Origin of the sequence: Sediminicola arcticus, assembly GCF_040566695.1 — a bacterium.
GTDB classification, from domain to species: Bacteria; Bacteroidota; Bacteroidia; order Flavobacteriales; family Flavobacteriaceae; genus Sediminicola; species Sediminicola arcticus.
This window is the reverse complement of record NZ_JBEXAE010000004.1, coordinates 1-57,170: the sequence shown is the minus strand read 5'-3', so window position 1 is coordinate 57,170 and position 57,170 is coordinate 1. Positions and strand designations below refer to the sequence as shown.

The 57,170-nt window shown below is 35.7% G+C and carries 60 protein-coding genes and 2 pseudogenes (1 of these 62 running past the window's edge); 28 read left to right on the top strand and 34 right to left on the bottom strand.

What is annotated here, in order from left to right:
- Positions 1-114: the 5' portion of a site-2 protease family protein gene (locus tag ABXZ36_RS09520; RefSeq protein WP_354615285.1), read on the bottom strand. It extends 975 nt beyond the left edge of the window; the window shows 114 of its 1,089 coding nt (coding positions 1-114); it begins with the start codon at positions 112-114; its stop codon lies beyond the left edge, outside the window.
- A gap of 144 nt (positions 115-258) precedes the next feature.
- On the opposite strand from ABXZ36_RS09520, the gene ABXZ36_RS09515 reads away from it, so the two are divergent.
- From ABXZ36_RS09515 to ABXZ36_RS09495, 5 genes are all read left to right on the top strand, one after another.
- Positions 259-1,203 carry a 1-phosphofructokinase family hexose kinase gene (locus ABXZ36_RS09515; protein WP_354615284.1) on the top strand — a complete coding sequence of 315 codons (945 nt, stop codon included), beginning with the start codon at positions 259-261 and terminating at the stop codon, positions 1,201-1,203.
- A gap of 106 nt (positions 1,204-1,309) precedes the next feature.
- The gene (gene pta, locus ABXZ36_RS09510; protein WP_354615283.1) at positions 1,310-3,403 is read left to right on the top strand and encodes a phosphate acetyltransferase; all 2,094 of its coding nucleotides are present in this window, start codon (positions 1,310-1,312) and stop codon (positions 3,401-3,403) included.
- Positions 3,404-3,415: 12 nt separating this feature from the next.
- Positions 3,416-4,606, top strand: a complete 1,191-nt coding sequence (locus tag ABXZ36_RS09505) for an acetate/propionate family kinase (RefSeq protein WP_354615282.1) — start codon at positions 3,416-3,418, stop codon at positions 4,604-4,606.
- Positions 4,607-4,846: 240 nt separating this feature from the next.
- Positions 4,847-6,139, top strand: coding sequence for an MgtC/SapB family protein (locus ABXZ36_RS09500; RefSeq protein ID WP_354615281.1), 1,293 nt, complete (start codon positions 4,847-4,849; stop codon positions 6,137-6,139).
- 33 nt (positions 6,140-6,172) lie between these two features.
- Positions 6,173-6,949, top strand: a complete 777-nt coding sequence (locus ABXZ36_RS09495; protein ID WP_354615280.1) for a patatin-like phospholipase family protein — start codon at positions 6,173-6,175, stop codon at positions 6,947-6,949.
- A 38-nt stretch (positions 6,950-6,987) separates the two neighbouring features.
- On the opposite strand, the gene upp is transcribed toward ABXZ36_RS09495, so the two are convergent.
- The 5 genes from upp to ABXZ36_RS09470 form a co-directional block, all read right to left on the bottom strand.
- On the bottom strand, positions 6,988-7,641 hold the full coding sequence (gene upp / locus ABXZ36_RS09490; protein ID WP_354615279.1) for a uracil phosphoribosyltransferase: 654 nt from the start codon (positions 7,639-7,641) through the stop codon (positions 6,988-6,990).
- 73 nt (positions 7,642-7,714) lie between these two features.
- Positions 7,715-8,347, bottom strand: a complete 633-nt coding sequence (locus ABXZ36_RS09485; RefSeq protein WP_354615278.1) for a Crp/Fnr family transcriptional regulator — start codon at positions 8,345-8,347, stop codon at positions 7,715-7,717.
- A 46-nt stretch (positions 8,348-8,393) separates the two neighbouring features.
- On the bottom strand, positions 8,394-9,092 hold the full coding sequence (gene deoD, locus ABXZ36_RS09480) for a purine-nucleoside phosphorylase (RefSeq protein WP_354615277.1): 699 nt from the start codon (positions 9,090-9,092) through the stop codon (positions 8,394-8,396).
- A gap of 10 nt (positions 9,093-9,102) precedes the next feature.
- Positions 9,103-9,747 (bottom strand): deoxyribose-phosphate aldolase, encoded by a 645-nt coding sequence (deoC, locus tag ABXZ36_RS09475; RefSeq protein WP_354615276.1) that lies wholly within the window; start codon positions 9,745-9,747, stop codon positions 9,103-9,105.
- Positions 9,748-9,750: 3 nt separating this feature from the next.
- A complete protein-coding gene (locus tag ABXZ36_RS09470; protein ID WP_354615275.1) occupies positions 9,751-10,161 on the bottom strand; it encodes a hypothetical protein in 411 nt (136 codons plus the stop codon).
- Positions 10,162-10,423: 262 nt separating this feature from the next.
- Here ABXZ36_RS09470 and ABXZ36_RS09465 point away from each other — a divergent pair, with 262 nt between their 5' ends.
- From ABXZ36_RS09465 to ABXZ36_RS09455, 3 genes are read left to right on the top strand one after another with little or no spacing between them, the layout of a single operon-like run.
- Entirely contained in the window at positions 10,424-11,206 is a 783-nt protein-coding gene (locus tag ABXZ36_RS09465; RefSeq protein ID WP_354615274.1) for an MlaE family ABC transporter permease, read from the top strand.
- A gap of 5 nt (positions 11,207-11,211) precedes the next feature.
- Entirely contained in the window at positions 11,212-11,982 is a 771-nt protein-coding gene (locus tag ABXZ36_RS09460; protein ID WP_354615273.1) for an ABC transporter ATP-binding protein, read from the top strand.
- A gap of 7 nt (positions 11,983-11,989) precedes the next feature.
- Positions 11,990-12,982 (top strand): MlaD family protein, encoded by a 993-nt coding sequence (locus ABXZ36_RS09455; protein ID WP_354615272.1) that lies wholly within the window; start codon positions 11,990-11,992, stop codon positions 12,980-12,982.
- Positions 12,983-12,994: 12 nt separating this feature from the next.
- Here ABXZ36_RS09455 and ABXZ36_RS09450 read toward each other — a convergent pair whose 3' ends face one another.
- The 4 genes from ABXZ36_RS09450 to ABXZ36_RS09435 are packed head-to-tail and all read right to left on the bottom strand — an operon-like array spanning position 12,995 to position 14,680.
- Complete coding sequence (locus ABXZ36_RS09450; protein ID WP_354615271.1) at positions 12,995-13,363, bottom strand: arsenate reductase family protein; 369 nt, start codon at positions 13,361-13,363, stop codon at positions 12,995-12,997.
- A 10-nt stretch (positions 13,364-13,373) separates the two neighbouring features.
- Entirely contained in the window at positions 13,374-13,598 is a 225-nt protein-coding gene (locus ABXZ36_RS09445; protein WP_354615270.1) for a hypothetical protein, read from the bottom strand.
- Positions 13,599-13,610: 12 nt separating this feature from the next.
- A complete protein-coding gene (locus ABXZ36_RS09440) occupies positions 13,611-14,036 on the bottom strand; it encodes a hypothetical protein (RefSeq protein ID WP_354615269.1) in 426 nt (141 codons plus the stop codon).
- 14 nt (positions 14,037-14,050) lie between these two features.
- Positions 14,051-14,680, bottom strand: a complete 630-nt coding sequence (locus tag ABXZ36_RS09435) for a WG repeat-containing protein (RefSeq protein ID WP_354615268.1) — start codon at positions 14,678-14,680, stop codon at positions 14,051-14,053.
- 291 nt (positions 14,681-14,971) lie between these two features.
- Here ABXZ36_RS09435 and ABXZ36_RS09430 point away from each other — a divergent pair, with 291 nt between their 5' ends.
- Together ABXZ36_RS09430 and ABXZ36_RS09425 are read left to right on the top strand one after the other, a co-directional pair.
- The gene (locus tag ABXZ36_RS09430; protein WP_354615267.1) at positions 14,972-15,295 is read left to right on the top strand and encodes an HPF/RaiA family ribosome-associated protein; all 324 of its coding nucleotides are present in this window, start codon (positions 14,972-14,974) and stop codon (positions 15,293-15,295) included.
- A gap of 75 nt (positions 15,296-15,370) precedes the next feature.
- Complete coding sequence (locus tag ABXZ36_RS09425) at positions 15,371-16,204, top strand: universal stress protein (RefSeq protein WP_354615266.1); 834 nt, start codon at positions 15,371-15,373, stop codon at positions 16,202-16,204.
- Positions 16,205-16,239: 35 nt separating this feature from the next.
- Here ABXZ36_RS09425 and ABXZ36_RS09420 read toward each other — a convergent pair whose 3' ends face one another.
- The gene (locus ABXZ36_RS09420; protein WP_354615265.1) at positions 16,240-16,932 is read right to left on the bottom strand and encodes a LytR/AlgR family response regulator transcription factor; all 693 of its coding nucleotides are present in this window, start codon (positions 16,930-16,932) and stop codon (positions 16,240-16,242) included.
- 462 nt (positions 16,933-17,394) lie between these two features.
- Here ABXZ36_RS09420 and ABXZ36_RS09415 point away from each other — a divergent pair, with 462 nt between their 5' ends.
- The 4 genes from ABXZ36_RS09415 to ABXZ36_RS09400 all read left to right on the top strand — a co-directional run bounded on the left by ABXZ36_RS09415 (position 17,395) and on the right by ABXZ36_RS09400 (position 20,882).
- Positions 17,395-18,240 (top strand): universal stress protein, encoded by an 846-nt coding sequence (locus ABXZ36_RS09415; RefSeq protein WP_354615264.1) that lies wholly within the window; start codon positions 17,395-17,397, stop codon positions 18,238-18,240.
- Positions 18,241-18,255: 15 nt separating this feature from the next.
- A complete protein-coding gene (locus tag ABXZ36_RS09410) occupies positions 18,256-19,110 on the top strand; it encodes a universal stress protein (protein ID WP_354615263.1) in 855 nt (284 codons plus the stop codon).
- 7 nt (positions 19,111-19,117) lie between these two features.
- Entirely contained in the window at positions 19,118-19,966 is an 849-nt protein-coding gene (locus ABXZ36_RS09405; protein ID WP_354615262.1) for a universal stress protein, read from the top strand.
- Positions 19,967-20,030: 64 nt separating this feature from the next.
- On the top strand, positions 20,031-20,882 hold the full coding sequence (locus ABXZ36_RS09400; protein WP_354615261.1) for a universal stress protein: 852 nt from the start codon (positions 20,031-20,033) through the stop codon (positions 20,880-20,882).
- Positions 20,883-20,903: 21 nt separating this feature from the next.
- Here the strand turns inward: ABXZ36_RS09400 and ABXZ36_RS09395 are convergent, their stop codons facing one another.
- Positions 20,904-21,173 carry a hypothetical protein gene (locus ABXZ36_RS09395; protein WP_354615260.1) on the bottom strand — a complete coding sequence of 90 codons (270 nt, stop codon included), beginning with the start codon at positions 21,171-21,173 and terminating at the stop codon, positions 20,904-20,906.
- A gap of 142 nt (positions 21,174-21,315) precedes the next feature.
- Between ABXZ36_RS09395 and ABXZ36_RS09390 the strand changes: the two genes are divergently transcribed.
- The 6 genes from ABXZ36_RS09390 to ABXZ36_RS09365 all read left to right on the top strand — a co-directional run bounded on the left by ABXZ36_RS09390 (position 21,316) and on the right by ABXZ36_RS09365 (position 26,835).
- Positions 21,316-22,287: an ROK family protein gene (locus ABXZ36_RS09390; RefSeq protein WP_354615259.1), complete on the top strand. Its 972-nt coding sequence runs from the start codon at positions 21,316-21,318 to the stop codon at positions 22,285-22,287.
- A gap of 108 nt (positions 22,288-22,395) precedes the next feature.
- Positions 22,396-23,235, top strand: a complete 840-nt coding sequence (locus ABXZ36_RS09385) for a universal stress protein (protein WP_354615258.1) — start codon at positions 22,396-22,398, stop codon at positions 23,233-23,235.
- Between the two features lie 109 nt (positions 23,236-23,344).
- The gene (locus tag ABXZ36_RS09380) at positions 23,345-24,184 is read left to right on the top strand and encodes a universal stress protein (RefSeq protein WP_354615257.1); all 840 of its coding nucleotides are present in this window, start codon (positions 23,345-23,347) and stop codon (positions 24,182-24,184) included.
- 250 nt (positions 24,185-24,434) lie between these two features.
- The gene (locus ABXZ36_RS09375; RefSeq protein ID WP_354615256.1) at positions 24,435-24,878 is read left to right on the top strand and encodes a hypothetical protein; all 444 of its coding nucleotides are present in this window, start codon (positions 24,435-24,437) and stop codon (positions 24,876-24,878) included.
- Between the two features lie 568 nt (positions 24,879-25,446).
- Complete coding sequence (locus ABXZ36_RS09370; protein WP_354615255.1) at positions 25,447-25,647, top strand: hypothetical protein; 201 nt, start codon at positions 25,447-25,449, stop codon at positions 25,645-25,647.
- 321 nt (positions 25,648-25,968) lie between these two features.
- On the top strand, positions 25,969-26,835 hold the full coding sequence (locus ABXZ36_RS09365) for a sugar phosphate isomerase/epimerase family protein (RefSeq protein WP_354615584.1): 867 nt from the start codon (positions 25,969-25,971) through the stop codon (positions 26,833-26,835).
- Between the two features lie 176 nt (positions 26,836-27,011).
- On the opposite strand, the gene ABXZ36_RS09360 is transcribed toward ABXZ36_RS09365, so the two are convergent.
- The 6 genes from ABXZ36_RS09360 to ABXZ36_RS09335 form a co-directional block, all read right to left on the bottom strand.
- Positions 27,012-27,272, bottom strand: a complete 261-nt coding sequence (locus ABXZ36_RS09360; RefSeq protein ID WP_354615254.1) for a hypothetical protein — start codon at positions 27,270-27,272, stop codon at positions 27,012-27,014.
- A gap of 25 nt (positions 27,273-27,297) precedes the next feature.
- Positions 27,298-28,221 (bottom strand): carboxylesterase family protein, encoded by a 924-nt coding sequence (locus ABXZ36_RS09355; RefSeq protein ID WP_354615253.1) that lies wholly within the window; start codon positions 28,219-28,221, stop codon positions 27,298-27,300.
- 202 nt (positions 28,222-28,423) lie between these two features.
- Positions 28,424-29,827: an efflux transporter outer membrane subunit gene (locus ABXZ36_RS09350; RefSeq protein ID WP_354615252.1), complete on the bottom strand. Its 1,404-nt coding sequence runs from the start codon at positions 29,825-29,827 to the stop codon at positions 28,424-28,426.
- 4 nt (positions 29,828-29,831) lie between these two features.
- Positions 29,832-32,981: an efflux RND transporter permease subunit gene (locus ABXZ36_RS09345; protein WP_354615251.1), complete on the bottom strand. Its 3,150-nt coding sequence runs from the start codon at positions 32,979-32,981 to the stop codon at positions 29,832-29,834.
- Between the two features lie 21 nt (positions 32,982-33,002).
- Positions 33,003-34,121 (bottom strand): efflux RND transporter periplasmic adaptor subunit, encoded by a 1,119-nt coding sequence (locus tag ABXZ36_RS09340; protein ID WP_435602326.1) that lies wholly within the window; start codon positions 34,119-34,121, stop codon positions 33,003-33,005.
- A gap of 15 nt (positions 34,122-34,136) precedes the next feature.
- Positions 34,137-34,631, bottom strand: a complete 495-nt coding sequence (locus ABXZ36_RS09335) for a GbsR/MarR family transcriptional regulator (RefSeq protein ID WP_354615249.1) — start codon at positions 34,629-34,631, stop codon at positions 34,137-34,139.
- A 417-nt stretch (positions 34,632-35,048) separates the two neighbouring features.
- Here ABXZ36_RS09335 and ABXZ36_RS09330 point away from each other — a divergent pair, with 417 nt between their 5' ends.
- Complete coding sequence (locus ABXZ36_RS09330; protein WP_354615248.1) at positions 35,049-36,179, top strand: MFS transporter; 1,131 nt, start codon at positions 35,049-35,051, stop codon at positions 36,177-36,179.
- Positions 36,180-36,405: 226 nt separating this feature from the next.
- On the opposite strand, the gene ABXZ36_RS09325 is transcribed toward ABXZ36_RS09330, so the two are convergent.
- The gene (locus tag ABXZ36_RS09325) at positions 36,406-37,179 is read right to left on the bottom strand and encodes a hypothetical protein (RefSeq protein ID WP_354615247.1); all 774 of its coding nucleotides are present in this window, start codon (positions 37,177-37,179) and stop codon (positions 36,406-36,408) included.
- Between the two features lie 283 nt (positions 37,180-37,462).
- Positions 37,463-37,675 (bottom strand): hypothetical protein, encoded by a 213-nt coding sequence (locus tag ABXZ36_RS09320; protein ID WP_354615246.1) that lies wholly within the window; start codon positions 37,673-37,675, stop codon positions 37,463-37,465.
- Between the two features lie 829 nt (positions 37,676-38,504).
- Between ABXZ36_RS09320 and ABXZ36_RS09315 the strand changes: the two genes are divergently transcribed.
- The 6 genes and pseudogenes from ABXZ36_RS09315 to ABXZ36_RS09290 all read left to right on the top strand — a co-directional run bounded on the left by ABXZ36_RS09315 (position 38,505) and on the right by ABXZ36_RS09290 (position 42,678).
- Entirely contained in the window at positions 38,505-39,389 is an 885-nt protein-coding gene (locus ABXZ36_RS09315; protein WP_354615245.1) for a DUF808 domain-containing protein, read from the top strand.
- A 333-nt stretch (positions 39,390-39,722) separates the two neighbouring features.
- Positions 39,723-40,889 carry a PAS domain-containing protein gene (locus ABXZ36_RS09310; RefSeq protein ID WP_354615244.1) on the top strand — a complete coding sequence of 389 codons (1,167 nt, stop codon included), beginning with the start codon at positions 39,723-39,725 and terminating at the stop codon, positions 40,887-40,889.
- Positions 40,890-40,905: 16 nt separating this feature from the next.
- Complete coding sequence (locus ABXZ36_RS15810; protein ID WP_435602396.1) at positions 40,906-41,253, top strand: PAS domain-containing protein; 348 nt, start codon at positions 40,906-40,908, stop codon at positions 41,251-41,253.
- Between the two features lie 45 nt (positions 41,254-41,298).
- The gene (locus ABXZ36_RS09300; protein ID WP_354615242.1) at positions 41,299-41,841 is read left to right on the top strand and encodes a sensor histidine kinase; all 543 of its coding nucleotides are present in this window, start codon (positions 41,299-41,301) and stop codon (positions 41,839-41,841) included.
- A gap of 18 nt (positions 41,842-41,859) precedes the next feature.
- A pseudogene (locus ABXZ36_RS09295) lies at positions 41,860-41,994 on the top strand (ATP-binding protein); the annotation flags it as partial.
- A gap of 501 nt (positions 41,995-42,495) precedes the next feature.
- Complete coding sequence (locus ABXZ36_RS09290; RefSeq protein WP_354615241.1) at positions 42,496-42,678, top strand: hypothetical protein; 183 nt, start codon at positions 42,496-42,498, stop codon at positions 42,676-42,678.
- A gap of 192 nt (positions 42,679-42,870) precedes the next feature.
- On the opposite strand, the gene ABXZ36_RS09285 is transcribed toward ABXZ36_RS09290, so the two are convergent.
- The 8 genes from ABXZ36_RS09285 to ABXZ36_RS09250 all read right to left on the bottom strand — a co-directional run bounded on the left by ABXZ36_RS09285 (position 42,871) and on the right by ABXZ36_RS09250 (position 51,288).
- Positions 42,871-43,098, bottom strand: coding sequence for a hypothetical protein (locus ABXZ36_RS09285; protein WP_354615240.1), 228 nt, complete (start codon positions 43,096-43,098; stop codon positions 42,871-42,873).
- Between the two features lie 96 nt (positions 43,099-43,194).
- Positions 43,195-44,574, bottom strand: a complete 1,380-nt coding sequence (locus ABXZ36_RS09280) for a serine hydrolase domain-containing protein (RefSeq protein WP_354615239.1) — start codon at positions 44,572-44,574, stop codon at positions 43,195-43,197.
- Between the two features lie 84 nt (positions 44,575-44,658).
- Positions 44,659-46,209: a phospholipase D family protein gene (locus ABXZ36_RS09275; protein WP_354615238.1), complete on the bottom strand. Its 1,551-nt coding sequence runs from the start codon at positions 46,207-46,209 to the stop codon at positions 44,659-44,661.
- Positions 46,210-46,722: 513 nt separating this feature from the next.
- On the bottom strand, positions 46,723-47,538 hold the full coding sequence (locus ABXZ36_RS09270) for a c-type cytochrome (protein ID WP_354615237.1): 816 nt from the start codon (positions 47,536-47,538) through the stop codon (positions 46,723-46,725).
- A 591-nt stretch (positions 47,539-48,129) separates the two neighbouring features.
- Complete coding sequence (locus ABXZ36_RS09265) at positions 48,130-48,702, bottom strand: hypothetical protein (protein WP_354615236.1); 573 nt, start codon at positions 48,700-48,702, stop codon at positions 48,130-48,132.
- Positions 48,703-48,785: 83 nt separating this feature from the next.
- Positions 48,786-49,526, bottom strand: a complete 741-nt coding sequence (locus ABXZ36_RS09260) for a DUF2268 domain-containing putative Zn-dependent protease (RefSeq protein ID WP_354615235.1) — start codon at positions 49,524-49,526, stop codon at positions 48,786-48,788.
- 215 nt (positions 49,527-49,741) lie between these two features.
- Positions 49,742-50,302, bottom strand: coding sequence for a helix-turn-helix domain-containing protein (locus ABXZ36_RS09255; RefSeq protein ID WP_354615234.1), 561 nt, complete (start codon positions 50,300-50,302; stop codon positions 49,742-49,744).
- A gap of 407 nt (positions 50,303-50,709) precedes the next feature.
- A complete protein-coding gene (locus ABXZ36_RS09250; RefSeq protein WP_354615233.1) occupies positions 50,710-51,288 on the bottom strand; it encodes a nuclear transport factor 2 family protein in 579 nt (192 codons plus the stop codon).
- A gap of 416 nt (positions 51,289-51,704) precedes the next feature.
- On the opposite strand from ABXZ36_RS09250, the pseudogene ABXZ36_RS09245 reads away from it, so the two are divergent.
- A pseudogene (locus ABXZ36_RS09245) lies at positions 51,705-51,875 on the top strand (IS110 family transposase); the annotation flags it as partial.
- 126 nt (positions 51,876-52,001) lie between these two features.
- On the opposite strand, the gene ABXZ36_RS09240 reads toward ABXZ36_RS09245, so the two are convergent.
- The 6 genes from ABXZ36_RS09240 to ABXZ36_RS09215 all read right to left on the bottom strand — a co-directional run bounded on the left by ABXZ36_RS09240 (position 52,002) and on the right by ABXZ36_RS09215 (position 56,951).
- Positions 52,002-52,586, bottom strand: a complete 585-nt coding sequence (locus ABXZ36_RS09240; RefSeq protein WP_354615232.1) for a hypothetical protein — start codon at positions 52,584-52,586, stop codon at positions 52,002-52,004.
- A gap of 155 nt (positions 52,587-52,741) precedes the next feature.
- Positions 52,742-52,981, bottom strand: a complete 240-nt coding sequence (locus ABXZ36_RS09235) for a hypothetical protein (RefSeq protein WP_354615231.1) — start codon at positions 52,979-52,981, stop codon at positions 52,742-52,744.
- Between the two features lie 926 nt (positions 52,982-53,907).
- Positions 53,908-54,819: a DUF5996 family protein gene (locus ABXZ36_RS09230; RefSeq protein WP_354615230.1), complete on the bottom strand. Its 912-nt coding sequence runs from the start codon at positions 54,817-54,819 to the stop codon at positions 53,908-53,910.
- 222 nt (positions 54,820-55,041) lie between these two features.
- Positions 55,042-55,641, bottom strand: coding sequence for an integrase core domain-containing protein (locus ABXZ36_RS09225; RefSeq protein ID WP_354615582.1), 600 nt, complete (start codon positions 55,639-55,641; stop codon positions 55,042-55,044).
- Positions 55,642-55,648: 7 nt separating this feature from the next.
- The gene (locus ABXZ36_RS09220) at positions 55,649-55,987 is read right to left on the bottom strand and encodes a helix-turn-helix domain-containing protein (protein ID WP_354615229.1); all 339 of its coding nucleotides are present in this window, start codon (positions 55,985-55,987) and stop codon (positions 55,649-55,651) included.
- 184 nt (positions 55,988-56,171) lie between these two features.
- Entirely contained in the window at positions 56,172-56,951 is a 780-nt protein-coding gene (locus tag ABXZ36_RS09215; RefSeq protein ID WP_354615228.1) for an SDR family NAD(P)-dependent oxidoreductase, read from the bottom strand.
- Between the last annotated feature and the right edge of the window lie 219 nt (positions 56,952-57,170).

Below are 57,170 nucleotides of genomic sequence, written 5' to 3'. Positions count from 1 at the left end.
GTTACCTCCTTTTTGGATATCCAGAAATACCACCCATATTATTAAAAAGGAAAAAGTCCAATGTATTTCTATTTTTATTCCAGAAATAGTTCCGAGATGTAGTGCTCCTTTCATAAAAATCACTTTTTTAGTGAAAGTAGATACAACCACTAATGTTGGAAATGACAACCGTCATATATAAGCCATAAGGATAGGGATACTTTTGTTTAAGCTAGTAGGCTTGGAAGCCAAATAGCTTAAATTTATACTCCGGATTATATGAAAAGAATACTTACACTTACTGTAAATCCGGCATTGGACAAGAGTACCTCGGTTTCGGGGGTGGTACCATATAAAAAGCTGCGCTGTGAGGTTCCCATCTATGAGCCGGGAGGTGGAGGAATTAATGTTTCTAGGGCCATCAAAAAATTAGGTGGTTCTTCTATCTCCATATATCTTTCTGGTGGACCTACTGGTGCCTACATGAAGACACTATTGGACATGGAAGGTATAGTACAAAAAATACGTGTAATACAAGAATGGACCAGGGAAAATTTGGCAGTTACAGATACCATAAACGAACAACAATTTCGATTTGGAATGCCTGGGCCAAAGGTCCAAGACGCCGAATGGCAAGGGGTGTTAAAAGAATTACAATTGCTCTTAAGGGAGGATGATTATTTGGTTGCCAGTGGAAGTCTGGCCTTAAATATCCCAGATGATTTTTATGCTCGGGTGGCTAAAATTGTAAGAGACAAGAAAGCTAAGTTGGTATTGGATACTTCTGGTGAAGCTTTGGATAAAGGGGCAAAAGCCGGCGTATTTTTATTAAAGCCTAATCTGGGGGAACTCAGTTCCCTATGTGGGGTTTCTTCCATAACAACCCAAAATCTGGAGCCCTTAGCCCTAAAATTTTTAAAGGAACATAACTGTACGGCAATGGTCGTTTCCATGGGCCCTAAGGGAGCGATGTTGGTTACTGCAAAAGGAATTGAACATATTTTGGCCCCTACGGTTCATCACGTAAGCAGTATTGGGGCAGGGGACAGCATGGTAGCCGGAATGGTGCTTCGTTTAGCTAATGGCGATTCCTTTAGGAATATGGCTAAATATGGTGTGGCGTGTGGTAGTGCAGCAACCATGACCCCCGGAACACAGCTATGTGTAAAAGAAGACGTAGATGGGTTATACCATTGGATGACTACACAAAAAACTATATTTTAGTCACATTTTTTTATAAAAATACGTGAGCCTTGAAGCTATAATTTTAGTATCTTCTATGCTTTTGGCGTACTATAAAGTGTCTAAAATTTCAAACAATTGAGTATTTATGAGTAAAGCAATTTATATAGCCACTACCGGTCCCAATAGTGGTAAATCTATCATATCCTTGGGCCTTATGCAAATGCTATTGGGCAAGGCCGCCAAAGTAGGCTATTTTAGACCAATTATCGATGACTTTCTTCCAGGGCAAATGGATAATCATATAAAAACTATGATTACCTATTTTGATTTGGAACTAAAGTTCGAGGATGCTTATGCCTATACGCGAAGCCAGATGATACAGAAAAAAAATAAAGGCAAGGAAGATGAGATCATTAGCAAGATTATCGGGAAATATAAGGCTATTGAGGACAGGTTCGATTTTATGCTGGTAGAAGGTACCGATTTTTCTGGGGAGGATAATATTATAGAATGGGATATTAATGTATTAATGGCCAAAAATTTAGGTATTCCCACTATCCTATTGTCCAGTGGGGTAGGGAAAACGGTAGAAGATTTAATTGGGAACCTACAAATAGCCTATGATTCTTTTAAGGAAAAGGGAGTGCAGGTTTTGTCTGTGGTAGCAAATAAGGTAAATCCGGATTATTTGGATGCGGTAAAGGATGGTCTTATAGAGCATCTTCCGGCTGGGGTTTTGGTGAATGTAATTCCTCTAAATCCGGTGCTCGCCAATCCTACAATCAAAGAAATTGTAGAAGAATTAAATGGTAAAGTGCTTTTCGGTGAAGCCTATTTAAATAATCAAGCCGGCTTTTTTAGTGTTGGGGCCATGCAATTACGCAACTATTTGACCCATTTAAAAAAGGATAGTTTGGTTATAACTCCAGGAGATAGGGCCGATATTATTCTAGGGGCTCTACAAGCAAACGTTTCAGCCAATTACCCTATGATATCCGGAATAGTGCTTACGGGCGGACTTCTGCCTGAAGAATCCATAATTAAATTAATAGAGGGGCTTTCGGAAATAGTTCCCATTATCTCTGTGGAGGGTGGCACATATTCTATAACCAATCAAATTGGGGACATTAGGCCTAGAATGTACGCTGAGAATTTACAGAAGATTACTACTTCTATACACACTTTTCAAAACTACGTAGAGGTAAATGCCCTTGAAGAAAAGTTAATCACCTTTAAGCCTTCAGGTATTACCCCTAGGATGTTCCAGTACAATCTGGTAAAAAGAGCCCAATCCCTTAAAAAGCATATTGTTTTGCCAGAAGGTCTGGACGATCGCATATTGATGGCCACAAAGGAATTGGTAGACACCAATACAGTTAATATTACATTATTGGGTGATCCAAAAGAGATTAAAGAGAAAATCGTAAGAATGGATTTGGGATTGGACCTAGAAAAAATTTCTATTGTCTTACCTACCGAATCCCCAAATTTTGAAGATTATGCAAAAACCTTATACGAGTTGCGCAAACATAAAAATTTAAACTTGGCAATGGCACGCGACCTAATGGAAGATCCATCTTATTTTGGCACCATGATGGTCTATAAGAATCATGCAGACGGGATGGTTTCGGGAGCGGTGAACACTACCCAACATACCATTAGGCCAGCGTTGCAATTTATTAAGACCAAACCGGGAATTTCTGTGGTGTCCTCAGTCTTTTTTATGTGTTTGGAGGATAGGGTCACGGTTTTTGGTGATTGTGCTATCAACCCCAATCCAACTGCTGAAGAATTGGCACAGATTACCATTTTATCTGCGGAGACAAGCTTGGCATTTGGAATAGAGCCAAAAGTAGCCATGCTCTCGTATTCCTCCGGTGCCTCAGGTATTGGTGAAGATGTAGACAAGGTAAGAAGAGCAACAGAACTGGTCAAAAAATTGAATCCCGATTTAAAAATAGAAGGCCCCATACAGTACGATGCAGCTGTGGATAGTAAAGTTGGAAAGACCAAGCTGCCCGATTCTGAGGTTGCGGGCCAGGCCAGTGTATTTATTTTTCCCGATTTAAATACAGGAAACAATACCTACAAGGCAGTGCAGCGAGAAACTGGCGCCTTGGCTATTGGACCGGTACTACAGGGGTTGAACAAGCCGGTAAATGATTTGAGCCGTGGTTGTACCGTAAATGATATTTTTAACACTGTAGTGATCACTGCCATACAAGCGCAGGGTTTATAAGAACGTTAGCACATGAAAATATTGATATTAAATTCAGGAAGCTCCTCCATCAAATACCAATTGATTAACATGCCTTCAAAGGAAGTAGTATGCAAGGGCATGGTGGAAAGGATAGGCTCAAACGAAGCCATATTACAATATAAAACGGATAAGGTAAGCATTGAAGAAACTCTGGAAATAAAATCACATAGGCAAGGATTACAACATATAGTAGCATTATTGGTGGATTCAAAAAAAGGCATCGTAGATAATGCCAACGAAATACAGGTTATTGGGCATAGGGTGGTCCACGGTGGCACCACATTTTCAGCCCCAACGATGGTGACACCCTTTGTAAAAGATAAAATAAAAGAGCTTTTTGCATTAGCACCATTGCACAACCCTCATAATTGGGAAGGATTAGATCTTGCAGAAGAAATTTTTCCTCAAGCGAAACAAGTTGCCGTATTTGACACGGCCTTTCATCAGACGTTACCATTAAAGGCCAAGAAGTACGCCATACCAAACCATTTGTTTGAAGAACATAAAATTCAGGTCTATGGTTTTCACGGAATAAGCCATCAATATGTATCAGAAAAAAGCATTGAACACCTTAAGAAATCTAAATCAAAGATCATATGTATCCATCTGGGTAATGGATGTAGTATGACTGCAGTATTAGATGGGGTAAGTGTTGACCATAGCTTGGGTTTCACACCTGCAAACGGGCTCATTATGGGATCTAGAAGTGGGGATATAGACCACTCCATTATATTTTATTTGGTAGAAACGTTGGGATACGATCTAAAAGATGTAAATCGTATGTTATTGAAAGATAGCGGAATGATAGGTCTTACGGGGTTCAATGATTTAAGAGATGTGCAGGCGGCCGCTGAAAATGGGGATATGGCATCTAATCTCGCTTTGGAAATGAATGCCTATAGGATAAAAAAATATATTGGTGCCTATGCTTCCGCTATGAATGGCTTGGATGCTATAGTTTTTACTGCTGGAATTGGAGAAAATTCTAGTGAGTTAAGAAAACGGGTATGTTCAGAAATGGATTTTCTAGGCATACGTTTGGATAACCTAGAAAACGAAAAAAGAGAAGTGGGAATCCACGAAATACATACGGGCGATTCTCTGGTAAAAATTTTGGTTGTACCCACCAATGAGGAGTTGGAGATAGCCAAACAGGCCTTTCAATTGGTTTCCGCTTTATAGAGTACTACTTAAAAATAGTCACTTATTAATCCTCTGACCTCGATTAATTCCTACATATTAATATGATTTTTATCATTTTAGAGCCATTCAGTTTAAAATAGCTTTGGCCATTAAGGTAGGGTTAATTAGGATTATTAGTTCTTCAGGTTTGTTGTGCTCATAAGATCTTGCCTTCTCCTTGTTTCCGCAATAGTTGGAAACAAAAGACGATGTATTCTATTTTAACCTATAGAACGAAAGATGGAGGATTTTATCATACATAATGAGCATCTACAGCTTACCCAAATAGAGTTTTTATACAGAATGTTGGTGGCTGCAGGCATTGGTTTTGTGTTGGGATTGGAACGGGAGTTTTCTAAGCATTCTGAAAAAGAAGAACTTTTTGCTGGGGTGCGCACGTTTACTATTGTTTCTCTTTTTGGTTTTATTGCTGCCCTTTTGAGTTTTATATTGAATGAATGGGTATTCGCCATAGGATTCTTCGGGGTTGTTTTTTTGGTGGCCATAGCTTATTGGATAGATGCCAGTAAAGGAAAGACTGGAGGTACTACCGAATTCGCTACTATTTTTACCTATTTATTGGGAGGACTTACGCTTATGGGGTTTTTAACAGAAAGCCTTGCTTTTATGGTCATTGTTGTAGTTATCCTATCCCTAAAAGTTAAATTGAAAAGCATTATTGGTCAGTTAACGCAGGAAGAAATTTATGCATTTGTGAGATTCGTGGTAATTGCTCTTTTGATTTTACCCTTTTTACCCCATAAAAATTATGGACCGTTCAATGTAATCAATCCAAGAGAAATAGGGTGGGTGGTAGTATTGACCTCTGGCATCGGATTTATTGGTTATATCCTAATGAAATTTCTAGGTACGGATAGGGGGATATTGTTAACGGGTATATTTGGTGGTATGGTATCCAGTACCGTTGTAACATGGACCTTTTCAAAGAAAAGCAGGGAAGTGCCCTCTCTGTCCGGCAATTATGCCATGGGCATATTCGCAGCTGCTACAGTCATGATCCTACGGGTAGCCGTACTGGTTTTTATCTTTAATAAAGCCTTGTTGAAAGAGTTATTAGTGCCTTTATTAGTACTATTGTTTACTGGACTTGCGGTTACTTTCTACTTCTATAAAAAACGAACCTCCAATGAACGGCTTAAAGAGACAATTCCTTTAGGCGAGCCCCTCAATATTAGGGATGCCCTTTTTTTTGGGATTTTATTTACAGGAATCTTAATTTTGGTAAGTTACGCTAGTACTGAATATGGTGATAAAGGAATCTATTTTTCAAGTGCTATAAGTGCCTTGACAGATATTGATGCCATTACTATTTCGGTATCTAAATTGGGAGGGGACACCCTTGCTGTTTTAACAGCACAGATTGCCATTATCCTTGCAACTATTTTTAATACGGTGGTAAAAATTGGATTGGCATTGTGGTACGGTAGCCCATCACTAAAAAAACATGTACTCCTTGGCTATGGACTTATAGGTGTATCTGGGTTGATTGGCTTCTTAATCCTAAACAGTTAAAAATAAAAACTACATGACTAAAACAGTTTTAATATGAATATAGGTCTGGTCCTATCTGGTGGTGGTGTGCGTGGAATTGCACACATAGGGGCTATAAAGGCCATGGAAGAAATGGGAATACATCCAACCCATATTGCTGGAACTAGTGCCGGAGCTATAGTAGGAGCCCTTTATGCAGAAGGCCATTCCTGTGAAGAAATATTGGGATTTTTTAAAACGGTGGATGTGTTTTCCATCAATACCTATGCTCTCGGAAAACCTGGTTTTGTAGATTCTGATAAGTTATTTGAAGTCTTTAAAAAATATATACCCCATGACACTTTTGAAGGCCTAAAAAAAAGATTATTTATTACCGGAACCGATATTTTGGAAGGAACATCCAAAATATTCCATAAAGGTCCACTGATCAATGCAATTTTGGCATCAGCAGCATATCCCGGCGTTTTTACCCCGGTAAATATCAACGGGAAGTACTATGTAGATGGCGGTATTTTGAATAATTTTCCGGTAGATGCCATTCAAAAGTATTGCGATACTGTGATTGGGGTATATGTAAATCCCTTTGATAAAGTAAAGATTGGAGATTTAAAACATTCCTACAATGTAATGGATAGGGCTCTGCAAATAAAAATGAAAGATGGACTCGCAGCTAAATTCAAAGCTTGTGATTTACTGATTTATCCCAAAACCCTCACTAATTATGGAACCTTCTCCTTCAAAAATGCAGATTTGATTTATAAGTTGTGTTATAAAGCAACGAAGGAAGCAATTCAATCAGAAAAAGGTTTGCTAATTTTAAACAAGGTTTAAGATTGTAATTAAGGAAACAATGATTTTTTTAGTGTTGCTTATAATTTCAACCCAAATGACAGGTCACCTGCATCCCCTAATCCAGGAATTATATACCCGTAGTCATTAAGTTCTTCATCAATGGCGGCAATCCATAGATGAGTATTTTCGGGAAAGATGCTATTTGCATAATCAACTCCCTGTTTAGATCCAATTACAGATACAATGTGTATTTGTTTTGGTTTGCCATGGTCTTGCATTGCCTTGTATGTGTTCTCCAAGGTTTTACCAGTAGCAAGCATAGGATCTATAAGGACTAAGGTCTTGTCTGTCAAGGTAGGTGCAGCTAAATAGTTAACAATCACTTCAAAAGCTTTATCTCCGTTCAAATGGTTTCGATAGGCAGAAATAAATGCATTTTCGGCTTTATCAAAATAATTTTGCACACCTTGGTGCAAAGGGAGTCCAGCCCGTAAAACTGCGCAAAGCACAAGATTATTAATGGGTAAGGCTATTACTTTGGATCCTAAAGGAGTACTGATGTCTGTATCGGAATAGAGAAAACTTTTACTCATTTCATATCCCAATATTTCTCCAATCCGCTCTATGTTTTTTCTAAACCTCATGGAGTCCTTTTGGATATCCTTATCCCTCAATTCTGCAATAAATTGATTCAAAATGGTATTGTTTTCTCCAAAGTTATGGATGGTCATAGTGCAATTTATTTACTTTAAAAGTACAATTTTCAATCTAGTTTAAGTACCATGCTTTCATTGAACATATAGATTATTCATTTATCAATTTAATGTGGTTTCTAAACAGTGCTACTTGTCCCATATTTTCCAATTTTTTTAATAAACGGGAAATAACCACCCTAGAAGTATGCAGTTCATAAGCAATTTGCTGATGGGTGCTATTGATGGAATTATCGTTTGTTACCCGTGCTTTGTCTTTTAGATATTTTAAGAGTCTCTCGTCCATTTTTAGAAAAGCGATACTGTCAACTGTATGGAACATGTCATTGAGCCTCTCATGATAGCTCTTTAGGATGAATTTTCGCCAACTGTGGTACTTGGCCATCCATTCTTCCATCTTGTGGACAGGAACCATGATTAATTTGGTTTCTGTTTCTGAAATTGCTCTTATTTCACTTTTGGTATGCCCCATACAGCAGGTAAGTGTCATTGCACAAGTATCTCCTTGTTCCAAAAAATAGAGCAGAAGTTCATCACCGTTTTCATCGTCACGAAGAATTTTTACTACTCCGGAAACAAGAAGAGGCATAGATTTTATATAATTACCTATTTCCATTAGCTTGAAACCTTCAGGAATTTCCTTATAGGTCCCCACTTGGTTAATTTCTTCCAATAAGGCTTCCTCAAAAATATGTTGGTAGTTTTCTTTTAGTTCTTTAATCATATAAACTTTTAAAATAATTTCTTTAAAGGTGCAACGTTTTGGCTAATTATAAAACCCCCAAAGCAATTTCTATCATTTGGCGAAAAGATGTTTCTCTTTCCAAGGAAGTTGTTCTTTCTCCAGTGATCAGAGAATCCGATATTGTAAGAATAGCCAAGGCTTTTACATTGTATTTGGCAGCTACGGTATATAAGCCTGAAGCTTCCATTTCAACGCATAGGACACCAAATTCGGCCCATTTTTTATAAGCATCGGGATCATCTTCATAGAATTCATCTGATGAAAGAACATTGCCCGCCTTAATAGGAATCTTATGTTCTTTTGCGTACACGGCCGCCTTCATAAACAGATCAAAGTTGGCGGTAGGGGAATAATCGGCATTAATGAACCTGCAATTGTTGATTCCCGAGGTGGTAGATGCTGCCATTGCCAAAACAATATCTCTAATGGTAACGTCTTTCTGATAGGAACCGGCAGAGCCAACACGGATCATATTTTTAACTCCAAAATCATTGATGAGTTCATGATAGTAGATCATAGCTGATGGGATACCCATACCACTGCCTTGTACGGATATTTTTTTGTCTTTATAGGTGCCCGTGTAGCCGAACATGCCCCTTACTTCGTTATAACATATTGGATTTTCCAGAAAAGTTTCAGCAATCCACTTTGCTCGTAAAGGATCCCCTGGTAGGAGCACGGATTCAGCAATATCACCTTTTTTTGCATTAATATGTGTGCTCATTTTTAGAGATTTAAGGAACGTTTAAGATAGTTACGCCCGAGGAGGTCCCTATCCGGGACACACCCAATTTAATGTATTTTAATGCAGTCTCCCTATCTTTTATTCCTCCAGAAGCTTTTATTTTAATTTTGTTTCCAACCTTCTCTTTCAGTAAGATAACATCAGTAAAGGTGGCCCCCTCAGTTCCAAATCCGGTGGATGTCTTAACATAATCAGCTTTTCCTTTTATGATTAGTTCACATGCCTTCAGCTTTTCATTAGTTGTTAGGTAACAGGTTTCTATGATCACTTTTAAAACCACTGGACCACAGGCTTCTTTAATCTTTGTGATCTCTTCTAGCACCAATCCATATTGCTGGGATTTCATCCAACCTATATTAAGGACCATATCAACCTCATCCGCACCATTTTTTATACTATCCAGAGCCTCCAATATTTTTGTTGCAGTACTCATGGTACCCAAAGGAAAACCTATTACCGCAACTAATTTAACGGGGGAGTCTAGGAGCTCTTTTTTTGCTAATGAGATATGGCATCCGTTTACACATACTCCGTGAAAACGATGGGCTTTTGCCTCCGAGCATAAATTGATAATATCTTCTTCTGTTGCAGTTGGTTTTAGGATGGTGTGGTCTATATAACTTTCAAGGCGCATAGGTTATTCTAAGCTTTTAAGAAACAACTTTAGTTTGGCCAAGATAATTAATTCCGATTTGTTCTTACCAGCAAAAGATGCTGCAATAGCTTCTCCGGTTTTCCAAATTAAGGTACTAATTTTAGGGTTGATCATATTTTTATGTTCTTCAGCAAATTCCTTGAACTCATCAAAATAGAGTTGACCGTCTTCTTCCTCTTCCTGTAACCAATCAAAGACAATTTCAATTTGATAGGCTGCATCGGTCCCAAACTCGTCCTCTATCTCATCTACATCCAACCATTTTTCCTTTACCGTTTCTTTTAGCCTTTTGACTTCAATTGGTCGTATGTCATTGTCAGCCATTGCAATGGCATAAAACAGTTTACCTAGTTTCTGATACAGTTCATTTCCTATTTTCTGTGAATTCAACATAATGGAGCGTATTGAGTTATGTTCAAAATTAAGGTTCTTGTTTTCCCTATTTTATGATTATTATCAGTTGCAAATAATGGTTTTTGCATAACAATCCATTTTATCAAGATTATAAAAAACTAATAGTATTACCTCCTTCTTAGCCCATTAAGATGCCATTTTCAAATTAAGGTTAGGCCGTATGAGGCATGACCATGGTCATTTTTATGGAAAATAAACGATGTTATATTTGATATAGACCGTTAAACTTTAGTATAGGATCATGAGATTTATTACTCAAATAAAAAGTGGGATTCTAGAGTTCTTTGATCAGATAGGGGATCTTTCTTTTTTTTCGAGACGATTTTTTCGAGAGTTTTTAAAACCTCCCTACGAGTTTTCGGAACTATTGCATCAATGCTATAGCGTAGGTAATAGATCTTTACCTTTAGTTGGGATTACCGGCTTTATCATTGGATTGGTATTAACTTTACAGACCAGGCCAACCTTGCAGGAGTTCGGAGCTGTCTCTTGGATGCCCAACATGGTAGGGATATCGATTGTTAGGGAAATTGGTCCGGTGATCGTAGCCCTTATCTGTGCTGGGAGAGTTGCTTCTGGTATGGGAGCTGAACTGGGATCTATGAGGGTTACGGAACAAATAGATGCGATGGAAGTTTCTGGGACCAATCCTTTTAAATATTTGGTAGTAACCCGGATATTAGCCACCATGCTGATGGTACCCATTTTAGTTGTGATAGGTGATGCTTTTGCGCTTTACGGGTCGTTTTTGGTAGAAAATCTAAAAGGGGAAGTATCCTTTGCGCTCTATTTTAATAAAGTTTTTGAATCCTTGGGGTTTAGTGATCTAATCCCGGCAGTGACAAAATCTTTTTTCTTTGGTTTTGCCATTGGATTGGTTGGGTGTTACAAAGGGTATCATTGCAAGAAGGGAACTGTTGGAGTAGGGGTGGCTGCCAACACCGCCGTGGTAATGGCATCCATGTTAATATTTATTATAGATTTTGTGGCGGTATTTATCTCAGATATTTTTTATGATCTCTAATGCCTATGAATGATACTACCAATAGTTCGAATGTGACAGATACAAGGGAAAAGGTAATTGATATAAAGGATGTCAAAAAAAGTTTTGGTGACAATCATGTGCTCAATGGGTTTAAAATGCAACTTTACAAAGGAGAGAACTTAGTAATTATGGGCAAATCTGGTTCTGGAAAATCTGTTCTAATTAAGTGTTTGGTTGGATTGGAAACAGCAGATAGTGGGTCAATTAATATTATGGGCTACGAAGTGACCCAATTAAATAGGACTTTGTTGGACAAGTTGAGGGCTGAAATTGGGTTTCTGTTCCAGGGTAGTGCTCTTTATGATTCCATGACCGTAAAGGAAAATTTAGAATTTCCGCTGAGACGACATGAAAAGAGATTTGAAAAAGGGATGGATTCCAATGCTATTATTTTGGAAGCCTTGGAAAATGTAGGGTTGGCTCATACCTTGAATATGATGCCGAGCGAACTTTCGGGAGGAATGAAACGAAGGATAGCCTTGGCCAGAACATTGATTATTCGCCCTAAAATCATATTGTATGATGAACCAACGAGTGGATTGGACCCCATTACTTCCAAGGAAATTATTGAACTAATGCTTAGGATCCAAAAGAAATACGAGACCTCTTCCTTAATCATAACCCACGATGTGGATTGTGCCAGGGTCATTGCAGATCGTATGATTCTTTTGGTAGACGGCATTAATTACGCGGAAGGAACATATAATGAACTAGTAAAGGCAATAGATCCAAAAATAAAGGCCTTCTTTAAATAATAGGACCATGGTAAAATCAACTTCACGAAATAATATAAGATTAGGGTTCTTTGTAATTATTGGGACCATCCTATTGGTTGTGGCGTCCTATTTAATTGGGAACAATAAAAGCATGTTTAGTAAAACATTTTCCCTTAGTGCAAAATTCAATAATGTTAACGGCTTAATTTTGGGAAATAATGTACGGTTCTCGGGAATTGTAGTGGGTACTGTAAAGGCAATTGAAATGGAAAGCGATACACTTATAAGGGTTCGCATGGCCATAGAGGAGAAAATGCAGCAATATATTAAAAAAGATGCCATTGCGACCATTGGCTCCGATGGACTCGTGGGAAGTATGATAATCAATATTATCCCTGGAAAAAACAACGCCCCTTTAGTCCAGAATAATGATGAGATTTCTTCCTACAGCAGAATAGCCACTGAGGATATGTTGAGTACTTTAAATGTGACCAATGAAAATGCTGCGATGTTGACGGCAGATCTACTAAAGGTATCCCAATCCTTGACCAAGGGGAAAGGAACCATGGGCCTTTTATTGAACGATACCATAATGGCTTCTAATCTGGAGAAGATAATTATGAATCTTAAATTTACAAGTGAGCAAGCCAATATTGCCTTTGCTAAGTTGAACAGTATGGTAAATTTGATTGATTTAAAAGAAAGTACAGCCGGGATACTACTTAGTGATACCATCTCTGGTAACCAAATGAAGCAGGTTATTCATAATTTACAATCCACTAGTTTAAAAATGGAAGAGATTACCAAAGACGTCCAAACCTTGGTCAAAAATATAAAAGAGGGGGAGGGAGCCTTGGATTATTTGACCACAGATTCCCTTTTGGTCAAAAAATTGGACGCAACTCTTATAAATATAGAATCGGGAACAGAAAAATTTGATGAAAACATGGAGGCCCTTAAGCACAACTTTTTATTCAGGGGCTATTTTAAAAAATTGGAAAGAAAAAGACTTAAAGAAGAAGAAAGGGATGAAAATTAATATTAATGTACCTTAAATCTTAATGATATCTGTTGGGGTTTCAATTAGTATTGTATTTTTTCCTCTAATGGCGATGGGCTGTTTCATGATATCTGGATTGTGGCGAATCATTTTAATCCAATCGTCATCCGAAAAATCGTGGTGTTCCTTAAATCGGGCTTTGTAAATAGGATGGTCTTGGTTTACCAAGTCTTTAATTTCCATTTTTAGCCTATCTGCAATCTCTGCAATTTGTGTTCCGGTCACAGGGGTCTTTAAAATATCTATTTCATGTATTGGAAGTCCTTCCGCTTTTGCATACGCCAAAGTCTGCTTCGCACGATTCGATTTTGAGCTGTAATACAAAATAATCTGTCGCTCTGATGTAGCTATTTCTCCCATGAAAATACTTTTAAGTGGTCTTGATGATTGTTTTGTGTGTCTCTATATGGTGCTTTAGCAATTGTTTTAAACTTTCCAAATATGCACTCATTGCATCTTCATCAATATTTGGATGGTTTTCAGTGGGTAGGGTCACTGGATTTTCATCCAAAAACCGATATAGTTCAGGGTAGTTGGTTTCGATATTTAAAGTCAATTGGGTTATTTTTGTCAATATGGACTTAGAATTGATCATGTTCGTGATTGTTTAAGATTGTTTTGGTTCCATGATGTTATAAAAAGCTTCACTATCCATAATATACTCGGTTATGGCAAAGACTTCCTTTCTATTGAGCCGAAAGGTTTTTACAAATGTAGTTATTTCATTTTCTAGGTGTTGGTGTTCCATGGTAAAAATTCCTGAATCTTCCCTTTTTTGGTTTTCTACTAAATATCCCAATTGAATGATATGTTTGCCTACTTTCTCCAAAAGATCACCACATTTTATTCCCAGATCAAAAAGATCGACCTTAATTTCTTTTACCATAACAAGGTTTTCCGGCTTGGTGATCCAGATGAAATATTTGTCAATAAGATGATGTAAAAATAGAAGGTCATCTTTGTAAAAAAGCAGATCAGATTTCCAATGTTCCGTTAAAACGTATACTTCTTCCCAGTTGTTTTTGGTGTTCATGGCCTTTATGGTATCTATTGGGTTAATTTTTTAATTTCTAGCATATTGTCTTCATTGCGCACAGCTATCAAATTATCATTGAGTAATTTGGTCCTAAGCCATGGTGTTTTATATCTTTTAGAGGTCATTTGGATATTGGTAGGCTTGGCCAAATATTCTACGATGTTTCCGGACGAATCCATGAGTACCTCATGAAACGTATAGTCATAGATTTTTAGTTTGAATTCGTTTTCACCCTTTAATGTTTTTTCGAAAATAATGCCCGTGAAATATCCATTTTCATATTGGGCGACATTTAAAAATTGATAATCGATTACTAATGTGCCAGAAGTATCAATGAATCCATAGTAAGGTATTCCTTCTACCATTTTTTTGACAGGGCATTTTCCTTGTTTAAAAGTTGGATGTGTTAAACTCATGATACCAAAGGATGAGGTGTCACCCGTATGATCCCATACCAAATCGTCCCTGAAACCAATAACAAGGTCTCCCTTGGTGTTCATAAAGCCCCATTGTCCGCCTTTTTTTATTGCTGCTAACCCTTCGTTGTAGGGGGCTATTTCATCAATTCCCGTCAATGCCTGTGCTATGGTAAAGAATGGGATCATTAGAAAGATGCAGACGAATGTTACTTTATTTTTCATGATGTTTTATTTATAGGATACTGCCAAAGTATTATAAGAGCTACTTATATGAAATGATAATTATCAGTTATACATAATGGTAGTTCCCTGTATTATTGTACAAATGACAATAGTCATAGTAACTTGTTCTTAAAGTAATTATTTTTATGGAAGGATATATCATTTTGAGGGTGAATGGCTGCGGTCACTAAATAGGTGACAAGCTTAAAAAGGACCGATATTGTCTGTAATAATCAGAAAGACAAGTGATTGTAAATTATAAAAGATAAATATTCTAAAAATACATAAATTATGACCATTAATATTCAATATGTTAAAATGCCTACCAGTATTGCAATGACAGAATTTGTGACCAAAAAATTGGATAAGTTGGGGGATCGTTACAATTGGGTGATTTCTGCCAATGTATATTTTAAATTGGAAAACGATCCAACGCAAAAAGGCAAGATCTGTGAAATTGAACTTAGCGCTCCTGGGCCAAGGTTGTTTGCAAAATCCAATGAGACACATTTTGAAAAAGCTGCTGTTGCAACCTTAGATGATTTGGAAAGGCTGCTTAAAAAACAAAATGAAAAACGAAACAATAAATTTAAGATCATTAATTCCAATCCTTAACCCATATTTCATTGCTTTCTAATTTGGTAGTTCTAGATTTAAAGCTACTATGGCCACAATAAAAATAACCGTATTATGAAAAAGATATTGGTTCCCGTAGATTTCTCTGAATTTTCAGAATATGCCTTAGAAGTTGCGGCAAGTCTCGCAAAAAAAAATAATGCTGAAATTTTAGTATTTCATATGTTGGGTTTATCAGAGTCGGTATTTGCGGCTAATGAAGCTATAGAAATGGCAGAGGCAAAGTATTATATATCTTTGGCTAAAGAACGCTTTAGTACATTTTTGGAAAGGGATTATTTAACAAATATTAAAATCACAGAAATAGTACAAAATTTTAAGGTTTTTAGTGAGATCAATGAGTTGGCCAAAGAAAAAGAGATTGACTTGATTATTATGGGGTCCCATGGTTCGAAAGGGTTGAGCGAATTCTTTGTCGGTTCCAATACCGAAAAAGTGGTAAGAACGTCATCAGTCCCTGTTCTGGTCATCAAACAAAGATATGCTCATTTTAAATTGCGAAAGGTGGTCTTCGCTTGTGATTTTAAAATTGAGAACCTTTATGCCTTTATCCATGCCGTTAAATTATTTTCAGATTATGAGGCAAAAATTAATTTGGTCTATGTGAATAGGCCCAATGAATATTACATCACCAAAGCTGACTTGGATAAAAGGATAACCTATTTTATGTCCAAAATAAGGGACCTAAATTTAAATAATTTGGAAGTGGCTTACGTAACTGATTATTCCATTGAACACGGGATTTTAGATTACTGTAAAAGTATACATGCAGATCTGGTAGCCATTCCCACCCATGGTAGAAAAGGGTGGGCTCATTTTTTTGTAGGCAGTTTAGGAGAAAACATGGCCAATCATGCTCATATTCCAGTTATGACCTTTAGGATTTAAAGAAGTAAGTGTAGCATCTAATACTATAGTGATACTTAAAGATTTTTCAACACTTTTTCCAATCGCGGTCTTTTATGCCTACTTATGGGAAGTTCCCTACCATGCACTTCCACTATTTTACTATTAAAACGCTCTATCTTTTCTAAATTTACGATATAGGATTTGTGGATGCGCAAGAATTTATCCTTTGGTAATTTCTCATCAAAAGCCTTCATCGTCGAAAGGACTATGACATTTCTTTCTTTGGTGATCAATTTAATATAATCTCCTAAAGCTTCAATCCATTCGATATCATCCATAAAAATTTTTCTTTTTTTGAGATTGGTTTTCACAAAAAAGAATTCTTTGTCTTCTTCGTTCCCATGAATGAGCTTATAATTGTTAATTGCCCTATCTATTGAAGCCTTAAAGCGGCTTTGTGTGATCGGTTTATGAAGGTAGTCGGTAACCCCATATTCAAATGCTTTGAACGCGTAGTCCTTTTTACCGGTAATAAGAATAATTTGGGGTCTTCTATTTAGGGATTCCAAAAGGTCGAAACCATTGATAATAGGCATTTCAATATCCAAAAAAATCAAATCTACCTCTAGCTCTTTAATTCCCTTGTTTGCCTCCATGGCATTGCAATATTCGGCTAAAAGAATCAGTTGGGGATGGTTTTTTATAAGCTTGGCAACTGCCAAACGTTGCATGGTGGAATCGTCGATAATGATACTTTTTAATTGCATAGTATTGGTTTTAAAAAGTATCTCCAAAGTACTCTGATAGGCAACAAATGGTCATTTTTTTGGACGTAACACTATTGGGTTCCAATAATTGTTAAAAAGGGACCAATTTATAGGGGGAATTTCATTTGTTGATCATATTAGAGTAATTATGGCTGGATACTTTAAGTTGTTTAGTATTGATTTCAAAACTAAAATATGTGAAATTATTCGGTGGATAAATGATGTAGATCAGTTTTAAAATAAAAGTAGGTGAGATTTAATTTTTAGAATTTATATTCAATGGTTGTTTTAAAATAAACCATTGCTCCTAAAGAGTTCTTTATGCATTCTCTTACTTCAAGGAATTATAAGTTCTATCACCACCCTGTTCTAAATCTTTAGCACCAGAAATGCAACTGATATTTATCATTGTTTCCATTAGGTTGTCATGCTACTTTTAAAGGAAAGGTTTAAAAAGATAATATGAATACAATATTGATACCTACCGATTTTTCCGCCAATGCTATGAATGCCGTAAGTTATGCAGTGAAATTTTTCAAGTACCAACGTTGCGAAATATATTTAATGCACGCGTATGCCGATGAGGTTTACAGTGACACTGTTGCTATGTCTACTTCCGATTTTGGTAACTTTAAAGCAAAAATTGAGAAGGGGGTAGACGATTCTTTACATAATTTACTAGGTAATATTAACGAAATTTCACCGAATCCAAGGCATCAATACAAGACCCTTTCTGTTTTCGGATCCCTTGTAGATTCTACTAATGATTTTGTAGAAGAAAAGAACATCGATATTGTCATTATGGGTACCAAAGGCAAGACCAACGACCAGAAACTTACCTTCGGATCCCACACCTTACAGGTATTGAAATATGTTCAATGTCCGGTATTGGCAATTCCCGAGAACTTTGAATACGTAAAACCAAAAAAAATACTTTTTCCAACAGATTACATGGTCCCTTACAAAAAAAGAGAACTTAAACTTTTATGTGAGCTCGCTTGTTCCTACAGATCGGAGATTCATTTTTTATACCTATCCAAATTTAAAAAATTAGCTAAGAGACAGGAGGATAATAAAATATTTTTAGAAGCAGCTTTACAAGATTTAACGCTCATCTTTGAAATTATAGATAGTGAAGAAAGGTTAGAAACCATTCAGAAGTATATAGAAATTAATGATATACAGTTATTGGTAATGGTTAATTCCCGTCATTCTTTTTTAGAAAGTATGCTTAGCAAATCTACGATAGATCAATTGGGATTGGCTATAAAAGTACCATTTTTGGTTATGCAGAATTTGGTCAGATAATACAAAAGAGACCCTATGAAACGTATTTTATTACCTACCGACTTTTCTAAAAATGCCATGAACGCTATTTGCTATGCGTTGTCTTTCTTTAAAAACGAGGTGTGCACGTTTTACATTTTACATGCCTATACTCCCTCCTTCTATAGAGTTGATTATATGTTGGGCGGACCCTCCTTCAGTGCCATACCGGATACAAGTGTAGAGGCTTCTTTAAAAGGTTTGGAAAAAACGCTTAGGGATATTAAGAAACCACAACCCAATGGCAATCATACCTTTGAGACCTTATCAGCCTTTAATATTTTAACGGATGAGATCCTTGAGGTAGTAGATAGTAAGCGTATAGATTTGATAATAATGGGTACGCAGGGAGCTACGGATAAAAAAGATTTGTTTATCGGCACCAATACCATTCATGTATTGCGGAAGGTAAAAATTCCTGTATTGGCGGTTCCAGCGGGTTATACGTTTAAAGAGATTAAAAAAATGGTTTTTGCCACAGATTATTGGACCCAATACAAGGAAGAGGAAATAGCCCCATTAACTTTTGTAGCAAAAATCCATAAAGCCAAAATTATTGTTTTACATGTAATGGAGGAAATGGGGCTTTGGGACAATCAGGAAGAGAACAGAAAAGTTCTAACAGATTATATAGGTGACCTCCTGCATACCTTCGATCAAGTAAAAAGCACCCATGTGGCCGATGCCATACAGGAATACCTTGAAAGCAGCCAATTGGACTTTTTAGCCATGCAAAACAGAAAACACCATTTTTGGGAGCGTTTACTCACACGCCAAAATGTAGATGCCATCGGTTTTCATATTAAGGTGCCATTTTTAGTACTAAGAGATACAGGCAATTCCATTAAATAATAACAACATGAAAAATATTCTTATTCCCACCGACTTTTCAGACAACGCATGGAATGCTATTTTCTTTGCCCTGAAGCTCTATTGGGATGTGGAATGCACATTTGAGATATTACATGTCTACGAAGTAAGTGCCTCCCAGATAAAAGGCGCCCGAGATTCCCAAAAAGCAGGTAAATTATATGAAAACTTAGCCCTGGAATCTGAAAAAGGACTTTCTGCTATATTGGATTATTTGGACAAAAACCATAATAATCCTAAACACACCTTTAACACCATAACCGCATCCGATCATCTTCAGGGTGCAATTAAAGAACTGCTTTTTGAGAAAACCAGACATATGATTGTTATGGGGACCAAGGGAGCTACGGGAGCTAAGGAAGTGTTTATGGGCAGCAATACCGTGAACGTCATTAAAGCTATTAGGAACTGTTCCATTGTGGCGGTTCCTGAAGAATTTAACTTCCAGAAATTGGAGAAAGTAGTTTTCCCTACTGATTTTAATAGGTTTTATTATAGATTCGAGTTATTGCCATTAGAGGAATTGGGAATTGCATGGGACACCACCATACATGTTTTTCATGTTGCCGAGGAGGTAGAATTGAAAGAGAAACAAAATTCCAATCGTGAAATTTTGAAAGAGCGACTAAAACAACTGAAAATAATATTCTGTGAAAGGAATACCCAAACGACCATTGCGGAAACCATTGTGGAATTCTCTATGGAAATAAAAGCGGACATGGTAGTGTTGATTCATTACCAACATACTTTTTTAGAACAATTGACCCAGGAACTAGTTGTAAAAAAAATAGGGTTCCATACTACTGTTCCATTATTGGTGCTTCCAGAATTGTCGTAGGAGGGCATTGCCAACTAAAGGGCCAGAGGAAAAAAAGAAGATAAATACAATCCAATACAATCCAATGAAAAAGATCTTATTGCCTACCGATTTTTCAAACAACGCTTTAAATGCCATTAACTATGCCATTTATTTATTTGAAAAAGAGGAATGTACCTTTTATATTTTCCATACGATTCAAATAGGCCCATCTGGTTATAGTAGTTCTTTCAATAAAGGAAGGAAGACTAGACTTTACACAATAACCAAGGAGGAAGCTAAGCACAATATGGATGCCTTAAAGGAAACATTGGAAGCCAAAAAGAAAAACTCCCTGCATACTTTTAGTACCATTATCCAATCAGATACTTTGTTGAATGCTATTGGTAAGGACGTCGTTAATAAAGATATTGACTATATTTTTATGGGAACTAAAGGAGCTTCTGGGGTTAAATCAATTTTTCTGGGAAGTAATACGGTAAGTGTAATTAAAAATATTACATTTTGTCCCTTGGTCGCGGTACCAGATGAGTATAGCTTTGACATACCGGGTGAGATTTTGTTTGCTACTGACTTTAGGCACGACTATAATAAACTAGAATTGGAGCCTTTAATCACCCTTTTAAAATTATGGAACTCTAAATTAGTGGTTGTATATTTTGGACTTACAGATGCCTTAGACGAGCAGCAGATAGAGGCCAGACAAATTTTGAAAAATCGACTATCGGATTTTTCGCATAGGATAACCCAAGGATATGCCGACATTTCAGTTGCCGATGCCATTAACGACTACGTTGCAAAAAACAAGGCTATAGGCATGATTGCCATGATGAATAGAAAGCATGGTTTTTTTGAAAAATTAACACGAGAACCGATTATAAAAAGAATTGCTTTTGATACGGAGATACCCTTGTTTATTTACCCAAAACTTGAATGATGTGAGGTACATAGCAACGAGTTACGCAAGTTCATAATTGTCACTTGTGTGATGATGTACATAAGGATTTTGAGCAGTAGGATATCTACATGATTTAATGGGGAATCCTATTCTCCATAATTCCTGTTTTACCTTTTGAAAAGTCAATGGGTTTGGGTAAAGGAAGAAGATCACTTGATTTTCTAAATCAATATCCAATATCCTCACATTAAGAACCCTACTTAGGTTTCTGGTTATGATTCTTTTATCCTCATCACTTTTTAAATGAGCTAATTTTGCAATTGCTTTCATGGCACTTGTTTTTGGGTTAATTTCAAAATTATTCCATTCTAAATTAGAATAAAATGATTTAAGTCATGTCAAGTAATTTTATGATCATTTAAGTTTAGTGCTGTAATCAGATAAATTAATCTGTCGCGGAGTACATAGAAAAATGGGACCGTCATCAAAAAAAATAGAAATAGTACTTGCAATAGATATTGGTGGCACCTATACCAAAATTGGATTAGTGGAGAAGAATGGCACCATAAGGGGCAAGCGTGTTTTTAGTACTGGATCCAAACATTCCTTTCAAGGGTTTGTATTAAACTTGGAAGATGAGGTAGCCTTACTCTGTGCCGAATTGAAAAATAAGATTAAAATAGTTGCAATTGGCATTGGCGCACCTAATGCAAACTGGATTACTGGAAAGATGGAACATCCACCAAATTTTAAATGGGGTGATTTCGTTCCAATTTCAGAAACTATTTCTTCATTGTTCAAACTACCGGTGGTCATTGCGAACGATGCTAATGCAGCTGCTGTAGGGGAACAGACATATGGTATGGCAAAAGAGATGAAGCATTTTGTTGTATTGACTCTTGGAACCGGACTTGGAAGTGGAATAGTGGTAGATGGCAAACTGGTAACCGGTGCCAATGGCATGGCAGGAGAACTTGGCCATGTAAGCGTAGACCCTGAAGGTAGGAGTTGCAATTGCGGACTGAAAGGGTGCTTGGAAACCTATGCTTCTGTCACAGGAATCAAAAGAACCGTATTTGAATTATTGGCAGAGTTAAAGGAGGATTCTTTTCTTAGAGGTATTAGTTATGATTCAATGACCGGAGAGATTATTTCTGAGCAGGCGCTTATGGGCGATGTAATAGCTCTAAAGGCCTTTGAAATTACAGGAAAAATCCTTGGAAGCAAAATAGCCGATACTGTGGCGCATTTAGATCCAGAGGCATTTATCTTAAAGGGCGGATTGAGTAAGGCAGGTGATATTTTATTGGAGCCAGTGGTAAGAAATATGGAGAAAAATCTATTTGCCGCCTACAAGGGGAAGGTTAAGATATACCTTTCCCCAACAGATAGTTCTAATGCCATTCTTGGCTCTGCAGCCCTTTTTTGGCAAGGAAGGATGTAATGGGTACAACACCAAAGGGCCTTGACCAGTCTTCTGAAGATGATAATAATCATTTTTCACGGGTATTTTTGAGTCTACTTTTAAGGCGACAATTAACATAAAATAACCATGAAGAAGATTTTGATACCCACCGATTTTTCTGAGAATGCCTGGAATGCATTAACCTTTGCCTTAGCCCTATTCGCTAAAGAGAAATGTCATTTTCTTTTATTCCATATAAACCCTATTGTGTATACTGGTGCCGAGAACTCTGTCATTGTGCCTCATCACCTTTTAAAAGAAAATGTGCTCAAGGAAAGTAAGGAAAAGTTGAAATCTTGGAAATTTAAAATCGAAAAAACTTTTACTAATAAAAATCATCATTTTGAAAGCGTGGCGGTATATGATTTTTTCGTCGATGCTATTAAATTACAGCTAGAAGAATCTGGAGTAGACCTTATTGTAATGGGGACCAAAGGCGCATCTGGTTTAAAAAAAGTCACTATTGGAAGTAATACCGGCCATGTGATCACAAAAATAAAATGTACTCTATTGGCCGTTCCAGAAAATGCAAAATTTAATGCATTAAACAATATTTTATTTCCTACAGATTATCATACAGGAATTGATATTGAGGTACTGGACCATTTAAAGGCGATAATGACCCTTCACAATTCAAGTTTATCAATAGTTTACATGGCCTCAAAAGAAGATGAGGCACTTACAAAGGAACAAGAAAGGAATAAGGATTTTCTTGAGGATTATTTTTCAAATTCAAATCAAATTTCTCGAAGGATTATTGGTACCAAGCTAGAAGAAGTTATACAGACCCTTGTAGAAAGTGAACAAATGGACATGATAGTAATGGTAGCTAAAAATCAGAATTTTATTCAAAGAATCTTGTTCCGACCTTTAGTGGAGCAAATTAGCTATCACATCAATATTCCATTTCTTGTGCTACATGAATAGTTATAACCTTCACCGTGGGCAAGGATTAGATCCTCTTTTTAATAACTGATGGATATCATGGTTTTAAGAGCATAAAACTGGTATTTTCAAATAATAAAATAAATTTAAAATGAAAAAAATACTTATTCCAACTGATTTTTCGGCAAATGCATATAATGCTATTAGTTACGCGATGAAGTTATATAAAAATGAGGAGACTACCTTTTTTTTGATGAATACATATACACCAGCGGTTTATCAATCGGAATATTTGCTATTTAGTCCAGGTCAGATTGGTCTAGGGGACATCTATCAGGAGAATTCTGAAAAAAAATTAAATCAAGTCAAGCGGTGTATTGAAGAAGAATTTAACAACCCCAAGCATTCATTTATAATTCATTCCGCATTCAACACCTTAGTTTATGAGGTTGAGGAAACCGTGGAAAATGAAAAGATTGACGTTGTAGTGATGGGAACCCAAGGCGCTACTGGTGCCAAGGAAATTTTGTTGGGGACCAACACGGTACACGTAATTAAAAATGCCAAGTGCCCAGTTTTAGTAGTACCGCCTAAATATTCCTATGTAGCTCCAAAAGAAATTCTTTTCCCTACAGATTATGAGGTGGACTATAGTAAAACACAGCTAAAACAACTTATTGATATTGCTAGGGCCAATAGCGCTAAAATAGAGGTATTATATGTGTCCTCTGGAAATGAATTGACAATTGATCAATTGGAAAACAAATCTAAATTAGGAGAACTACTAGGGGATCTTCCACATCGCTTCCATGATGTAACCGATCAAGAAATCATCACCGCTATTAATACGTTTCAATCAGATCAGAATATAAATTTACTGACCATGGTTCGAAATAAACATACTTTTTTAGAACGCTTGTTTATAGAACCCATCATAAAAAAAATTAGTTTTCATGTAAACATACCTTTTTTTGTGCTTCCTCATAATTAAGTTATTTGTATTTGCTATATAACGCTCTTATTAGGTTTCAAGGTTACTCATAAATACCCAATTTAAGATGGATCGTAAAAACGTATCATTTTAACGTTGTGTTTTTTGACGGATGTAGTTTTGAATGGATTTAAAAATGGTACTCAACTGATATTAATCATGTTATGATTTTAGGAGATTTATTAATTTAATTCTCTGCTTTTAAGGAAGATGGTTCCTTTGAAGGGATATAATTTAAAAGAAATAAGTTATGAAGATTAAAGAACATGAAAAAAGCTATGTTAAATGGTTAAGTCCAGAAGAAATGCATGACATGTCTAATCAATGGTTTTCCGAATTAATATTCATAAAAGATGAGCAACTTTTCCTAAATAATTTAATTAAATCCCATACTATTCAATTAACGGATAAAGCAGTTTTTGAGAGGAGCAAGGAATTGGTAGATGAACTTCTTAGGGCCGAAAAGGAAGTGGTCCCCTTAATGAAAAAAGTACAGTTGCATAATAACCAGTTAGATGTTATGATAGACGAAGTGGATCAGTTAAAAATGGAAAAGGCTTACAAGGAAACCCATTTTGATTTATTGTCAGCGGTTAATATGTACGGCAACCAATATAGGGCCTTAAAAGAAAGATTGTTCAAATTGGTTTCTAAGGTTATGAAATTGGACAAACAAAAAAGATTGTTGAATTAGTCTGATTTTAGTAAATCGGAATCTTGAACCGATTTACTAAAATGGGCAACCTAAAAGGTTGCCCATTTTTTTTTGAATTTTTGAATAAGGTAAAGCTTATGAACAAGAACCATATGTGTTACTATTTTTTCCGATAGAAGACAGCTAACAGTATAAAAATTAACACCTTGAAGATTCAATAGAACTATCTGAAGAAGAGTAAATGCATACCGGAGGAAAGAAACGGGTAGGATAAAAGGGACAGAAACGATTAAATTTCAGTATAATGAAGGCCAGCTATGAAGATTGAATAAAAGCCTATCAACAATCCCTGATTGATTGTCAAAATTGTCTTAGGATACTGGCATGGAAATAAAGTATGAACGACTGTCCTTATTGTTGTATGCTGTGTATTGACGCATGTTTATCTTGTTTAAAATTCATGGTAGCAGATAGTCGTTTTGCAAAACGATATGGCCAATTAGTATAGTATTTTATCGGATAAGATTTACTATAATGTTTAATAGGTAATCTATTTAATAGGTAAATAGATTACCTATTAAATAGATTGACTCAAAACCAAGAAAATATGACTATAGAAGATGTATACACCACGGTTAGGACCTTGGCAGAGTTCAGAGATCTTTTTGAAAAATCTATTAAGAAGGCAAAATTGCAAGATGATAAGCAGATGTACAGTGAATTGCACAAATATTCCGCTTTATTGGGGAGTTATATGGAGGGATTACTGGAAGAAGGAATGTTTCCCACTGATCGTGAACACCTGTAGTTATTTTAAAATATGACCTAAACAGAAATATGTTTAGATCCCAGACTCTTTAAAGTAGGGATATTATCCATCATTCCTATCTGAGGATCCACTTATTTGAGATGAACTCCACCTAAATAGAATATGTGAAAACGTATCTAAACAAACGTTCACCAGTGTAATTTAGGTTAGACGATTCTGAACACATTTTTAGAATTTTTTTTAGAGTGTTTAAGGCTATAAAGTTTAACTTGCGTACAAATGTTATATGTAGACCAATATATTTTAGTCCAAAAAATAATGTAGATTTTTTTTAATTTTATAAGTAACTAAAAGAATATGATGAAAAATATAGGAATTAGAATTTTATGTGTAGTTCTATTTGTCTCGGGAGCAACTATAGGCAATGCCCAAGAAAAATTTGGGGGATTAGCACTGTATACTGTAAGGGATCATATGGGCATGGATGCCAAAGCTACACTTCAGGCAGTTGCTAATGCAGGATATAAGAATATTGAGTCGGCTGGTTATGCCGATGGTAAGTTTTATAACATGTCTCCAGAAGATTTTAAGGCGATGCTTAATGAGCTTGGATTGACCCCAATTAGCACCCATCAAGGTTCTGTAACCCTAGAAAATGCTGACAGCATGATTGCCGATGTAAAAGCTGCAGGATTTGAATATTTAGTGATACCGGTGCCGCCAATGGGACTTTTTACTGTTGACCAAGAAACAAGAACCATGGGGATGACAGGAGGAGCCAAAAATTTAGGTGCTATTCTTAACACACTAGGCGAAAAATGTGAAAAGGCCGGGTTGAAATTGTTGTATCATAACCATGATTTTGAATTTATTGAGGATAAAGATGGTATAGTGACCATTGATTATCTTTTGGAAAATACGAATCCCAAGTATGTGAATTTCCAAATGGATCTTTTTTGGGTAACCAAAGCGGGTGCAGACCCTTTGGCCTATTTTGAAAAATATCCTGGTCGTTTTATTATGTGGCACGTTAAGGATATGGATGATCAAGGTAGGTTTGCTCCAGTAGGTAAGGGTACCATTGATTTTGCTAGGATTTTGGCTAAGAAAGAACAATCTGGAATGAAATATTACATGGTAGAGCAAGACATGACCTTTGACGGTATGAAACCGTTAGAGGCTATAAAAATAAGCCATGAAGGAATTAAGAATATTGGGTTTAATTAGAAAAGTAAAAATCCATACTCCCAAAGGAGAAATATATTCATTGTAATGAAAAAGAAAACCCACAACAGAAGTTGTGGGTTTTTCATTTTCGGTTATAGATTTAGGATATTTTTCGAGTCATTCTACCTCTTCCATATTTAAAATAAAGAGTTCATTTGTTCCCAATTGTGACCTATTTAGGGAATTGAGCCATAAGTAATTATAAATGTCAATCTAATCAAAGAATCGTCATTGAGATTAAATTTTTCCAATATCCTAGGTTCAATTGCCGCAAACAATAGTTTACTCTGGTCCAAGCGATCATAAAACAGATAATCCACTTCCTTTTTACTATCGAAAGTGGCAGTTACGATATGGGTGAGCTTTTTGTCCCCTTCTTGTGAAAAGGCAAAGCCAAAAAGGAAACTCAAAACAATGGTAATGATAATTTTTTTCATATGGTTTTCCTTTAAAGATATTAAATTACTTTTTCAGAATAAGTTTAGAAATAATCTCCTCCCTTTGTACCTTGATCTTTTTTAATATGTTGTTGTAAATGAAATTTTTAACAAGATCAGTTTGCTGAAACCCAAAATCGGCCCATTCGTGACCACCTTCTGGATCAGAATACAACTCGTAAGAGGTATTCAATGACCTTAGTTTTTTAACTATTTCGGAAGGCCCGTCCAATATGAGGTAACCGGGGGTGTTTGAATTACACAAATGGTGGGAAGCCGAGGCATATGGAACCTTGTTATCCATTCTTCCGTGGATAAATAGCATGGGAACGGCATTTTCTGAAGTTAAATAATCAGCGTCCAAAGTAGCACCTGAAAAACTAATGGCGCCAATTATTTTTCCTTGTTGGATGGCTACAGGTTTAAAGTTAAAATTGTCTTTTAAGATAAACTTATTTAATATTGTTTCTGCCCCTGCACTGCTTCCTACTAAAATTATATTGTCTGGATCTATATTAAATTTTGTAGCGTAGGTTGTTAAATAGTAAATAGCTTTGTTAAGATCATCTACAGCTTCCACATAGGTCTTGACCTTAGTTGCTGCTGGACAATTACAGTCAAAACCTTTTCCTTTCCTTGAAAGTCGATAACTTATAGAAGCTACGGCGAAACCTTTTTTTGCAAAGGTTTCGCCGAATGTAGTCTCCTCGCCTCCATTTCGCTGTCCAGCAACAAAACCACCTCCATGTACCAGAACTATTAGAGGCTTTATACTGGCTGTATCTAATTTGGAATCGTAAAAATCTAATTTTAAGGTGTCTGCATAAAAATATGTTCTTTTTCTTATGTTGGAAAAGAGATCATCTATGTATCTTGTCTGAGCATGGATTTGTACATTTGAAATAATGAAAAGGAAGAATAGAGATGTAAGAGTTCTTAAAAAAGGCATTGTGCTAAGTGTTTATTAAATATTCTACAAATTGGCTACGTATAGCACTCAGCCTGTATTTACTCACTAAAAAGCTTCTAAGCTAGTCTATTATGAAATCCCCCGAATTTGTAAGACTCTCCTTTTTAAGAATAATTCATAATTCATTACTCAATTTAGAAACGAGTCCTAGTAAAGTACTACTTTTTTATGGATAGTACCACTACTGCCACCCTCCACCTAGAGCCTCATACAAATCCACGACCGCCTGTAATTGATTATTCTTAGAATTAACCAAGTCCAAACTAGAGTTGAGAGCATTTTCCCTAGCCCTCAAAACTTCAAGATAGTTAGCAAGTCCATTGTCTAATAATTCCTCAGAATAGCTGGTTGCTAAATCATAGGCGTTAAATTCTTTTTCTTTTATCGTAATCTTTTCCGTTGCCGCATTAAAGGAATACAGGGCATCCGAAACTTCCTTCCCTGCATTGAGCAACGAAAATTTAAAAGATAATTTTGCTTGCTCCTGCTTTGCTTGGGAAACTTCGTATGCTGTTCTTATTTTGCGTCCATTGAAAATAGGTTGGGTTAAACCACCAATTACTGTTGCAAACAAAGAGGTTGAACTTAATAATTTATCAAAGTCCAAACTCTGAAGACCCCCATTGGCGGACAGGGTTAAAGAAGGATAAAAATTACTTCGGGCTACGTTGGTTAATTCAAAAGCATTGATCAATCGGTATTCTGCAGACATCACATCAGGCCTGTTTGCTAATAATTGTGAAGGCACTCCAGTGGTCAACGTAGTGGTTATTCTTTGATTTTCTAGTGAACCCCGGAGGATGGTTCTGGAATCGCTTCCTAACAATATAGACATGGAATTCTCTAGGAGTCGCACGTTATTTTTTAAATCGATTAAAAGGCCTTGGGCATTATATAGCTGTGCTTCGGTTTGTTTAACACCTACTTCGGTTACATTTCCTGCTTCTTTTAAGGCTTGGGTGGTTTTCAACCCATTTTCCCTAGTTGTAATGGTTTCTTCGGTGATTTGTATTTGTTCATCCAGAGCCAACAACTGATAGTAGGTAGATGCAATATTGGCCACTAATCTACTTTTTACAGCTTTGTGGGCTGCAATAGTCTGTAAATACGAGGCTTGAAATGCTCTTTGATTGCTACGTATCTTACCCCAAATGTCAGCTTCCCAGGATAGACCACCACTAAGCTGGTATTGATCTAATTTATCAAACTGCCCTCCAAATTGGCTATTACTAGAAAGTTCGGAATGGATGTATTGGGCTGTTGCATCAAGGGTAGGGTAGTAGCCTAATTTTCCTTGCTTAACATACGCTTCAGAAATTAATATTTGCTGGATGGCAATACGAATGTCTATGTTGTTGGCAAGCCCTTCTTCAATATATGTTTGCAAAACGGGATCTGTGAATAATTCCTTCCAAGAAATTGCTGCTATGGAGACACTATCTTTTGACAATTGATCGGTACGGTAATAATCTGCTGTAACAACCTCTTCTTGAGGACGCACATAGTCCTTTGCTGCAAAGCACGACGCTAGTAGCAAGGGCACAGAGACTATGAATAGATATTTTATTATTCGTGATGATTTCATATAGTTATGCTTCTTCAGAATTTGCACTATTTTTTGTTTGTGGTTCCCCTGTTATTTTTTCTTGGAGCCATTGAAATAGAATAAAGAGAATTGGAATAACGAATACCCCCGTAATTGTTCCTATCAATAACCCACCTACGGCCCCAGTTCCTATAGATCTGTTTCCTGCTGCACCAACACCGTTTGCCAAAACAAGAGGCATTAAACCAAAGATAAAGGCGAAAGAGGTCATTAATATAGGTCTTAGTCTGGCTTCAGCACCTTCAACGGCTGCTTCTAAAATTGAAGCTCCATTACGTCTTCGTTGTAATGCGAATTCCACAATAAGAATAGCATTTTTTGCCAAGAGTCCAAGAAGCATAATAAGGGCAATCTGGAAATAGATATTGTTTTGCAAACCGGCTAATTGAGTAGTGATATAAGCTCCAAAAATACCCAATGGTAGGGACAACAATACTGAGAATGGTATTAGATAACTTTCATATTGTGCCGCTAACAAGAAGTACACGAAAACCAAGGATAAGAGAAAAATAGTGGTCGTCTGGTTGCCTGCATTGACCTCTTCACGCGTTAGACCAGAATAGGCGGTGGTATAGTTACTTGGTAACGTGGCAGCGACCTCCTCCACCGCTTTAATAGCATCCCCAGAACTAAAGCCAGGATTTGTGGCAGCCGTAATATTTGCGGAATTAAAAAGGTTGAACCTAGTTACTGATTGTGGTCCGTATACTCTTTTAAGGGTTACGAATTCCGTTATAGGTGTCATATCTCCACTACCAGTTCTTACATATAAATTATCCAAATCATTTTTGTCTGCCCTATCTTCTGGCAGGGATTGCACATAAACGCGGTATTGTTTTCCAAATCGAGAGAAATCGGCGGCGAAAATACCACCAATATAACCTTGAAGGGTTGAAAAAATACTGCTAATAGGGACGCCTAATTCTTTTGCCAAAGGGGCATTCAATACCAATTCATATTGAGGGTAGGCCGTGTTGAAGGACGATTGTGCATAGAGTATCTCCGGACGTGCCGATAGTTTTGCAATAAAGTCTTGATTAGCCTTGTCTAAATCAGTAAAACTACCCCCTGTTTTATCTAATAAGTTTACTTCTACTCCGGCAGAGCTGCTAAAACCAGGAATACTAGGTGGCGCAAAAAAGATAATATTAGCTTCTGGTATTTGGGCCGCTACACCAAACATTTTAGCAGTGATACTTTCTATGGACAAGGAATCTTCTTCGCGCTCATTCCAATCATCTAGGCGAATAAATCCAAGACCAAAGTTGCTACCAGCACCCCCTAAAAAGCTTCTTCCTTCTACAACAGAACCTTCTTTGACGCCTGGAATTTGCCTTAATTTTTTATACAATTCAGCATTTACTTGATGTGTACGGTCAATGGACGATCCTGCAGGTAGTTCTACGTTGAGAAATATGATTCCTCTGTCTTCATCAGGTACAAACCCAGTTTTTACCACTGTAGAGGACCACCAAATACCTAAAACAGCAAGTGCAAGGATACCCCCGGTTATCCATTTGTGGCGATACAAAAAGTGTACAGATTTCCCATATTTCTTTACTGTAGCACTAAAGCCACGATTGAAACCGTCAAAGAATTTTTGGGCATAGCTTTTCTTTTTGCCGTTTACCTTTTCATCATGTCCTTTAAGAAATAAGGCACATAAGGCCGGACTCAAGGTCAATGCATTAACAGCAGAAATAATAATTGCAACAATTAGTGTAATTCCGAACTGTTCATAGAAAACCCCTGTAGGACCTTTAACAAAGGTAACGGGAATAAAAACGGCCGCCATGACCAACGTTATAGATATGATGGCACCTGAGATTTCGTGCATTGCCTCTACGGTAGCTTTTTTTGGATCGGATTCTCCTTCATCAATTTTGGCGTGTACCGCTTCTACAACTACAATGGCATCATCCACAACAATACCAATGGCCAATATCAAGGCAAAAAGGGTCAGGAGGTTAATGGAGTACCCGAATAAATTGAGAAAGAAAAACGTACCGATAATGGAAACAGGAACCGCAATTGCGGGTATCAAGGTAGATCTAAAGTCCTGAAGGAAGATAAATACAACCACAAAAACTAATAGAAAGGCCTCAACCAAGGTCACTACTACTTTTTCAATGGAGGAATTTAAAAAGTTATTCGTGTTGTAGGGAACAAAGATCTCTATTCCTTTTGGCAGATCTTTTTTAACCACCTCTAATCTAGCTTCAATTTCTAAAATAATATCTCGGGCATTAGACCCTTTGGTTTGAAAAATCCCCAAGTTTACAGCAGGATTCCCAGCTGTAATGGAACCCCCAGCATAGGATTGGGCACCCAATTCAATATCGGCTATATCCTTTAATCGTAAATACTCTCCATTTCCAATCGCTTTAATAATGACATCACTGTATTGGGCCTCAGTTTTAAACCTCCCGCCGTATTTAATGACATAACTAAAGGCTTCTCCACTATTTTCCCCTAAAGCACCTGCAGCGGCTTCTAAACTCTGTTCCCGTAAGGCAGCGGTAACGTCTGAAGGAATTAATTTATAGGCAGCTAATTTCTCGGGCTTTAGCCAGATACGCATTGCGTAGTCTTTGCCACCAAAAACACTAACATCTCCAACACCATTAACCCTTTGAAGTTCGGGAATAACATTAATCTTTAGATAATTTTGAATAAACGTCTCATTATAGTCAGGATTACTGCTGTAAAAGGACATATACATTAACGCACTCGTTTGTTGCTTTTGAGTAGTTACCCCTGTTTGTAAAACAGCTTGGGGCAATAATGGATTGGCCCTTGCCACACGGTTTTGCACGTTAACAGCTGCAATATCTGGATCTACTTCCTGATCAAAAAACACAGTAATAGTAGCGGTCCCAGTATTAGTGGCTGTAGACGTTAAATACGTCATTCCTTCCACTCCATTGATTTGTTCTTCTATGGGAATGATAACGCTTTCAAGAATGGTTTCAGCATTGGCGCCTGGATAGCTAGCACTTACGGTTACCGTAGGAGGGGCAATATCTGGATATTGCGTAATTGGTAATTGTGAAAGTCCCAAAACACCCAATATGACAATAATAATGGATATTACGGTAGATAGGACCGGACGATCTATAAATATTTTTAACATAATCTATATTCCTTCAAAAGGTTATCTAAATACTTGTTTGATGGGCTTGGAAATACTGTCAAATGGAACTTCCATAGGTTTTATTTTTGTAGTGCCCCTCAGTTTAGCCACACCCTTTGCTACTATAAAATCCCCTTTCAGAACGCCATTGGAAACCACATATAAATTGTCCACTTCGGTCGCAATAGTAATTAAGGAAGAAATAGCCATGCTATCTTTACCAACCTTATACACGTAGGTACTTCCTTGCTGCTCGTAAGTAGATTCTTTTGGCACAACGATGGCATCTGTATAGATTTTTGGAATTTTAATTGTACCGCTATTGCCATTGGTAAGTAATCGGGAAGGATTATTGAAAACGGCACGAAAGGAAATGGACCCAGTATTTACATTTATCTGTGAGTTAATGGTTTCTATGGTCCCTTCTTCTTTGTATTCGCTTCCATTGGCTAAGAACAATTGAACCTTGGGTAGATTTTTAATTTTTTCAGAAATATCCTTTCCTTCAGCATTTTGTATAAAGTTCAAATACTCTTTTTCGTTCATAGAGAAATAGGCGTAAACCTTACTTATTTCTGAAACCGTTGTCATTGGTTCTTCATTTGTAGGACTCACCAATGCACCTTTCCTGAGGCGAATAGCACCAACATATCCATCTACCGGACTTTTAATATTTGCGTAATTGATATTAGCATTGATACTGTTGTAACTGCTTTTTGCCTGTTGTAATTTGGCCTTAGCCGTTTCCAATTGTACATTGCTTATTATATTTTTTTCTACTAAAGGCTGCAATTTATCCACTTCTACTTGAGCAGCATTTACATTGGCCTTGGCTGCGGCTGCATCTTGGTTGAGCGATTTGGTTTCTAGTTTAAAAAGTAGTTGTCCTTTTTTTACTTGTACACCTTCATCCACTAAAACATCTGTAATATACCCTGCTATTTTAGCTCGTACCTCACTATTTACGATACCTTCAATACTAGTTGGGTAGGTTTCATAAGACGTTATGGTTTTGGTTGGTATTGCCAACACTTGAAAAGGTTTTGGACCTTCTGGCGTAGTTGCTTTTTCGTTATTTCCACAGGAAATTATTAAAAAAACCGAAGCAAGGATTACGGGAATATATTTCATTTTATTCATAGTTTTTGGCGCTAATTAAAGCCCTTTGTCCTGATTCTGGAAGGCCTTTAATTTTTCAAGTGTTTTTTTTATATTCTTTTTTTGGGTGGTAAGGTAATCTTGAAAGAAAACACCCATAGACTCGTTTTCCACAAATTTTGTTGGAGTGTGTTCTTTATTGAACTGGTTAATCTTTTTTACCAATTTTAATTCTTTCTCAATAGCTAGTAAATACTCTTGTAAGGTAAGTTTTAGGTAATTATTAGTACCTCTAAAATAGCGTTTACGATCCCCAGATTTAGTGTAAAATTCAACATAATTCAGTTGTACTAATAAGGAAATATTGGTAGAGACAGAACTTTTACTAGCTTGAGTAATGGACATGATTTCTTCAAACGAAAACCCTTCTTCCGACGAAAGTATCATAATGGCATATATGCGTGAGGCTAGGGGTGTAAGCTTATGACTGCTTTCTAAATGAAGCCCCACTTCCTCTATCAAAGTCCTTTTCTCTTCCGAACAAATCCCCATAGCATGATTGTTGTAGTTACAAATGTATGATTTAGTTCGGAACTTTCCGAACAAAGTAATCTTAAAAAATTGCCAAAGTTTTTCATAAGATAGATGGAGATATGTGGATGTAGGAGTGCTAAGCAATACTTGCCCCTAAAATTCCATTGATAATTGGGGTATATGCGCTTTGGTATTGCTACTGATACTTAAAAGTAAACTTGTTCCAGATATTTAAGCACTTCGCTTTGCTTAGTTAAAATTTCAACAATTAGTAGCTGTTCCCTAGTTTTGTATCTAATTTTGAAGATTAAAAAGGTCGTACTGTTTCTAAATTAAGTTGCAATCGATGCCGATTTCTTTTTTATCTAATTAAATCCCATTTTTGGGCGCTATTGCTTCATGAGTCAAAAACTTCCAAATTTTGTATTGTATTTAATGAGCGTCTCGGCCGGACTGGTAGTAGCTAATTTGTACTACAACCAACCTTTACTAGGCGAAATAGCTAAAGATTTCGGGGTATCTGAATCTGCGGTGAGTAACGTTGCACTAACGACTCAATTGGGTTACGCTTTTGGACTTTTATTTGTTATTCCATTGGGAGACATGGTTTCCAACAAGAAGATTCTTCAATTTGACTTTTTGGTGATGATCATATCCTTACTGGCGGCCGCTATATCCAATTCACTAGTGTTATTGATCATCAGTAGTTTTTTTATTGGGTTTACTTCGGCTATTCCTCAATTATTTGTGCCCATGGCGGCTCAACTCAGTGACAAGGAGGGGCAAGGTCGTGCTATTGGAATAGTAATGAGTGGCTTGTTGGTAGGAATTCTGGGAAGTCGTGTCATCAGTGGGTTTGTAGGTGAGCAATTTGGGTGGCGAGTGATGTATTATGCTGCAGCTGCCATGATGGTGGCGCTTTTTGGCTTACTCAAATTTAAACTACCCAACCTTAATCCGTCTTTTGATGGAAGCTATGGTAGCCTAATGAAATCGTTGTGGTTCTATTTAAAGTCAGAATCTACCTTAAGATTGGCAGCCCTTCGAGGCGCCTTGGCATTTGCAGGATTAAGTGCATTCTGGACCACCTTAGTATTTTTGATGGAAGATTCTTTTGGTTACGGAAGTGGAGTTACTGGTGCTTTTGGCCTTCTTGGGATTGTAGGTGCCCTTGCTGCCGTGGTGGTCGGTAAAATGAATAATAAAATTAGTAGCTATAAAATTATTTTGTTTGGGTCTCTTTTGCTCATTCTTTCCTGGGTTATATTTTTAGTTTCGGCAAACTCCATATTAGGTTTGGTCATTGGAGTTATCCTTATTGATATGGGCCTTCAGGCACTACACATCACTAACCAAAATATCATCTTTTCCAATAATCCAGAAGCACGAAATCGTGTTAATACCATATATATGGTCGGGTTCTTTATAGGCGGAGCAATTGGAACAACCTTAGGTGCCATTGCTTGGGAGCAATTTAAATGGACAGGAGTGGCGGTATTGGGTATCTTCTTGTCTGTGGCGCTATTGGCGGTGCATTTGGCGTTTAGAATTAGGGTAAAAAGGTGATGTCAGTTTGGTAACCATTTACCGTGCATTATCTTTTTCTGCCTTGTATTATTTTAAAAATAGGAATTGGGTGCCGTCATCTAAGGTCAAAATAATGTCCAACTTAGCTTTAGGCTAGATCTTAAAGATGCTAAGAGTTGATCTTAAAATAGCACAAAAAAGCATTCTGTTCAACATAAACAGAATGCTTTTTAAAACTTATTATTAAAGTATTTTGATAAGTTTATTAATCGTCTAAAAGGTCTATTGCAGCCTTAATGTTATTTTTAATAGATTGTGCTATAGCATTGTTGCCATCCTGATCTATTGGGCTTATTTCAATAATACCGTCACCATTACCGTCTGCAGCTTTTGAAAGATCAACTCCCGAAGTTACATCGAAAACCAAGGACAAATCAAAATTTAGAATAAGTTCATTTGTGTTATTTTGAATAACAATATCCAATTGGGAATCTTCAAAATCAACTTCTACTTCATCTTCAAAATTATGCCAGAAGATAAATGGGGTGCCGTTTACAGTCCCTTGTATTAGAACAGATTTCCCGAAAAGATCACTATTAGGATCGGTGCTTTCATCAAATTTGAACTCCAATTCTTCATAAATTCCATTGGGGATTTCTACTGATATAAAAGAAACCTGACCAGCCAGAAGATCTAATTCAAAAGGCCCTTCTAATTCTATTTCGTCTTCAAAGTCGAAGTACCCGTCATCGTTCCATTGCTCATTATCGCTATCTTCGGTATCGTCTTCTTCGTTATCATCATCCATTTCCAACTCAAATTCACTTAAATTCATTCGAAAATCAGTAATTGTGACATCGGAGTTTAATGATTTTCCAGTTAGGGATGCCTTGCTTGATGTTGATGAAACCATACTTTTAGCGGTGATACTCAATTGACCTTTTCCTGATGAGGAGTCCTCTTTGGAACAGCTAACAGCGGTTAAGAGGGCTAGAATGGCCCATAGTCCATTTTTTAGTGCACTTGCAAGATTTTTCATAAAATTTTAGGTTAATTTAAATTTGTTCTTTTTATAGAAAACAACTAACTAGGAGAATACCCTACTTCAAAAACAGATTTATTTAATGTTTATTATTTTGAAGTAGATTAATATCAGACGATTTGGGAGAATCATGCAAGATTTTTTTTGATAAGTATATGTCAATTTAGTTGAAATAATAGGTCTTATGTATCATGACTAAATCCCGTTTAGGCCATAAAGAGGCTTCTTTTTGGGATGTGGGTTCTGTAGCATCCAATGATGACAGCATATCTTTCTGGAATTATAGGAATATGTCATCGTCTTTTAGGGAAAACAATTCCATTTCTACTTCATTTTTCGTGAGGTCCGCTTTTGGAAGCTCCAGTTTCAATTCACCCAACAGTACATCCGCCACAATACCAACAGGAATAGAATTGTTATCTATATAAACATTATTTATTTTTAAATTATTGACCACAAAAAAGGTAGTTGTTCTCTGTATTATTAGAAACAAAAGGTTTGCTCTGTTTATAGCGAATTTTTGTGTTCGATAATTTCAGTTTGTCACTCTCGTAGTACATGGTTTCTAGATCCACCTTATTGACATTCACTACTAATTTCCCCATACTAAAGGTAGCAGGCATACCTAAATAAGCATCATTGTAGTGTTATTGTAAAATCTGATAGATCAAATGTACTTAGGGTTACCTTAAATGGTTCAGCTATTGGCTGTAGGGGAACTGTATTTTTTGATAACAAAGCCTCTAAAAGAAATTCGCAATTAAATTTCTTCAAATCTGAATCTCTTATAATATTAGCTGTTAATCTTTTCTTTTTTACCCTCCAAATAAGCATCCCCAAAAAAGGTTATAAAAAGTTGGTTTATTTTAACTTTGGTGTTGGTCTTATAAGAAATGTAATTGGTGGCTTTTCCGGCTATAAAATTTTATCCCCATGGACTTCTAATAAAAAGGAGCAATAGGAGAATAAATAAAAAAAGTGGCAAAATAAATTTGACCAAGCGCCTTAAGAAACGATATTTTACTTTTGTTTGTCATTTATTGAATGTCAAATATCATCAATTAAGCAATGTTACATGTGCTTTTCCGAATCTTATTCTAACGTATTAAATAAATTTAAAAGATTTTATGGGGATTAATAATAAGGTTAAGATTTAATGCTTAAGCGTTAGTTCTAAAGCGTAATTTTCGCTAAACTTGTCTTTGGAATTAAGGGGTAAAGAGATTAGGAGTATTTTTCATAGGGACTATACACCATGATAAAAGGGCCTATTAAAAAGAAGAAAGATAATTTTATATAAACCTATAATCAGGTAAACATATATGGCATCAGGATTTTTCGCATTATTGGATGATATTGCTAGTCTAATGGACGACGTTGGGGCTATGAGTAAAATAGCCGGTAAGAAAACAGCTGGTATTTTAGGAGATGATTTAGCGGTAAATGCTGAAAAAGCCTCTGGTTTTTTATCCTCTCGTGAAATTCCTGTGTTGTGGGCAATTAGTAAAGGGTCTTTGCTTAATAAATTAATTATTCTACCCTTGGCCTTTTTGCTCAGTGCCTTTGTTCCACTGGCGATTACGATTGCATTATTGCTAGGAGGTTTCTATTTGGCGTATGAAGGGGCAGAGAAAATCTATGAATTTTTTGTGCCCCACCAATTTCCAAAATCCGAAAAAGTGAAAACTAACTTAAGTAAGGAGGAAATCTTGTCATTGGAAAAGGGAAAAATTAAGTCGGCCGTTGTAACTGATTTTATTCTCTCCATTGAAATAGTGATTATTGCTTTGGGAACGGTAGTAAAAGAACCTATTTGGACCCAGGTTTTTGTGGTTTCCATTATAGCATTGGTTGCGACGGTAGGAGTTTATGGCATTGTTGCTATGATTGTTAGAATGGACGATTTAGGTTTAAAACTCATTAAATTCAATGGAGAGGAGAGCAGTCTGTCCTATACCATTGGGAAATTTTTGGTAGCCGCCTTGCCAGTGGTCATAAAAAGCTTATCTGTGATTGGAACGGTTGCACTGATCTTGGTAGCAGGCGGCATATTTGTGCACAATCTTGAATTTCTCCACGATTGGCTTCATGCGCTACCTGCTATTCTAGGCGAATTTATAGCTGGGTTGCTTATAGGTGGTATTTGTTTGTTGGGAGTTCTAGTAATTAAGAAAATTTGGAAGGCTATTAAGCCAGATGCGGAGTAGTCCAAAACCCTTAAATAAATCGTTTATATTAAAAACCCAACCCAAAAAATCATGTGATTTTTTGGGTTGGGTTTTTAGTTTTAATAAGGGAATAGGTTACGGTTTTAATTCATGAGGTAATTATTAAAACATAAGGTATAATAAAAAGAATAATAATTTTCTTATTTAGGTTATATTTCTTGGTGTTTAATTTTTGGCATATATTGATTTTTAAATAGTTTGTAAAGGCACAAAAAAGTAACAGTATCCGTCATTAATATGGTATTTCCGTAAAGATTTTTTAAATGAATAATACAAAAAAACAATATTTCTGAGAATAAAGATGTTTCCAAAATGTCTTTGCCCTATGAAATAATGGATACGCCTTCGGAAAAGGAATATGATGACATCGCAAAACTGGCTTCCATCATCTGCGATACCCCCATATCCACAATTACCTTTTTTGATGAAAGCAGACAATTTTTTAAATCCCATTACGGACTGGAAATGTCGGAAGCACCTATAGAGGATTTTTTTTCTAGGCATGTCATTGACAATCCAGATGAGTTTATGATTATTCCTAATGCCCAAAAGGATGATAGGTTTAAGGATAAACCTTCTGTAGTTGATAATCCTAAAATTGTTTTTTACGCCGGATATCCGGTAAACAATGATAAAGGAGTTCCTTTTGCCACTTTTTCTATTATAGATCAAAAGATTAGAGAACTTACGGATACTCAGAAAGAGGCAATAAAATCTCTTGCCAATCAGGTTGAGCAACTTTTAGAACTGCGTAGGACCAAATTGGTGTTGGAAGCTAAAAACGCTTCAGTTGCTCAGGAAAAAATAATCTTGGATGCTATAATAGAAGGTACAGATGCAGGTACGTGGGAATGGGATATAGCAACGGATGAAGTATTTATCAACGCAAAATGGTTTCAGCTTTTAGGATATACTTCAAAGCCTTATGAGGTATTTACCATGCAAAATTGGAGAGAATTGGTTTTTCCAGATGACCTAATTCAATTTGAAGTGGGGTTAACTAATTGTTTGTCTGGAATTTCTGAAAAGTTTCACCTGAAATATAGGGTAAAGCATTTACAGGGCAATTGGATTTGGGTAGAAAATAGAGGAAAGGTTGTAGATAAGTCTAAAAACGGAAAGCCGTTAAAAATGTTTGGTATTCATTTGAATATCGATAAAGAAAGAATGCAAGAAAATCAATTCCTTGCTATTGCCGATAGTGTCCCAGGGGTAGTTTTTAGATCTGAAATGGCTAAAGACGGCACTGCTAATCTATCTTATGTTAGTAATGGGTTTTTAGATTTATGGGGAGTTTCTTCAGAAATAGCTATGGAAGATAATAACCGTATTTGGAGCTTAATTTTGGATGAAGACTTACCAAAAGTCCAGAAATCCATAGAACAGTCTGCCACCCATATGACTAATTGGGTTTCCGAGTGGCGTATTAAGCAAGCTAATGGTGCTGTCAAATGGCATAAAATGATAGAATCCCAATAAAAACCTAGATGGAGGTATTTATTGGGATTCTATCATTTTAGATATCACGGAAGAGAAACTAATATCCGAAAATTTAGCAAAGAGGAATGAGCTTATAGAGGCAATTTTAGAGAATTTACCTATTGGTATTGCAGTTAACGATATGGTAACAGGTGAAGCGAAAATAGTTAACCATAAATTTTCAGAGATATACGGATGGCCTTATGAAGAACTTTTAGATATCAATACTTTTTTTGAAAAAATCTATCCAGACAAAGCTTATAAGGAAGAAATAAAGAACAGGATAATATCGGATATCCAGAGCGATGATTTAGAACAGATGTCATGGAAGGGTATTATTGTTACTGGAAAAAATGGAGAGTAAAGGATTGTGGAGGCGAAAAATATTCTACTTTTTGGTCAAAACCTAATGATATCGGCAGTTCTTGACCATACGGATCATAAAGATTATGAAGAATCTTTAAAAGCACTAAACAATCAATTAACGGTCAAGGCGAAATTATTGGAGACATCCAATGCAGAATTAGAGCAGTTTGCCTCTGTGGCTTCACATGATCTTCAGGAACCGTTAAGAATGATTGCCAGTTTCCTTACTCTTCTTGAAAATAGATATTCGGATAGAATTGATGATAAGGGAAAGCAGTATATTAACTTGGCCTCAGATGGGGCTGTGAGGATGAGGGAGATTATATCGGAACTATTGAATTATTCAAGAGCGAGTAATATGTCCGAAAAGATAAAGGAACTGGATATAAAAGCCCTAGTTGAAGAGGTTACTATTTTACACAAAAAACAAATAGATGAGAGGGGAGCTCAAATAATTACTGATAATTTGCCAAATATAAATGGATTTAAATCCCCTATGCGCCAAATATTTTTAAATCTTATCAGTAATAGTGTTAAATATTGTGATAACGATAAAACGCCAAAAATAAATGTGACTTGTTTTTAAGAAAAGGATTTTTGGAAGTTTTCAGTTAAAGATAATGTCATAGGGATAGACACTGCGCATTTTGATAAGATTTTTATTATTTTCCAAAGACTCCATAACCGAGATGAATATTCTGGGACTGGTATGGGTTTGTCTATTAAAAAAAAATCGTAGAGACCTTGGGAGGGAAAATATGGGTAGATTCTAGTGAAGGAAAAGGAAGTGCTTTTACGTTTACTATTAAAAAAATTAAATTAATAAAAAATTTCATGTCATGACAATAGCCAATATTAGCCAATCTTTCATCTCATATTTCCATATACTCTCTAAATCCTTTGAATTTGTTCCTTTTAATTCTAAGACACCAAGGGCAAGATTATTTTGCAATATTGCCCTATCAGCTTTTCGTGTATTTTTTTTGGTTATTTGTTATGGTGACCAAATCATAATCAATCTGTTTATTAAGAAAATTATTCCCACCAATCAACTAGGAGAAATTAATTGTTGCAGAATGCCTAAATAACACTTATAAATTGTGGGTATCAGCATTTCTGTAAAATATTCTTTTACTTCAAAAACAATACTTGAGACTAAAATTTACGTAAAAAATTATTTTCTCACCAAGCACCAAGCAATCTTAAAATAACATAATTTCACCAACTTAAATTTTAAGTTATGTTCATTAGAATATTAAAAATAAGCATCATCCTTGTCCTTGTGATAGGGTTATCTTCAGGTTGTAAATCCACTATTCATTTGAGTGGGAAAAGTTCCGCCCCAGGACAGGTCAAAAAGGCAACTGGCAGCAAATCGGCCAAAGCCTATGCCCCTGGACAGCAGAAGAAAAAGAAAAATTAAAGAAAGGATCCTTTATTTTATGTTAACCGAATTAAGTTCACATCCAAAAAAATACAGGAATTAAAAAAGGTGGCCTGTTGCCGGACTACCTTTTCTTCTTTTAATAGTTCTACTTAGTAATTTATCTACGTCAATTATTGATAATAAACTACCAAGTTGTCGGAGTTAATTATCTCATATAAATAATTAGTTTTAATTACATGCATCATTAATATCACTTACGGTATTTCTGAAGTCAAAATAGTTAGAAACTATAGTAGCACCTCTTATGCTATACTCTAAATAATCACTTCCTACTAAAATTATAACACCTTGAAAACGATTAGCAAGAAATTGTGATTCAATTTCTTCTCCACTTAAGGGAATACCATCATCCGTTTGGCCTCTCACAAAAAACCTCTGAACAAATGGTATTCTCAAAGAATCTAATTTTTGAATCTATGAGCCTAGAATAATAATGTCTCAGATTAAAGAAGAATTTGTTTGTATTTTAGCTCAGTTCTTTGTTGCAATCAGTTATTTATTATCCTTTTTAAGAATGTAATAATTGTATATCTTATCGACACGATACTTGTTATTTTCTATTATGATTTTATCGTTTCCATCCATCCACGTATTGTTGCCAACATATACTTTTAAGGTGTCTATTTTTTCTTCTCCCATGACCTGTCGGGTAATTCCATTTTCTATAGACTTAATCTCTATGGCTTGTTTGCCATCTGAATCTTTGCCGCCTCTTGTTTGTCCAGTGTATATGCCTTGGATGGCGTTGGTGTCAATATCCAACGTAGCTTGTTCATATTCCTTTTTGTCCAGTAATTTCCAAGTAATTTCATAGCCAAAAAACCGCCCTGTTTTTTTTGGCCCTATTGTGTTTACTAAAGTTATGATGTATAAATCATCGTCAGGATAATATTGCACGAAAGAAGAAAATCCCGCGATGGCTCCTCCGTGAGAGATTTCTTTGTATCCGTAATTCGAGAAATTGACCAATCCTTTAGCATAACTTACAGGCGTACCGTCATTCAATTTGCTTGGACTAATCATTGATTGATACATTGGCTCGGAAAGCACTTTGCCATTATGTAATGCTCGCGTCCAAATGAGTAAATCTTCGTTGCTACTTACAAGCGAACCAGCAGAATAGGGTATGTAATAATTCAGATAATCCATTTGTTGAAGGCCGTTTGGGTCATAATTATAGCCATTCACTTTATTTTTTACTACTTTGGAATTGGAACCAAAAGAGGTGCTATGCATTCCTAAAGGGTCAAAAAAGGTCTCTTTTAAATAAGCTTCATAGGGCTGTCCGCTTACTTTTTCAATAATCAAACCTAGGAAAACAAAAGCGACATTGTTATAAATTAAGGCCTCTCCTGGCTCATGTAAAAATTCTTTTGGTTCCACCAATTGCACTGTAAGCTTATGAGGGAATTCATCGAAAGTCATCTGAGTGAACTCATCCTTACCAGTAGGAGATTGTGCAAGTCCAGAGGTATGGTCAAGTAATTGAGCAATGGTAATTTTCCGACCTTTAGTATCAAATTCGAGATATTTTGTAAAGTCATCATTTAATGAAAGCTTACCAGTTTCTACTAATTTTAAAATGGCAGCAGCTGTGAATTGTTTGGTTACAGAGCCAATATCAAAAATACCATTACTTGGAATTGGCGCAGCAAGTTCCAAGCTTGCATATCCATAAGATTTATTTAACAGCATTTTATCTTTTTGAAACACTAAAATTGAAGCCCCTGCAATTTGTGCACTATCAATGCTTGCTTGAAATAATGAATCGGCATAGACTTCTAAAGATGTTGCATTAGAATCTTGCTTCTCATTCTGACAACCTGTTGCTGCTAGTGCTAATGTCAAAATCAATAAAATTATTTGTTTCATATTCGGTTTTTTTTAATGAAGGCTAACAAAGCCTAAACTGCGTTTCAATGCAGTTTAGGCTTTGTTAGCAACGGTATTATTAGCTTATAAAATTTCCTTAGGGATAATTTTTCTCGTCCAAGTTTTTAAACGTTTGATCTTATTAACTTCCAAATCGGGATTATAGTCTAATGTTGTTTTCCAGGAGTTTTCAGGGCGGAATTCTTCTTCCATTCCAACTAAGACTCCTTTTGAAATTTTATAGGATTGAACAATAACGATACACTCCGTGTTCAAATTGGCACTTCTAGGATCAAGATTAAATGTTCCAATAACGGTTGTTTTTTTATCAATAACCATTGATTTTGCATGAAGTCCAAATATTGGTTTATGTTGCAACGTTTCTTGAAGTTCACCGGTCATTATTCTAGTTCGTTCTTCAGCATCTGGGCGAAATTCATATATGCTAACCCCTGTTCCTAATAATTTTTCTCTGTCACTTTGATAGCTGCTAAAAGCCTCAACATTGTCTGTTGACGCAAGACTATTAGTGAGTATTCTGATTTTCACTCCACTTTCTACGGCTTCTCTGAATAAATTTCGACTTAGCTCTGTTGTAATTAAATAGGGCGTCTGAATATCAATAGATGATTTGGCATGTTTAATCAGATCAATTAAGGCATTGGTTGAAACTCCACCTCCTCCCAAACCATTTTTGCCATCATTTTTGCCTGGCTTGTCTGAAATGAACTCAACATCATCCAACCAAACCAGATCACCAGAGTTCTTTATTGTATTGAATGCAGCTGGTAAATTCGCTATCCGTTCTCTTACTTGTGGCCAAAAATTATCTGGATTACAAGCGTATTCATGAAGGTTGTCGAATCTATTTATTGGATAGACTATATCAGAATCTTCTTTTATGATATCAGTTACATTTTTACTCAATGAGCTATTCCAAAATTCATTAAAGGATTTATTTACTTGTTTTGATCCCTTACCTAACAATAGAATATCCCTATCCCGAAAATTATATTCATGATCATAGTCAAAATATTCATCAGCAATATTCCGACCGCCAGTGATTACTATTTTACCATCCACAACGAAGGTTTTGTTATGCATCCGTTGATTGGCAGATCTAAAATCTGATGTGAATTTCTTGATTTTATTAAAAATGTTCTTACCTAAATTGACACCTGGGTTATATATTTTGACTGTAATATTTTCATGAGAATTAAACATTAATATATCTTGAATGTCGGCATCAACCATAATATCATCAACAATTATTCTTATTTGAACCCCTCGATCAGCAGCTCTTATCAAATAGTCACAAGCGATAAGTCCGACATTGTCTATTGAAAAAATGAAATATTGAATATCTATGGTCTTTTCGGCATATTCACTTAACCATGCCCTGGCCACCATCGAACCACTACCATCTTCCAGGACGTAAACGCCCGTCAGGGTATCCATTAGACCTTTTATATCTTCAAGTTCTTGGGAAAGGGATAACGTGTCATTCCTATGAATACTGGCGCAAAAATCTTTTTCTTGTTTTGTGTTATTGTTTGAATTACAAGAAGTCAATGCAATCAAACCAATCATATAGCAAGTGCTCAATTTCAGAATTGATTCGATGCGATTTTTCATATTTGATATTGTTGCTAACGGTTAGGCTATAATTCCGTTGTTGAGATTTGATATTAATCAAATCGAGCTGTGAATCGTGCCGGATTAAATGTACGAAAACTTTTGAATTGTAGTAAATAAGCTAAAAAATGTATTATAGGCCAGTTATCGTATGTGGTTTCGCCCAGGCCATAGTGAAGGCGTTATGATCACCTTAACTCCCTTAAACCTTTTATAAATTGCCTTTTATTAGTCGGGCTAGGGGGTGAGTGCGTTCTGCATGCGCAAACATTGGTAGGCAATTTAAAAAGGATTGGCTTTGCCCGAGCCTTGGTCTAATTATTTATTTAAGGTTCCCCCTCCGTACTGCTTGGATTATTTGCGCACCATTGGTGCTAACGGTTTGCACTATGAATAGTAGTCGATTGCTGGAAACCTATCTGTTTAGCAAAACCGAACATAGTGTGGGCTACAACATTTGAATTTACTGCCATCCGGCAATTATTTATGAGCGCGTGTTATGATAAGTCATTTTTAGAATTTTTTATTTTTTGACATGTGTTTCAGATATTCAATTATTAATTTAACATCATTATTACTTAAGTCGTGTATTGTTGGCATTTTACTATTGTATCTGTATTTATCTGGATTTAGAATAAAACTCTCAAGATGCTCAATTTTCCAATATTCCGTTACATTCATTGGAGTATTTAACTCTGGACCAACTACTCCTCCTACCTTATTTATCGGATGGCACTTTATGCATTGCTTTTTAAAAATTGAAAATCCTTTATGTACATTCTGTGTGCCATTTATGGGGTTTGCATCCTTATATTCTTCATTAATATCCACAATTTTTATTTGAATTATTCCATAAGGAAAGCTGAAATTATTTTCATCCTTATCAATACTCCAAACCAAATAACAAGGAGTAAATTTTTCATCAATCTCCTCATCCCATTGGAGTCTGGCATCTACATCTTTATTAACAAGATACCCTTTTTCAGTCAATAATTGATAAAATGGAACCCTAGCAGAATAACCGTCTTTACATAAAAAAATAACCTCTTTATTTGTGGTATCTATTTTGTGATTCGTAATTAATTTTGAAAATAAATACTTCGTTGATACTCCTTTATATCGTTTATTTGCCTTCTTTGTGACCCAATCGAGCTTTATCTGGATTGTATCAAGTTTTTCTTTGTTTAGAAGTGAGTCAATATCAAAAATTAGTTTAGTCTCGTTAACTTGATTGCTTCCTGATTTGGAGATACTTTCTGAATTGTTGCTGGGCGAACAACTCATAAAAAAACACACGATCATAATTAGTATTGAATTAATTTTACTCATATGAAATCCGGGTTTTGATTTTGCATAACAATTATGTATATAACATATGTTCTATACATTTCAAATATAGAATATATATAACATATGTTATATATATCTTTTATAAAGAAGTTGTTTCACCATTTATGCTTCGGGAGATAAACACTTTTGATTGTTTTTTAGCCCTGGGCTAAATTCTAGGAGTAGTTTTAATCTATTATATGTTGAATAGGGGATTGATCAGTACTTCCAAAATTCAGTAATCAAAAAATCAATTCCTAGCTAAAGGAAATAGGGGGGATTGTAGGTATTAACAAATCTATAAGTCACCATAGCTAGAAAGACATTTGCGTCCACTATGTTGCTTTACAATGATGTTCCTATGGAGATTGTTAGTGAACTTTTGGGACATTGCAGTATAAAGATTACACAAGATTACTATGGGAAGATTTTACAGAAAAGAGTTAGTGAGGAGATGGAAAGGATTTCTAGAAAACTTAGGTAACGGTAAGTATATGAAAAGTAGGGGATTTGGAAGCACCAAACTTTCGGTTAAGCACAAACTTTGATACAAGCCCAAAGCCTTGGATTTAGAACTATTTCACCAATTTTTTATCCTTTTCCATACCCAAGGAAGTTCACAATTAATTGATCTCCAATAAAAATTAAAACTATTATAACTAGAACTATTGAATATTTAAGGGTTTTTTCCTTGGATGATGTCTTAAGCTGTACTTCAGTACTAACCAGTTCTATCAAAATATCACTCATTTTTTCCTTATTGATTACAACGATTATAAGTAGCATTAAAAGATATAATGTTGCACCTGCTAATGCTCCATATTCGTCAAGGAAAAAAATATCGAATACAATTACGTTTACCATTATTGGGATTAATATAAGGGTTCCGACTAGTTTGGTTTTATTAAAGAGTAGTAAAAAAGCCCCAATAATTTCAGCTAGAGCAATGAATAGAATATATCCATATGAACGACCCATGAAAACCCAAGCCAATTCAAAGTCTGGCACTAGTCCGATCGGCATTTGAGCTATTTCATCTGGTATTCTTGCCGCTGTGTAAAATTGACCTCCAATAACCTTTCCTATCCCATAAACAGTTAAGAAAAAGAATACATAAAGACGACAAGTAATTTCAAGAATTTCTTTAAAATCAAATCTCTTCATAATTAGTTTAATTGATTACAACGTTTGGTATATAGCGCGTTTCAATGCGCTATATATGTTGTTGTGTGCAGTTTTTAGCAGCATTAATAGCCAGCTAGTTTTATTATTTCATTTGGCATAAGCTCACTTAATTCTAAAATAGTTTTTCCAGAATTAATCATAGCTTTTCTTGCCAAAAAATTTCCAGTTCGATAGCCTATATAGGTCCTGCCATCAGGGTGTTCTCCCATTACCCAATCTGAGTAACTTGCATCGAGTGGAAGGGCTAAAATCTCTTTTACCCAATTATCGGCCTCATCTGTATAGGCTTCTGCCTCATTTTTGCTTCCTGTATATATTTCTGTAAATGCAACAGCTAATCCTTCATTAACCATTGCATTGGGGATTCCATAACTAAATTTGTTGTCCTGTATTGCCCAGCCGCGGGATAAGTGATGGAATTCGTGAAAAATGGTAGACTTGATACCTTGATATGCCGAATCAATTACTCCTCCCTTGTAATTGTGTGATATTTGAACGAGAACCAGAGGTGGAGAATTAGTCTCTGCCCTTCCAGTTACTCCGCTAACAAAATCAAGATTCCAATCCACAGCCTCAACAATCACTTTTATACTATCCGGAAGTTTTGGTAGAAGTTTTCGAACTTCCTCTTCTGAATTGCTTATCACCTCAAGGATGAAAACTTTTTGCGATTCCGTAAATTTGAGAGAGTCTTCTTGAAAGACAACATCCACGTTTACTATTGACGATTTCTTCGAATTAGAATTACAGGAAATAATACATAATACTGGAATAATTAAAACAAGACTTCTAAGTATATTCATTTTATATTTTTACAGGAAGACGACACATAAGATTTAATGTTACGACAAAGACTAGTTGTTCTCAAATTGTACACAACGGTTTGGTTATGGTTCGTTGTTGATATTTGATGTTAATCAAATCGAGCTTGGGATCATGCCGTTCTAATGTACGAAAACTTTTGAACTTTAGTAAATATGCTAAACAATGGATTATAGGCCTTGTTGTAAAACGTTTTTTATTCTTTATTTTTGATCAATTCCCCACCAAAATATAACATACTTATGCTTATTAACAGACAAGGAAATAAGCCAGAAACGAATCCAATCGAAAAACCGTGTAATATCATAACTAGAACAAAATAGACAATATAGCCAAACCCGAATTTTAACAAACGCTCCATTCTGTGCATTGTTTTTGTAAGTGTCACAATGAAAAATGGTAGTAAGATGCTCAATAAAAATCCAGCGAATTTACTATTCAAATTTGCCTCAGAATCTAATGTCATAAATCCAATTACTCCTAGGAGAAGGATATTGATTATAACAAGGAAAAGGCCATTGACGATTTTCATACCGAGCTTAAAATCCTTTTGCGAATTATTTCCAGGCATTAATTCACTCACGTCCAAATGTAAAACATCGCAAATGAGATTTAAAGTTTTACTTCTTGGTTCACTTTCGTCATTTTCAATTCTTTGAATAGTCCTTAGATTGATATTAGATCGATCAGCAAGCTCTTCTTGAGTTAGACCTTTAATTTTACGGGCTTCGCTAATTTTTTTTGCTATTAAATTCATTTGTTTTGTGCTTTAAATCCATGCTAAAATATGTATTTAGAAATTTAAATTCAGCGACTTTAGTAAGATTTTTAAACGACATTTTAATTGTCATTGAATGTCGTAAAGATTTGGTAAATGTTTTACAACGCTTAGTATAAGCGGGTGTTTTAATGCCGTTTATACATTGTTATAGGCTTGATACTTTGACATTTATTCTAGCATGTTTAAATATGTCTTATTTTCTGAATCATTTAAATCTACTTGCCATTGTTTCCAACGGCTCGTATATGTAATGTAGCAGTTTGATAATAGAAATCTTTTATTTATTTCTGGAATGTATTAAAAAAGCACAAGCTTTAATAACTTGTGCTTAATAAGCTATGGCTTGTATGCGTTGTTGTACATAGGCTTTTAATGTGCTGTCTTTACTCGGTCTCTCCAATGACTACATTTGTCAATTCAATGATTCCAGTTCTGTCATAATATAATAATGCATGGCTAATTTTTTTATTCTCATCAAACATGAAGACGATATGCTGTCTAACAGAGGTCGATTTATCCTGAAGAGAAATTGTTAAATCAGTATAGGCAAGTACACCTGTACCTACCAATTTATAGTAATTTGATGCTGTGTTTATTTTAATAGGTAAAAATGTATTATTTGTAAATGATATTTGCCCACCAGTGGTCTCTTTCCAGTTTTTCCACCACGTTATAAGTTCTTCTTTACCCTTAATAGTATTACGAGTTTCGGAGTTTCCATCTGGCCAATACCACTCTACATCATCAGCTAAATATTCTTTCCATGTTTCTAAATCGAATTCTGACAATAGTTCAAGAGTTTTCTGAGCAAGATCAGCGTATTCTTGAGAGGCTGCCTCTAGCATTGGGATTTCTTGTTCAGCCATCACAGAATCTTCTTTTTTGTTTTCGTTACAACTTATAAAAAGCAGAGCGCAAAATATAAATCCAGTCTTTAAGAAAATGTTGTTTAGTGTTCCCATGTTGTTGTTGTTTAGTTAGTTATGAATATCTTATAGCTAATATATAAAATATAATTTATATTCTGTCTTTTCTAGCTTGTGTACAACAATTGGATAGCATCATTGATGATATCCTACTTATATAGACTAAAAATAGCCATTCTAAGAACAAAGGCTACCTATTAAAACCTCTGAATTTCGGAGGTTTTCCTGATTTGTCCAAAATATCTAGAATTTCACTCCTTTTATAATACACCCTATTCCCTATCCCATAAGGTTGACAGTGATATTTTAAGGTATTCTGGATGAGCCGGTCGAAGTATACAAGGTGCGCCGGATTAAAGTGAGCATAGTAATAATTATTGTAAACCCTTTTATAACATAGTCTGAAATGATTTTTTAAGTGGCTCAAAAAATTCCGTTTTCAGTGGTTCACTTTGATCGTTTTTTGCAGCAAGCACAATAAGGCCTGTAAAGCGGTTTATGAGCGAATCGTTACCAAAGGGAAGAGTATTGCTGTAGCTAACAAGCTTCTTAAACAGTGTTTTGCTATTGCAAAAACAGGAAGGCCATACGATGACACCTACGTTTCGATATTGCCAAGATAAATAGAGTATAAATACAATAAAAAAGCTCTAAGAATAAAGTTTATGAATCTATAAGCCTAGAATTATAATGTCTGAAATTAAGGAAGAATTTACTTGTTTTTTATCTCAGTTCTTTGTAATAGCCAGTTATTCTAGTATTTTTTCTTTGCTTGCTCCAAGCCATTGCTCAATAAAAGAATCAAAAGTAAAAATTAAAACGATAACTAGTAGTGTAATGCCAAAAGTGATAAGTCTTCTTTTTATTAGAACTTTAGATTTTATTGGAAAGTTAGTAAGCCCTTGGATTACCTCTATAATCTTTTCTTTATTGAAAAATAGAATTAACAATAACATTAAAAAAACAATAATAGCATTTACTAATGCAGGATAGACATCCAGAAAAATGATGTCAAATATTATTATGTTTATCATTATTGGAATTAATATCAGTACTCCTAGTAACTTTTTTTTATTCCATAAGAGAAACCAAGCACCAATGAGTTGGGTAATGCCTACAAATAGTATATAAGAGTAGGAGTGTCCCATAAATGTCCAAGCCAACGAAAAACTACTTGCTTCTTCTAAAGTTGTGCTAGCAACTTCAATAGGTAATTTCCCTTTCATATAAAATTGTCCGCCGAATATTTTTGATAACGCATAAATATTGACAATTATAAAGACACACTGTCTAAAGACAAGCTCAAATATTTGTTTCAAATCTACTTTTTTCATTTGTAAAACTATTTTCTAATTGGCTACAACGTTACGTATAAGAATAGTGCGGTTTTGAGTAGGAGGATTTTCCGAAGAAAAATCAGAAGCTAACAAAGCCTCACGAAATTTTGATTAAGCAACTAATTTAGCATTATTTTTATACATTGTTAGGGTTAGTTTTTTATCCATTCAATTGCATTTTCGGACATCTTTTTATAGTCGTGACCTACATTTTTTAGGGTGTCTATTGTCCAGTTAAATTCCCAATTGTTTTTGTTTTTTAATTTCTTATTTGCTTTATAAAAATTAGCACCGCGTTCTAATCTATACGCTCCTTGTTCCATTGCTAGATCAGTCGTTCTGAAAGTTCCCAAACTTGGGTCATTATCTAACTCTCCCAATAAAATAATCAATTTTTTTTATAAGCTTTTTTTAAGACGGGTTTTAAATCTATTTCTGTGTTTTTGAAACCATAAGGAAAGTCAAGGTACTCGTTAGGTAAACTATAAAAGCCTGAATTGGCTGAAATAGCTGTTCCAATTCTCGATTCTGGCATTAATAGTGTCATTCTATGAACAAATTGCCCGCCTGCAGAATGCCGTAGTTTTCATTTGAAATATTATTGACCGATTTAATGTGGTCGAATATGTTTTCGACAACCCTGTACGCCCATTCTTCCTTTGGGTTTTTTGTTCCAAAAAACGTAAATAAATTTCCTTCTTGATAGTCGTTGGTTATATATTTTACGAATTTGTTTTTAAATTCAGGGGTAACTATGAGCACAATATTTTTTTGAGCTATTTATGCCCAAGCATTTAGATAATCCTCGGCATTTCTGCCTCCACCGTGCATAACAAAGACAATTTTATTTCCAGTTTCCATTCTTGCGGCTTGTAAGTCCAAACCTTAATAAATTTTCTCTCACTCTCCTTGTATACGTACATTACAAAAGAATCTTTTTCGTTTTTTAGAGGAATTGTGTCCGTAATTTTTGGTCCTTTTGGAAGTATGTAAAGATAAATATAACCTGAAATTGTAAGAAGCAGAATTATTGAGAAAGTGTAGAGTATTGTTTTTTTAAAATTCCAATTGTTTTGTTAATTAGGTTTGGTTAATTTGTAATTTCAAATCTAAACTTCTTTGCTCACTTTGTTAATCTTTTCTTACTGAACTGTGATTTTTCAAAGATGAATTGTTTTCTAAATTAGCCCTAATGACATTTGTATTAGTATTAGCGCATTAATTTGTACTACTATTAAAAATAGCAAGATCCTCTAATAAAATGAAAGCGGGTTGAGATTGTTTCCCACTGCTTTCATTTTGTTGGCGTGTCGTTTTTTTATTTTTTCTCCAGTTTAGTTCTATCCCATTCAGAAATTTTGGTTGCAGCTTCATAGGTTGTTCGTAAAAAATCGTGCAATGTTTTTTCTGGATTTTCTGAGTTTTGTACATCTTCATATTTTAAGAAAAACTCTCCCATTTCCGGACTATAGAAAGCCTCTTTTGGTAAGACTTTCTGCTCTCCAAAACTTGCATCACTAGGGTATGCATAGGCATAAAAAACCGGCATGGGAGAATCTTTGGATCCAGGCCAAAAACCGGCACTGCTTACTTCTTGCGAATAGGCTTCCTGCATCACTTCCAATGACATATTGGGGATTCCGCCTTGATGAAGCGGGGCTGGATTTCCTGAGAATCGGGTAACCGCCAAGTCAAATGCGCCCCAGAACAGATGGACCGGACTTGCTTTACCAATAAAATCACTTCTGAATTCGTTAAAAACCGCATTAGTTTTTAACATGGCCTGCCAAAGCGCATTCGCTGCATTTGGATCGTATGATTTGTTAACTGTGTTTTCAGAGAATGGAATTGCAGGATCCATTTCATTTGGAGTGGAGTGAATTTTTACTTCAATCCCAAGACCGGACAACTTTTCAAACAGCTCGTTATAAAAGCTAGCTACAGTTTTTGGTTTTAAGTCTATCGTAATTGTTTCTGCATTTGAACATTGTAGAAGAAGCTTATGTTTTTTGAAGTTAAAATCTATTTGGAAGATTTGTCCTTGGTATGGAATTCCGTGGGTTGAATAGCCACTTGGTGTTACGTAGAGTGCGGTGTGCCAAGAATGATTTTGCCATGGCATTGTCTTTAGACGTATTTTCCCAACGATTTGAATCCACTGGTGAAGTGTTTCAATGGTGTCTTGCATTTCTGCAAAATTCAAAACTGGCCAATTTTGTTCATTTTTCATTTTCCTTATTTAATTAATGTTCGTTAAGATACATAGTTTACAAAAGTTATAGATTAGCCTTTACACTAAATTAGTTTCTAACCTCACTGATTGTTCTTTAGTTCTTAATTCATTTTCATTAAAGTATCCTAAAAATACATTTCTATAAAATACTCTCCAAATACCATTTCCCATTTCTAAAGCACCAATATATTTTCCTTGTAATGATGCTGATAAATAAACTCAATTATATGATCCCCATCGTACAGATCCATTTTTAGTTACTTTCAACACTCTCATTTCTGGGTCATAATCAAAGTTAGGTATTTTTTCAGGATATAGTCTTGCATTGAAGTCATGCACAGAAGCAGGTGTTTCCATTCCCAGAGCTTCATGTGGTCTTATGTGGTTATACTCCTTTACAAAGTGATTCAGACGTCTTTGTTGCGCCTTTAGATCAAAGGCTGAAGGTTTGGCACAAGCTGCCTTCAGATCGCGGTGCATTCGTTCATGCCTTCCGTTTTGTTCCGGATGGGCAGGATCAGAGAATACCGGCATAATCCCCAGTTCGATAAACCAATATGACAACCTGGTAAATCGTTGTGTTGCAGCTACAGATCCAAAAGGACTTCCATTATCTGTGTGGATTTGGTTAGGGATACCATATATTCTAAAAACCCTTTTGAACTCTGCTTTTGCTGAGGCCAGATTTTCTTTATAATGACCTTTTGCTGTAAATACAAATCGACTTTTAGAATCAGCTATTGTTAATGGATGACAGTATATCTTATTGCCCATCAAGAACTTTCCTTTGTAGTCTGCACTCCATACTTCATTGCACACTTTTGGGTCAAATATGGGATGAATCGGTTTTACTCTTCTTAATCGTTTTTGGGGACTTACCAATCCATATTTTTTTTGCACCCCACAACTTATACTTTTCTTTCAAATTGAGAATGCTCTCTACTACTTTTTCATTGGTTGCATTAGGATGCGATCCTCTCGGTTTTCTTGATAATTCTCGAAGACCTTCATAACCTTCTTTCTCAAATCGGGCTATTATTTTGTAAGCAGTAGGGCGTGATATGTTAAACCCTTTACAAAGTTCCGTGATGGTATGGCTTCCCGTTCGCCATTCACAGATAAATTCAATTTTTTGTTCCATAATCGTTGTGTCTTTCCAAGGCATAGCAATCTGAATTTGGTTCAAATTGCAAGTTAAAAAGTGTAAACGATGTATCTATAACTTTGTAAAGGATGTTTGTATAATGTACCTAATGCACGCCAACGGTTAGTATATGAAGCGTGGCATCCCGCAGGGTGCTATGATTTCATATACAGTGTTATGCGTTCGTTCATACTTGAACATACTATTAGGCTTTATCCAACATTTTACGTCCAATTTTTAAAACTAAGGCTCTTGGTGCAAATCTACTAGAATTAGACATTATAGTATTCATAATTCCGTGTATTGCTACTGTTTTTCCTTTTATCATTGAAGAATAACCATATTCAGCAACCACCTTAGCCGATGGCAATTTTTTACCTTTGAAAAGGTTGCTTTCGTCCATCGCTGCAGCAGCTTGGAATCCTGTTTCAGTCGGACCTGGACAAAGAGAAGTTATAGTAATTCCTTTGTCGCTTACTTCATTACTAACTGCCTCAGAAAAACTTAACACAAAAGCTTTGGTTGCACAATATACTGCCGCTGTTGGCCCAGGTTGAAACGCAGCCGTAGAAGCTACATTCATTATCTTGCCGCTTCTTCGTTTAAGCATATCTTGTAGATATAATTTTGTGAAATGTGTCAGAGTAGTAATATTCAAATTAATCATTTGCAGCTCTTTGCTCCAGTCTGTTTCTGTAAACATTCCAAAATCGCCAAAACCTGCATTGTTTATTAGATAGACAACTTCAATATTTTGTCTGTTTGTCTCATCATATATTTCTTGTGCCGCGTTTGTTTCAGAAAGGTCTTTACCTATGGTATAAACAGAAACCTTAAATTGAGTTTCTAACTCTGTTTTAAGTTCATCTAATTTAGATTTGTTTCTTGCTATCAAAACTAAATCACCTCCTTTTGAGGCGTGAATTTTAGCCAATTCTAATCCAATTCCGTTTGATGCCCCTGTTATCAATGCTGTATTTTTCATTTTCTATTTATTAGTTTCAGTTGTCTTTTTTTTAGAATGAAGCACAACGGTTAGTATATGAAAAGTAGGCGCTTAAGAAGCACCAAACTTTCGGTTAAGCACAAAGTTTGATACGAGCCAAAAGCCTTGATTTTAATACTGTTTTGCCTATTTTTTATATACATCTTAAGTTTGATTCTCTTTAAATTGATAGTATAATCAGAAAGAACAAAAGAGAGA

Bases quoted from the DNA above. Each gene is read 5' to 3' on its own strand.
- ABXZ36_RS09455 (WP_354615272.1), top strand. From the start codon at position 11,990: ATGGTAAAATCAACTTCACGAAATAATATAAGATTAGGGTTCTTTGTA.
- ABXZ36_RS09450 (WP_354615271.1), bottom strand. From the start codon at position 13,363: ATGGGAGAAATAGCTACATCAGAGCGACAGATTATTTTGTATTACAGC.
- ABXZ36_RS09280 (WP_354615239.1), bottom strand. From the start codon at position 44,574: ATGAAACAAATAATTTTATTGATTTTGACATTAGCACTAGCAGCAACA.
- ABXZ36_RS09515 (WP_354615284.1), top strand. From the start codon at position 259: ATGAAAAGAATACTTACACTTACTGTAAATCCGGCATTGGACAAGAGT.
- ABXZ36_RS09460 (WP_354615273.1), top strand. From the start codon at position 11,212: ATGAATGATACTACCAATAGTTCGAATGTGACAGATACAAGGGAAAAG.
- ABXZ36_RS09270 (WP_354615237.1), bottom strand. From the start codon at position 47,538: ATGAGTAAAATTAATTCAATACTAATTATGATCGTGTGTTTTTTTATG.
- ABXZ36_RS09355 (WP_354615253.1), bottom strand. From the start codon at position 28,221: ATGCCTTTTTTAAGAACTCTTACATCTCTATTCTTCCTTTTCATTATT.
- ABXZ36_RS09405 (WP_354615262.1), top strand. From the start codon at position 19,118: ATGAAAAATATTCTTATTCCCACCGACTTTTCAGACAACGCATGGAAT.
- ABXZ36_RS09345 (WP_354615251.1), bottom strand. From the start codon at position 32,981: ATGTTAAAAATATTTATAGATCGTCCGGTCCTATCTACCGTAATATCC.
- ABXZ36_RS09220 (WP_354615229.1), bottom strand. From the start codon at position 55,987: ATGCCTTGGAAAGACACAACGATTATGGAACAAAAAATTGAATTTATC.
- ABXZ36_RS09255 (WP_354615234.1), bottom strand. From the start codon at position 50,302: ATGAATTTAATAGCAAAAAAAATTAGCGAAGCCCGTAAAATTAAAGGT.
- ABXZ36_RS09310 (WP_354615244.1), top strand. From the start codon at position 39,723: ATGTCTTTGCCCTATGAAATAATGGATACGCCTTCGGAAAAGGAATAT.
- ABXZ36_RS09370 (WP_354615255.1), top strand. From the start codon at position 25,447: ATGACTATAGAAGATGTATACACCACGGTTAGGACCTTGGCAGAGTTC.
- deoC (WP_354615276.1), bottom strand. From the start codon at position 9,747: ATGCGCCTTGAAAGTTATATAGACCACACCATCCTAAAACCAACTGCA.
- ABXZ36_RS09380 (WP_354615257.1), top strand. From the start codon at position 23,345: ATGAAAAAAATACTTATTCCAACTGATTTTTCGGCAAATGCATATAAT.
- ABXZ36_RS09415 (WP_354615264.1), top strand. From the start codon at position 17,395: ATGAATACAATATTGATACCTACCGATTTTTCCGCCAATGCTATGAAT.
- ABXZ36_RS09375 (WP_354615256.1), top strand. From the start codon at position 24,435: ATGAAGATTAAAGAACATGAAAAAAGCTATGTTAAATGGTTAAGTCCA.
- ABXZ36_RS09385 (WP_354615258.1), top strand. From the start codon at position 22,396: ATGAAGAAGATTTTGATACCCACCGATTTTTCTGAGAATGCCTGGAAT.
- ABXZ36_RS09265 (WP_354615236.1), bottom strand. From the start codon at position 48,702: ATGAAGAGATTTGATTTTAAAGAAATTCTTGAAATTACTTGTCGTCTT.
- ABXZ36_RS09350 (WP_354615252.1), bottom strand. From the start codon at position 29,827: ATGAAATCATCACGAATAATAAAATATCTATTCATAGTCTCTGTGCCC.
- ABXZ36_RS09430 (WP_354615267.1), top strand. From the start codon at position 14,972: ATGACCATTAATATTCAATATGTTAAAATGCCTACCAGTATTGCAATG.
- ABXZ36_RS09340 (WP_435602326.1), bottom strand. From the start codon at position 34,121: ATGAATAAAATGAAATATATTCCCGTAATCCTTGCTTCGGTTTTTTTA.
- ABXZ36_RS09315 (WP_354615245.1), top strand. From the start codon at position 38,505: ATGGCATCAGGATTTTTCGCATTATTGGATGATATTGCTAGTCTAATG.
- ABXZ36_RS09290 (WP_354615241.1), top strand. From the start codon at position 42,496: ATGTTCATTAGAATATTAAAAATAAGCATCATCCTTGTCCTTGTGATA.
- ABXZ36_RS09335 (WP_354615249.1), bottom strand. From the start codon at position 34,631: ATGGGGATTTGTTCGGAAGAGAAAAGGACTTTGATAGAGGAAGTGGGG.
- ABXZ36_RS09470 (WP_354615275.1), bottom strand. From the start codon at position 10,161: ATGTTGAATTCACAGAAAATAGGAAATGAACTGTATCAGAAACTAGGT.
- ABXZ36_RS09485 (WP_354615278.1), bottom strand. From the start codon at position 8,347: ATGATTAAAGAACTAAAAGAAAACTACCAACATATTTTTGAGGAAGCC.
- ABXZ36_RS09250 (WP_354615233.1), bottom strand. From the start codon at position 51,288: ATGGGAACACTAAACAACATTTTCTTAAAGACTGGATTTATATTTTGC.
- ABXZ36_RS09410 (WP_354615263.1), top strand. From the start codon at position 18,256: ATGAAACGTATTTTATTACCTACCGACTTTTCTAAAAATGCCATGAAC.
- ABXZ36_RS09505 (WP_354615282.1), top strand. From the start codon at position 3,416: ATGAAAATATTGATATTAAATTCAGGAAGCTCCTCCATCAAATACCAA.
- ABXZ36_RS09230 (WP_354615230.1), bottom strand. From the start codon at position 54,819: ATGAAAAATGAACAAAATTGGCCAGTTTTGAATTTTGCAGAAATGCAA.
- ABXZ36_RS09495 (WP_354615280.1), top strand. From the start codon at position 6,173: ATGAATATAGGTCTGGTCCTATCTGGTGGTGGTGTGCGTGGAATTGCA.
- ABXZ36_RS09240 (WP_354615232.1), bottom strand. From the start codon at position 52,586: ATGAAAAAAGTAGATTTGAAACAAATATTTGAGCTTGTCTTTAGACAG.
- ABXZ36_RS09360 (WP_354615254.1), bottom strand. From the start codon at position 27,272: ATGAAAAAAATTATCATTACCATTGTTTTGAGTTTCCTTTTTGGCTTT.
- ABXZ36_RS09500 (WP_354615281.1), top strand. From the start codon at position 4,847: ATGGAGGATTTTATCATACATAATGAGCATCTACAGCTTACCCAAATA.
- ABXZ36_RS09425 (WP_354615266.1), top strand. From the start codon at position 15,371: ATGAAAAAGATATTGGTTCCCGTAGATTTCTCTGAATTTTCAGAATAT.
- ABXZ36_RS09390 (WP_354615259.1), top strand. From the start codon at position 21,316: ATGGGACCGTCATCAAAAAAAATAGAAATAGTACTTGCAATAGATATT.
- ABXZ36_RS09330 (WP_354615248.1), top strand. From the start codon at position 35,049: ATGAGCGTCTCGGCCGGACTGGTAGTAGCTAATTTGTACTACAACCAA.
- pta (WP_354615283.1), top strand. From the start codon at position 1,310: ATGAGTAAAGCAATTTATATAGCCACTACCGGTCCCAATAGTGGTAAA.
- ABXZ36_RS09440 (WP_354615269.1), bottom strand. From the start codon at position 14,036: ATGAACACCAAAAACAACTGGGAAGAAGTATACGTTTTAACGGAACAT.
- ABXZ36_RS09420 (WP_354615265.1), bottom strand. From the start codon at position 16,932: ATGCAATTAAAAAGTATCATTATCGACGATTCCACCATGCAACGTTTG.
- ABXZ36_RS09445 (WP_354615270.1), bottom strand. From the start codon at position 13,598: ATGATCAATTCTAAGTCCATATTGACAAAAATAACCCAATTGACTTTA.
- ABXZ36_RS09215 (WP_354615228.1), bottom strand. From the start codon at position 56,951: ATGAAAAATACAGCATTGATAACAGGGGCATCAAACGGAATTGGATTA.
- ABXZ36_RS09400 (WP_354615261.1), top strand. From the start codon at position 20,031: ATGAAAAAGATCTTATTGCCTACCGATTTTTCAAACAACGCTTTAAAT.
- ABXZ36_RS09365 (WP_354615584.1), top strand. From the start codon at position 25,969: ATGAAAAATATAGGAATTAGAATTTTATGTGTAGTTCTATTTGTCTCG.
- ABXZ36_RS09465 (WP_354615274.1), top strand. From the start codon at position 10,424: ATGAGATTTATTACTCAAATAAAAAGTGGGATTCTAGAGTTCTTTGAT.
- ABXZ36_RS09435 (WP_354615268.1), bottom strand. From the start codon at position 14,680: ATGAAAAATAAAGTAACATTCGTCTGCATCTTTCTAATGATCCCATTC.
- ABXZ36_RS09260 (WP_354615235.1), bottom strand. From the start codon at position 49,526: ATGAATATACTTAGAAGTCTTGTTTTAATTATTCCAGTATTATGTATT.
- ABXZ36_RS09325 (WP_354615247.1), bottom strand. From the start codon at position 37,179: ATGAAAAATCTTGCAAGTGCACTAAAAAATGGACTATGGGCCATTCTA.
- upp (WP_354615279.1), bottom strand. From the start codon at position 7,641: ATGACCATCCATAACTTTGGAGAAAACAATACCATTTTGAATCAATTT.
- deoD (WP_354615277.1), bottom strand. From the start codon at position 9,092: ATGAGCACACATATTAATGCAAAAAAAGGTGATATTGCTGAATCCGTG.
- ABXZ36_RS09275 (WP_354615238.1), bottom strand. From the start codon at position 46,209: ATGAAAAATCGCATCGAATCAATTCTGAAATTGAGCACTTGCTATATG.
- ABXZ36_RS09395 (WP_354615260.1), bottom strand. From the start codon at position 21,173: ATGAAAGCAATTGCAAAATTAGCTCATTTAAAAAGTGATGAGGATAAA.
- ABXZ36_RS09300 (WP_354615242.1), top strand. From the start codon at position 41,299: ATGATATCGGCAGTTCTTGACCATACGGATCATAAAGATTATGAAGAA.